The sequence below is a fragment of the Chromobacterium sp. genome, from assembly GCF_041912965.1.
GTDB classification, from domain to species: Bacteria; Pseudomonadota; Gammaproteobacteria; order Burkholderiales; family Chromobacteriaceae; genus Chromobacterium; species Chromobacterium aquaticum.
This window is the reverse complement of sequence record NZ_JAYSGF010000040.1, coordinates 1-44,132: the sequence shown is the minus strand read 5'-3', so window position 1 is coordinate 44,132 and position 44,132 is coordinate 1. Positions and strand designations below refer to the sequence as shown.

The 44,132-nt window shown below is 65.0% G+C and carries 43 protein-coding genes; 24 read left to right on the top strand and 19 right to left on the bottom strand.

Annotation, left to right across the window (positions count from 1 at the left end; all coding sequences use genetic code 11):
• Positions 1–188: 188 nt before the first annotated feature.
• Positions 189–392 (top strand): hypothetical protein, encoded by a 204-nt coding sequence (locus ACE3QM_RS18590; RefSeq protein WP_048409942.1) that lies wholly within the window; start codon positions 189–191, stop codon positions 390–392.
• A gap of 67 nt (positions 393–459) precedes the next feature.
• Here the strand turns inward: ACE3QM_RS18590 and ACE3QM_RS18585 are convergent, their stop codons facing one another.
• The 6 genes from ACE3QM_RS18585 to ACE3QM_RS18560 form a co-directional block, all read right to left on the bottom strand.
• Positions 460–783 (bottom strand): DUF190 domain-containing protein, encoded by a 324-nt coding sequence (locus ACE3QM_RS18585; protein ID WP_048409884.1) that lies wholly within the window; start codon positions 781–783, stop codon positions 460–462.
• A gap of 18 nt (positions 784–801) precedes the next feature.
• Positions 802–1,569 (bottom strand): 3',5'-cyclic-nucleotide phosphodiesterase, encoded by a 768-nt coding sequence (locus ACE3QM_RS18580; RefSeq protein ID WP_374423960.1) that lies wholly within the window; start codon positions 1,567–1,569, stop codon positions 802–804.
• A gap of 324 nt (positions 1,570–1,893) precedes the next feature.
• A complete protein-coding gene (locus tag ACE3QM_RS18575; protein WP_374423958.1) occupies positions 1,894–3,786 on the bottom strand; it encodes a M14 family metallopeptidase in 1,893 nt (630 codons plus the stop codon).
• Positions 3,787–4,163: 377 nt separating this feature from the next.
• Positions 4,164–4,868, bottom strand: coding sequence for an amino acid ABC transporter permease (locus tag ACE3QM_RS18570; RefSeq protein WP_374423956.1), 705 nt, complete (start codon positions 4,866–4,868; stop codon positions 4,164–4,166).
• The gene (locus ACE3QM_RS18565) at positions 4,850–5,590 is read right to left on the bottom strand and encodes an amino acid ABC transporter permease (RefSeq protein WP_374423954.1); all 741 of its coding nucleotides are present in this window, start codon (positions 5,588–5,590) and stop codon (positions 4,850–4,852) included. The genes ACE3QM_RS18570 and ACE3QM_RS18565 overlap by 19 nt, the downstream gene beginning before the upstream one ends.
• A gap of 115 nt (positions 5,591–5,705) precedes the next feature.
• Positions 5,706–6,509 (bottom strand): ABC transporter substrate-binding protein, encoded by an 804-nt coding sequence (locus ACE3QM_RS18560; RefSeq protein ID WP_107798453.1) that lies wholly within the window; start codon positions 6,507–6,509, stop codon positions 5,706–5,708.
• Positions 6,510–7,055: 546 nt separating this feature from the next.
• On the opposite strand from ACE3QM_RS18560, the gene ACE3QM_RS18555 reads away from it, so the two are divergent.
• The 8 genes from ACE3QM_RS18555 to ACE3QM_RS18520 are packed head-to-tail and all read left to right on the top strand — an operon-like array spanning position 7,056 to position 13,838.
• The gene (locus ACE3QM_RS18555; protein ID WP_374423952.1) at positions 7,056–7,664 is read left to right on the top strand and encodes a CDP-alcohol phosphatidyltransferase family protein; all 609 of its coding nucleotides are present in this window, start codon (positions 7,056–7,058) and stop codon (positions 7,662–7,664) included.
• The gene (locus ACE3QM_RS18550; RefSeq protein WP_107732795.1) at positions 7,657–8,604 is read left to right on the top strand and encodes a phosphatidate cytidylyltransferase; all 948 of its coding nucleotides are present in this window, start codon (positions 7,657–7,659) and stop codon (positions 8,602–8,604) included. The genes ACE3QM_RS18555 and ACE3QM_RS18550 overlap by 8 nt, the downstream gene beginning before the upstream one ends.
• Positions 8,605–8,611: 7 nt before the next feature.
• Positions 8,612–9,265 carry a lysophospholipid acyltransferase family protein gene (locus ACE3QM_RS18545; RefSeq protein ID WP_048409878.1) on the top strand — a complete coding sequence of 218 codons (654 nt, stop codon included), beginning with the start codon at positions 8,612–8,614 and terminating at the stop codon, positions 9,263–9,265.
• Between the two features lie 13 nt (positions 9,266–9,278).
• On the top strand, positions 9,279–11,066 hold the full coding sequence (locus ACE3QM_RS18540; protein WP_374423949.1) for a bifunctional alpha/beta hydrolase/class I SAM-dependent methyltransferase: 1,788 nt from the start codon (positions 9,279–9,281) through the stop codon (positions 11,064–11,066).
• Complete coding sequence (locus tag ACE3QM_RS18535) at positions 11,063–11,893, top strand: hypothetical protein (RefSeq protein ID WP_374423947.1); 831 nt, start codon at positions 11,063–11,065, stop codon at positions 11,891–11,893. Before ACE3QM_RS18540 ends, ACE3QM_RS18535 begins: the two co-directional genes overlap by 4 nt.
• A complete protein-coding gene (locus ACE3QM_RS18530; RefSeq protein WP_374423945.1) occupies positions 11,890–13,203 on the top strand; it encodes a phosphatase PAP2/dual specificity phosphatase family protein in 1,314 nt (437 codons plus the stop codon). Before ACE3QM_RS18535 ends, ACE3QM_RS18530 begins: the two co-directional genes overlap by 4 nt.
• A complete protein-coding gene (locus tag ACE3QM_RS18525; RefSeq protein ID WP_374423943.1) occupies positions 13,200–13,589 on the top strand; it encodes a hypothetical protein in 390 nt (129 codons plus the stop codon). The genes ACE3QM_RS18530 and ACE3QM_RS18525 overlap by 4 nt, the downstream gene beginning before the upstream one ends.
• Before the next feature lie 39 nt (positions 13,590–13,628).
• On the top strand, positions 13,629–13,838 hold the full coding sequence (locus ACE3QM_RS18520) for a hypothetical protein (RefSeq protein WP_374423941.1): 210 nt from the start codon (positions 13,629–13,631) through the stop codon (positions 13,836–13,838).
• A 57-nt stretch (positions 13,839–13,895) separates the two neighbouring features.
• Here the strand turns inward: ACE3QM_RS18520 and phnE are convergent, their stop codons facing one another.
• From phnE to lgt, 4 genes are all read right to left on the bottom strand, one after another.
• Positions 13,896–15,470, bottom strand: coding sequence for a phosphonate ABC transporter, permease protein PhnE (gene phnE / locus ACE3QM_RS18515; protein ID WP_374423939.1), 1,575 nt, complete (start codon positions 15,468–15,470; stop codon positions 13,896–13,898).
• Positions 15,464–16,261, bottom strand: a complete 798-nt coding sequence (locus tag ACE3QM_RS18510) for a phosphonate ABC transporter ATP-binding protein (protein ID WP_374423937.1) — start codon at positions 16,259–16,261, stop codon at positions 15,464–15,466. Before ACE3QM_RS18510 ends, phnE begins: the two co-directional genes overlap by 7 nt.
• Positions 16,258–17,100 (bottom strand): putative selenate ABC transporter substrate-binding protein, encoded by an 843-nt coding sequence (locus ACE3QM_RS18505; RefSeq protein WP_048409871.1) that lies wholly within the window; start codon positions 17,098–17,100, stop codon positions 16,258–16,260. Before ACE3QM_RS18505 ends, ACE3QM_RS18510 begins: the two co-directional genes overlap by 4 nt.
• A gap of 132 nt (positions 17,101–17,232) precedes the next feature.
• Positions 17,233–18,084: a prolipoprotein diacylglyceryl transferase gene (gene lgt, locus ACE3QM_RS18500; protein ID WP_048409870.1), complete on the bottom strand. Its 852-nt coding sequence runs from the start codon at positions 18,082–18,084 to the stop codon at positions 17,233–17,235.
• A gap of 197 nt (positions 18,085–18,281) precedes the next feature.
• Here lgt and ilvD point away from each other — a divergent pair, with 197 nt between their 5' ends.
• Complete coding sequence (ilvD, locus tag ACE3QM_RS18495) at positions 18,282–20,138, top strand: dihydroxy-acid dehydratase (protein WP_374423934.1); 1,857 nt, start codon at positions 18,282–18,284, stop codon at positions 20,136–20,138.
• A gap of 733 nt (positions 20,139–20,871) precedes the next feature.
• Complete coding sequence (locus ACE3QM_RS18490) at positions 20,872–21,951, top strand: hypothetical protein (RefSeq protein ID WP_048409868.1); 1,080 nt, start codon at positions 20,872–20,874, stop codon at positions 21,949–21,951.
• Positions 21,952–22,170: 219 nt separating this feature from the next.
• On the opposite strand, the gene ACE3QM_RS18485 is transcribed toward ACE3QM_RS18490, so the two are convergent.
• Positions 22,171–23,088, bottom strand: a complete 918-nt coding sequence (locus ACE3QM_RS18485; protein ID WP_374423931.1) for a LysR family transcriptional regulator — start codon at positions 23,086–23,088, stop codon at positions 22,171–22,173.
• Between the two features lie 192 nt (positions 23,089–23,280).
• On the opposite strand from ACE3QM_RS18485, the gene ACE3QM_RS18480 reads away from it, so the two are divergent.
• Complete coding sequence (locus tag ACE3QM_RS18480) at positions 23,281–23,982, top strand: pirin family protein (RefSeq protein ID WP_374423929.1); 702 nt, start codon at positions 23,281–23,283, stop codon at positions 23,980–23,982.
• A 4-nt stretch (positions 23,983–23,986) separates the two neighbouring features.
• Positions 23,987–24,166: a hypothetical protein gene (locus tag ACE3QM_RS18475; protein ID WP_374423927.1), complete on the top strand. Its 180-nt coding sequence runs from the start codon at positions 23,987–23,989 to the stop codon at positions 24,164–24,166.
• A gap of 24 nt (positions 24,167–24,190) precedes the next feature.
• On the opposite strand, the gene ACE3QM_RS18470 is transcribed toward ACE3QM_RS18475, so the two are convergent.
• The gene (locus tag ACE3QM_RS18470; RefSeq protein WP_374423925.1) at positions 24,191–24,778 is read right to left on the bottom strand and encodes a hypothetical protein; all 588 of its coding nucleotides are present in this window, start codon (positions 24,776–24,778) and stop codon (positions 24,191–24,193) included.
• A 236-nt stretch (positions 24,779–25,014) separates the two neighbouring features.
• Between ACE3QM_RS18470 and glyA the strand changes: the two genes are divergently transcribed.
• The 5 genes from glyA to ACE3QM_RS18445 all read left to right on the top strand — a co-directional run bounded on the left by glyA (position 25,015) and on the right by ACE3QM_RS18445 (position 29,467).
• Entirely contained in the window at positions 25,015–26,262 is a 1,248-nt protein-coding gene (gene glyA, locus ACE3QM_RS18465; RefSeq protein ID WP_048409864.1) for a serine hydroxymethyltransferase, read from the top strand.
• Positions 26,263–26,389: 127 nt separating this feature from the next.
• Positions 26,390–26,848 (top strand): transcriptional regulator NrdR, encoded by a 459-nt coding sequence (gene nrdR, locus ACE3QM_RS18460; RefSeq protein ID WP_019100637.1) that lies wholly within the window; start codon positions 26,390–26,392, stop codon positions 26,846–26,848.
• Between the two features lie 59 nt (positions 26,849–26,907).
• Entirely contained in the window at positions 26,908–27,447 is a 540-nt protein-coding gene (locus ACE3QM_RS18455) for a GNAT family N-acetyltransferase (RefSeq protein ID WP_374423922.1), read from the top strand.
• 3 nt (positions 27,448–27,450) lie between these two features.
• Complete coding sequence (gene ribD, locus ACE3QM_RS18450) at positions 27,451–28,563, top strand: bifunctional diaminohydroxyphosphoribosylaminopyrimidine deaminase/5-amino-6-(5-phosphoribosylamino)uracil reductase RibD (RefSeq protein WP_374423920.1); 1,113 nt, start codon at positions 27,451–27,453, stop codon at positions 28,561–28,563.
• A 256-nt stretch (positions 28,564–28,819) separates the two neighbouring features.
• On the top strand, positions 28,820–29,467 hold the full coding sequence (locus tag ACE3QM_RS18445; protein WP_048409861.1) for a hypothetical protein: 648 nt from the start codon (positions 28,820–28,822) through the stop codon (positions 29,465–29,467).
• 38 nt (positions 29,468–29,505) lie between these two features.
• On the opposite strand, the gene ACE3QM_RS18440 is transcribed toward ACE3QM_RS18445, so the two are convergent.
• From ACE3QM_RS18440 to ACE3QM_RS18430, 3 genes are all read right to left on the bottom strand, one after another.
• Positions 29,506–29,940: a hypothetical protein gene (locus ACE3QM_RS18440; RefSeq protein ID WP_048412029.1), complete on the bottom strand. Its 435-nt coding sequence runs from the start codon at positions 29,938–29,940 to the stop codon at positions 29,506–29,508.
• Positions 29,941–30,424: 484 nt separating this feature from the next.
• Positions 30,425–30,790 (bottom strand): SH3 domain-containing protein, encoded by a 366-nt coding sequence (locus tag ACE3QM_RS18435; RefSeq protein WP_374423918.1) that lies wholly within the window; start codon positions 30,788–30,790, stop codon positions 30,425–30,427.
• A 56-nt stretch (positions 30,791–30,846) separates the two neighbouring features.
• A complete protein-coding gene (locus ACE3QM_RS18430) occupies positions 30,847–31,236 on the bottom strand; it encodes a hypothetical protein (RefSeq protein WP_374423916.1) in 390 nt (129 codons plus the stop codon).
• Between the two features lie 148 nt (positions 31,237–31,384).
• Here ACE3QM_RS18430 and ACE3QM_RS18425 point away from each other — a divergent pair, with 148 nt between their 5' ends.
• The gene (locus ACE3QM_RS18425; RefSeq protein WP_374423914.1) at positions 31,385–32,878 is read left to right on the top strand and encodes a carboxypeptidase M32; all 1,494 of its coding nucleotides are present in this window, start codon (positions 31,385–31,387) and stop codon (positions 32,876–32,878) included.
• A 43-nt stretch (positions 32,879–32,921) separates the two neighbouring features.
• Here the strand turns inward: ACE3QM_RS18425 and ACE3QM_RS18420 are convergent, their stop codons facing one another.
• The 3 genes from ACE3QM_RS18420 to ACE3QM_RS18410 all read right to left on the bottom strand — a co-directional run bounded on the left by ACE3QM_RS18420 (position 32,922) and on the right by ACE3QM_RS18410 (position 37,211).
• Complete coding sequence (locus ACE3QM_RS18420; protein WP_374423912.1) at positions 32,922–33,800, bottom strand: alpha/beta fold hydrolase; 879 nt, start codon at positions 33,798–33,800, stop codon at positions 32,922–32,924.
• 85 nt (positions 33,801–33,885) lie between these two features.
• Positions 33,886–35,502 carry an MFS transporter gene (locus ACE3QM_RS18415; RefSeq protein WP_374423910.1) on the bottom strand — a complete coding sequence of 539 codons (1,617 nt, stop codon included), beginning with the start codon at positions 35,500–35,502 and terminating at the stop codon, positions 33,886–33,888.
• Between the two features lie 92 nt (positions 35,503–35,594).
• Positions 35,595–37,211 carry a GMC family oxidoreductase gene (locus ACE3QM_RS18410; RefSeq protein WP_374423908.1) on the bottom strand — a complete coding sequence of 539 codons (1,617 nt, stop codon included), beginning with the start codon at positions 37,209–37,211 and terminating at the stop codon, positions 35,595–35,597.
• A 163-nt stretch (positions 37,212–37,374) separates the two neighbouring features.
• On the opposite strand from ACE3QM_RS18410, the gene ACE3QM_RS18405 reads away from it, so the two are divergent.
• Both ACE3QM_RS18405 and ACE3QM_RS18400 read left to right on the top strand, forming a co-directional pair.
• Entirely contained in the window at positions 37,375–38,298 is a 924-nt protein-coding gene (locus tag ACE3QM_RS18405; RefSeq protein ID WP_231463368.1) for a LysR family transcriptional regulator, read from the top strand.
• Positions 38,299–38,307: 9 nt separating this feature from the next.
• Complete coding sequence (locus ACE3QM_RS18400) at positions 38,308–39,171, top strand: GyrI-like domain-containing protein (RefSeq protein WP_374423905.1); 864 nt, start codon at positions 38,308–38,310, stop codon at positions 39,169–39,171.
• A gap of 246 nt (positions 39,172–39,417) precedes the next feature.
• On the opposite strand, the gene guaB is transcribed toward ACE3QM_RS18400, so the two are convergent.
• A complete protein-coding gene (guaB, locus tag ACE3QM_RS18395; protein WP_374423903.1) occupies positions 39,418–40,881 on the bottom strand; it encodes an IMP dehydrogenase in 1,464 nt (487 codons plus the stop codon).
• A gap of 161 nt (positions 40,882–41,042) precedes the next feature.
• On the opposite strand from guaB, the gene ACE3QM_RS18390 reads away from it, so the two are divergent.
• From ACE3QM_RS18390 to pgsA, 3 genes are all read left to right on the top strand, one after another.
• Complete coding sequence (locus ACE3QM_RS18390; RefSeq protein ID WP_053074592.1) at positions 41,043–41,480, top strand: DUF4124 domain-containing protein; 438 nt, start codon at positions 41,043–41,045, stop codon at positions 41,478–41,480.
• A complete protein-coding gene (uvrC, locus tag ACE3QM_RS18385; RefSeq protein ID WP_374423901.1) occupies positions 41,481–43,286 on the top strand; it encodes an excinuclease ABC subunit UvrC in 1,806 nt (601 codons plus the stop codon).
• 112 nt (positions 43,287–43,398) lie between these two features.
• The gene (gene pgsA / locus ACE3QM_RS18380; RefSeq protein WP_048412018.1) at positions 43,399–43,980 is read left to right on the top strand and encodes a CDP-diacylglycerol--glycerol-3-phosphate 3-phosphatidyltransferase; all 582 of its coding nucleotides are present in this window, start codon (positions 43,399–43,401) and stop codon (positions 43,978–43,980) included.
• Positions 43,981–44,132: the final 152 nt, after the last annotated feature.

The following is a 44,132-nucleotide window of genomic DNA, read 5'->3' as shown; positions in this document are numbered from 1 at the left end:
TTTTCTCTTCACTAGCCCATTATCGCTTACAAAAAGATCGTAAACAGGTTCTAAGGGCAGCCATCATATCTACAAGATCCCAGGTGTGCCGGGCGGGGTTAATATTCAAGACAATGGCCACGGCAAAGCGAAAGCCTATCAGGTTAAGCAGGTGCTGAAAGCGATTGAGAAGATTGAAGGAGCGTAAGATGGATTATCGACACTACTCATACCGGGTCGTCTGGTCGTCGGAAGACGAGGAGTATGTTGGGCTCTGCGACGAGTTTCCCTTGCTGTCGCACCTTGACAGTACTCAGGACAAGGCTTTGCATGGCATCGTCGCGCTGGTGAAAGACGTGTACGAGCATATGAAGGAAGAGCGTCAGCCTCTGCCGGAGCGTTTGAGCGCTTGAATCGACGCAGCTTCTCCCTCGCCCATCGGCGGGTTTGTTTTATCCGCCGTCCCTTGGCGCTGCGCTTTTACGATTCCTCCTCCCCCAACACGCCGAATTCCACCGGCGTTTTCACGTAAAACACCCTGACCCCGGCGGCGGCGAGCGCGGCCAGCAGTTGTTCGGCCTCGTCGGCGCTGAGCGCCAGCGTCACTTCTTCCGGCTGGTCCGCCAGGTCGAAGAAGTGGGCGGAGTGCAGCCGGCGGTGGCGGCCGTAGCCTTCGCTGGCGGCGAACAAGGTAGCGCCGCGTATGCCCAGCCGCCGCGCTTGCTGCACGATCCATTCCGCCAGCGGCTGGCCATCGTGACTATGACCTTGCTGAGTGAAGAACGAGAGTTGATAGCCTTGCATCGCGCGGACCTCCGGCGGCTACAGTTCGATCAGCATGCCTTCGCGCAGCGGGCAGACGCGCAGGCCGTTGGGGTATTCCGAGTGCAGCTGTTCCAGCATGTGTTCGCGGCAGCCGGGGTCGATATGGCTGATCCACAGATGGGTGTTGGCCGGCAGTTGCGGCAGGAAGGGCAGCAGCAGGGCCGGCGTCATATGGCCCTGGCGCGCGGCCTCGGCCTGGCGTTCGTCGGTATAGGTCAGCTCGCAGATCACATCGGTCAGCGAGGGCACATTGGACACCCATTGCCAAAAGGCCGGGCAGGGTCCGCTGTCGCCGCTGAAGGCCAGCGCGCGCCAGCTGCCTTCTATCAGCCAGCCCAAGGCCGGCACGCTGTGATTGGCCGGCAGCGCGGTGGCCAGCCCTTCGCCCAGCGGCAGCGCGTAGCCGGGTTCCACCGCCTGCAGCCGCAGCCAGGGTTGTTCGGCGCTGGGCTGGCGGGTGTAGTCCGGCCACAGTTCGCCGTTGAACAGATGGGCGCGCAGCGCGTCCAGCGTTTCCTGCTGGCTGTAGACCGTGAGGCCGGGGCCGCGATGGCTGGCGTGGACATCGGCCAGCAGCGGCAGGCAGCCGCAGTGGTCGGCGTGGCTATGGGTGAGCAACACTTGGCGGATGGATAGCATTTCGTCGGCGCGCAGGCTGGTGACGCCGGTGCCGCAGTCTATCAGGGTGTCGTCGTCGATCAGGAAGCTGGTGGTGTGATGGGGATGGCCAATGCCGGCGGCGGCGCCGAGGACCTTGATGTGCATGGGTTTCTCCTGGTTGCGGCTGTTGACCGGCCAAGGCCGGTCCGCCGCTGCAAACATGGAAACGATCTGCTGCCCGCCCCGCCTGATGCGAGTTGTTGTCCTGGCCGCCATGATGGCGACGTCCGGTTTGAATCCTTCTAGTGTAGACAAACCGGCCGCCGCTTGCGCGCTCCAGGGTTTAGAACCTGTTTACGATCTCGCGAGCTAAGGCGAGACAAGGCGTTGCGGCTGAGAAAGCGGAATGTACGCGTGGTACATGAGCATTTCGAAGGCGCACTCACCGTGTAAGGCATCCGCGACGCGCAGCAGATCGTAAACAGGTTCTTAGCGCACGATGCCCACCGGGTAGAGGAAGCGATTGCTGTCGGCGAACGGGGTCTGCTCATAGAACCAGTTGAGCCGGGCGTTGCGGTCCTTGGCGAACTTGGGGTCCTTGAGCCTGGCCTGGAAGGCCTGGCGCAAGGCCGGGCTTTCCGCCAGCATGCGCCGCGCCATCGGTTCCATCACATAGGCTTCCGGCGCTTCCGCCGAGGTGAGGTTGGCGTTGAAGAAGCCCCAGTGCAGGAAGGAGTCCGGGCTGCTCGGTTCCAGCAGCAGCATCGCCAGCGTGCCCAGCGGCTGTTGCGGGTCCACCATCACGGAGCCGGCCGGATAGGTGACTTTGCGCTGCAGCGGGCTGGGCTTGCCGTCTATCAGCAAGCGGCCTTCGTAGCCGGGAATCTTGTCGGCGGATTCGCGATCCGGCTCGAACGGGGTGCCCAGCTTGATGTCGTCCAGCCGGTAGACGGTGACGTCCAGGGTTTCCGGGCGGCTCAGCTCGCGTAGCTGGATGCCGTGGGCGCGCAGGCGGGCGATCACCTCGTGCCATTGCGCCGGCACCACATAGGCCTTGGGCCGCGCGGCGATCAGGTCCGGCACGGTCAGCGGGGTGATGGGCAGGCGGTAGTCGCGCGGCTGATTGCTCCAGCGCACGATTTTGTCGCCGGTGATGGGGGAGGGCACTTTGTCGAACTTGACGCCCTTGAAGTCCACCAGCTTGGGCTTGCCCTCGGCTTCCTTCCAGGTCAGCGTCACCGGGTCCGGCCGCGCGGCGCGGTCCTTGGCGATGGCGGCGCGCAGGCCGTCGTAATGGCGGGACACGCTGTCGAAGATGGCGCGGTAGAGCACGTAGTTGCCCAGCACTTGCTGCTTGTAGGGCTTGAGCGCGTGCAGTTCCACCAGGATGGCGGGGATGCCGCGGGCGTCGGCGTACTGGTTGGAGAAGCGCGCCAGGTCGCTGTAATACGGGTAATAGCCCTTGTCGGGGTTCTCGTTGTCGTTCATCGAGATGCAGACATTGGGCTCGTGGCCGTAGCGGCGCAGCTCGCGATAGACCTCGGGCGTCATCACCTGGTCCATCCAGCGGCTGGACGCGGGCGACCAGCCCTGGCCGTTATTGCAATAAGTGACGTCGTACTGGTAGTTGACGCCGTCGGTGCTGTGGGTGTCGATGAAGAAGTCCGGCTGGTAGTCGTTGAGCGCGCGCGCCACATTGCGGATTTCCGGGCTGTCCAGCTTGGTGAAGTCGCGGTTCAGGTTGAGGTTGCGGCCGTTGACGCGCCAGCCGGTCTGTTCCGGCCCGTTCTGGTTGATGCGGCCGTATTTGCCGTAGCGCATGTCGCCGTCCACGTTGACGGTGGGGACGAACAGCAGGTTGACCTTGGACAGCAGCGCGTCGTCGCGGATCAGCAGGTCGCGGATCAGCATCAGCCCGGCGTCCTTGCCATTGGCTTCGCCGGGGTGGATGCCGGCTTGCACATAGATCAGCGGCTTGCCGCTGGCGCGCAGGCCCTGCGGCGATTTGTCGGCGGCGGCGGACACCACCGCCATCATCATGTCGTGGCCCTGGTCGGTTTTCTCCGCCATCGGGCTGAGCTTGAGCAGCGCCGGCTTGGCGGCGGCCAGCCGGTTCAGATAGGCGATGGTTTCCGGGTAGGCCGGCGTGTGCTTGAAGCCGCTGGCTTCCAGCGGGGTGGCCCATGGGTCGTCCGCCTTGGCGGCGAAGCGCTGGCTATCCCCCCGCCAAGGGATGTCCGGCGGCAGCACCCGCTGGCGCGCGGCGGACAGGTATTGGCTGTCGTCGACGTAGTCCGGCGCGGCCGGCATGGCGTGCGCGTGCGGGCTGAGGTGCAGGGCGGCGAAGGCGGAAACGATGGCGAAGCGTAGCGACAAGTGCATGATGATTATCCTGATTGTCCGAGACCGAAATAGGCTACGCCCGGCTCCCCCGTAGACGCACGGGCTGTTGCGAGGCGGCTTGACGCGGATCAAGCGCTTGCTCGCCGCGGTTCCAAGTGAAACGCATTCTGCTCGAATCAAAAAGCCGGAGCCCCGCGCTACAGGACTCCGGCGCGTGCGCTGCCCAATGCTATGAGGTCGCTTCAAGACCCGGGAAGGTTTTCCCCGGGCTCAGAGCCTGTTCAAAGTCTCGCGAGCAAGGGCGAGACAAGGCGAAAACGAGCGAAAAAGCGGAATGTACACGTGGTACATGAGCATTTTGAGCTCGTACTCACCGTGCTACGCCTCACGAAGCGCAGCAGACCTTGAACAGGTTCTCAGGCCCGGGCCGGCAGACTCCAGCGCCTGTCGCTCCAGCGGCCCAGCAACTGCAGGCCGCCGCAGACCAGGAAATAAGCCAGCGCGATGAAGGCGAAAATCTCCAGCGGGTAGACCTGTTCGCGGTTGTTGACCTGGGTGGCGACGAAGGTGAATTCGGCCACGCCCACCACATAGGCCAGCGAGCTGTCCTTGATCAGGGTGATCCACTGATTGACGAAGGAGGGCAGCATCATGCGCAAGGCCTGCGGCAGAACGATCAGCCGCAGCGTCTGCCAGCGGTCCAGCCCCAGCGACAGCCCGGCCGCCCATTGGCCGGGGCCGATGGCGGCGATGCCGGCCTGCACCGACTGGCTCAGATAGGCGGCGTTGATCAGCGCCAGCGCCAGCACCACGGTGAGCACGCCGGGGATATCCACGCCAAACAGGATGGGCAGCAGGAAATAGCACCAGAAGATCAGCATCAGCACCGGTATGGCGCGCAGCAGCGCCACCAGCGTGCCCAGCGCGCGGCGCGAGCCGGGTCCGCCCATCACCAGGGCGATGCCGCCGGCCAGGCCCAGCAGGCTGGCCAGCACGCCGGCGGCGGCGCTGATGGCCAGGGTCAGCAGCAGGCCGCCGGGCTCGCCGTTGGCCAGATTGCCCCACAGCAGATAATCGAGATTGTCCTGAATCACCGGCGGCATCATCGCGGCGCCCTCCATGCCGGCTCGCCGCGCTGGCTCAGTGCCTGGGTCAGTAGCACCAGCAGCAGATAGGCTGCGGTGGCGACGGCGAAGGCCTGGAAGGCGAGCAAGGTTTCGGTTTCCACTTGACGCGAGGTGTAGGACAGCTCGGCCACGCCTATGGCCATCGCCAGCGAGGTGTTCTTCACCACCGCGGTGTACTGGCCGATCAGCGGTCGGCGCGCCAGCGCCCAGGCCTGCGGCAGCACCACCCAGCGGAATTCCTGCCAGCCGTTCATGCCCAGCGCGCGCGCGGCCTGGCGCTGGCCGGCGGCGACGCCGCGCAGTCCGGCCTGCAGTTCGCCGCAGATGAAGCTGGCGCTGTATAGCGTCAGGCCCACCAGCGCGGCCAGGAATTCAAAGGACGGCCACGGCAAGGCCAGGCCGCCCGGCAAGGGCAGGCTGCGCGGGCTGTTCAGCCACAGCATGGCGGCCTCCGGCAGCAGGCCGGCCACGCCGAAATACCACAGCAGCAATTGCACCATCAGCGGGGTGTTGCGGTGCAGGCTGACCCAGAGTCCGGCGCCGCGGCCCAGCGCGCGCCAGCGCGACTCCAGCGCCGCGGTCAGCAGCATGCCGAGCGCGGTGGCGGCGGCGCAGACCAGCAGGGCCAGCCAGCCGGTGAGCAGCGCGCCCTTGAGCAGCCAGCCCAGATAATGGGGCTCCAGCCAGTGGTGGCCGAGCCAGGAGGGGGGATTCATTGCTTGCGGTCCTGTATTGCGATTGCGCTCCGCCTTGCAGCGCCGGCGGCGTCTGAAATGGCGAAACCGCCGGGCGTGCCCGGCGGCTGGGGATACGGATGGGAAAACGCGGGTCTTAGCTGGCTTCGCCGATCTTGAAGTCCCTAGGCAGCGGCGCCTTGGTGGCCGGGCCGAACCACTGATTGTAGATCTTGGCGGCCTGGCCGGATTTTTCCAGCTCCAGCAGGCTGTCGTTCACCGCCTTCAGCAGCCGCGCCTCGCCCTTGGGCAGGCCGATGGCCTGGTATTCGCGGGTCAGGGTGAACGGCGCCAGCTCGAACTTGGCCTTGTCCGGCGCATTGGCCAGCAAGGCGGCCAGCTTGGAGCCGTCCTGGCTGATGGCCTGGACATTGCCGTTGCGCAGCGCGGTGAAGGCCAGCGGGGTGTCGTCATAGGCCACCACGGTGGTTTTCGGGTATTTGTCGCGCAGGTTCACTTCCTGGGTGGTGCCCTTGTCCACGCCCACGCGCAGGCCGGCCAGTTGCTCCGGCTTTTGCAACGATCCCTTGCGGGCGATGAACTGCTGGCCGGAGGCGAAGTAGGGCAGGCTGAACGCCACTTGCTTCTTGCGCTCGTCGGTGACGGTGAAGTTGGCGGCCACCAGATCGGCCTTGCCGGACACCAGCAGCGGCACGCGGTTGGCCGGGTTGGTGGGGATCAGGCTGAGTTTGACGCCCAGTTTCTTGGCGATGTGCTGGGCCACGTCCACGTCCAGGCCGGAAATCTGGCGGGTTTTGGCGTCGAGGAAGCCGAAGGGCGGGTTGCTGTCGAAGGCGGCGACACGCAGCACGCCGGCTTTCTTGATGTCGTCCAGGCGGTCGGCCCAGGCGGCGGTGGCGGTAGCGCTCAAGGCGATGGCCAGTGCGATGGCGTGTTTCATGGTGATGCCCCTAGTCTGAAGACGCGCCGCGGGTTTCGATCGCGCCTGTGGCGGCGCGTTTTCAGAAGATGCCGGCGCATCGTGATTCCGAGAAATTTCCTGCCATGGATAAACCCATGACATGCGATGAGCTGATGCTAAGGCATCTTGCAAATTCTTGGAAATTATTAAAAATTAGTCCCATATGCCAATTTGTTTTGATCTGGTGATTTTCATCATTGGAACAATGCCTTGGGCGGAATAGGTGAAACACGGGCATCAAGGCCTTGGAGAGCGCTCCCTTGGCTTTCGCTTGGGTGGAGTGGCCTGATGCTTGTTATGGCTTTTCAGGCCGGGTAATAGACCCAATCCGGTAACGGAAGTGATTGTTTTAGGTAGGATTGACAAACAATTTCCTTTGCCGCCCTTTCCTGCAATCGGCATAATCGCGGTTTTCCGAAGCCCCGTCCCATTGCCGGGCGTGGAGTCGGATTTGAAACTTTTTTTGACGACTGTAGTGACGGGGCACGATAGCCGCACCCTTTCATCGCCGTCCGCATAAGCGACATGCCTAGTATTTACCAACTCAAATCCCGCTTTCAGGACCTGCTGCGCCCCTTGCTGCGCGGCCTGGTTTCCCTTGGCGTCACCGCCAACCACGTCACGCTCGGCGCCATGCTGGCCTCCATCGCCTACGGCGGCTGGCTGGCTTGCCAGCCGGAGCGGCCCTTGCCCTGGCTGCTGCTGCCGGTGTTCCTGTTCCTGCGCATGGCCCTGAACGCCATCGACGGCATGCTGGCGCGCGAGCACGGCCAAAAGTCGTGGCTGGGCGGCATTCTCAACGAGGTGGGCGACGTGGTGTCCGACGCCGCGCTCTATCTGCCCTTCGCCCTGCTGCTGGCGCAGCCAGCCTGGGTGGCGCTGGCGGTGGTGCTGGCGCTGCTGACCGAGTTCGTCGGCGTGCTGGGGCCCAGCTTGGGCGCGAGCCGGCGTTACGACGGGCCGATGGGCAAGAGCGACCGCGCCTTTGCGTACGGCGCCTACGCGCTGCTGTTGGGCCTGTGGCCGCAGGCGGCGGCCTGGGGCGGCTGGGTGTTTGGATTGAGCGCCGCCTTGATGGCGCTGACCTGCGTCAATCGGGCGCGGTCCATTTTGAAAGAGGGCGAAGATGTTTAAACCGCTGTTGCCGCAGGCATTGATTTGGGCGCTGGGCGCCGTATTCGCGCTGCTGGTGATCGCCAGCGTTGCCATCCGCGTGCTGGAGAGCCGCTCGCCGCAGAAGAACTGGCTGGAATTGAAGCTGCGCATCCGTACCTGGTGGTGGATCGTCGCCTGCTTCTCGCTGACCTTGCTGGGCAATGTGCCGCTGGCGCTGGTGGTGTTCGCGCTGATCAGCTTCCTGGCGCTGAAAGAATACCTGACGCTGTGCGCCACTCGCACCGCCGACCACGTGGTGCTGTTCTGGGCCTATCTGAGCATCCCGCTGCAGTATTACTGGCTGGGCATCCACTGGTACGGCATGTTCATCATCTTCATCCCGGTCTACATCTTCCTGTTCCTACCGATGCGCATGGTGCTGATCGGCGAGACCCAGGGCTTTCTCAAGGCCGCCGCCTCGCTGCAATGGGGCTTGATGATCTGCGTGTTCTGCCTGAGCCACATGGCCGCGGTGCTGACCCTGCCACAGCTGACCCATATCGGCGAACCGGCCCAGGGCGCGATGCTGCTGTTCTACCTGGTGGCGCTGACCCAGCTCAACGATGTGGCGCAATACCTGTGGGGCAAGGCCTTCGGCCGGCGCAAGGTGGCGCCCAAGGTCTCGCCCAACAAGACGCTGGAGGGTTTCCTCGGCGGCGCGCTGACCACCTGCCTGCTGGGCTGGCTGCTGGGGCCGCTGCTGACGCCGTTCTCGCCGCTGCACGCGGCGCTGGCCGGCCTGCTGATCGGGGTGATGGGCTTTATCGGCGACATCGTGATTTCCGCGGTGAAGCGCGACATCGGGGTCAAGGACTCCGGCCGCCTGCTGCCCGGCCACGGCGGGGTGCTGGACCGGCTGGATTCGCTGACTTATACCGCGCCGCTGTTCTTCCACTATGTCCACTACTTGTACTTCTGAGCCGATGATGAGCCGATTGCTGCGCATTCTGTTCGTACTGCTGCTGGCCCGGCCGGTGGTGCGGCTGTGGCTGGGGGTGACGGTGCGCCACCAGGAGCGGCTGCCGCTGCGCGGCCCGGCCATCGTGGTGGCCAACCACAACAGCCATCTGGACATCCTGGCGCTGTACAGCCTGTTTCCGCTGGGCCGCATCCCCGAGGTGCAGCCGGCGGCGGCGGCGGACTACTTCCTGAAGAACCGCCTGTTCGCCTGGTTCGCCACCCAGGTGGTGGGCATCATCCCGGTGGTGCGCGGCGGCGTGGCCAAGGGCCTGGACCCGCTGGAGGGCTGCCGCGAGGCGCTGCGCCAGGGCCGCATCCTGATCCTGTTCCCGGAAGGCTCGCGCGGCGAGCCCGAGGTGTTGTCCGAGATCAAGTCCGGCATTTGGTATCTGACTCGCGATTTTCCCGATGTGCCGGTGGTGCCGGTCTATCTGCACGGCCTGGGCCGGGCGATGGGACGCGGCCAATGGCTGCCGGTGCCGTTCTTCGTCGACATCGCCGTCGGTCGGCCGCTGCAGTGGCTGGAAGAGAAAGCCGCTTTCCGCGACCGCATCCGCGAATCGCTATTGCATTTGAAGCAAAAAACGCTGCCCGCCGCGCCGGCGGAGCAGGAGGCTTGAAAGGAGCCTGAGCATGCGCCAAGCCGAAGAATCGCAGTTTGTCAGCTTTGATGGTCAAACCCTGTTTTATCGGCATTGGCCGGCGCTGAGCTCCGGCCCACGGCCGCGCGCCATCGTGCTGCTGCACCGCGGCCACGAGCATTCCGGCCGCCTGCAGCACCTGGTGGACGAATTGCAGCTGGCGGACACGCCGATGTTCGCCTGGGACGCGCGCGGCCACGGCCGTAACGAGGGTCCGCGCGGCTACAGCCCCAGCCTGGGCGCCACGGTGCGCGATCTGGACTGCTTCGTCCGCCATCTGTGCCAGCGTCATGGCTTGGCGATGGAGGAGATCGTGGTGATCGCCCAGAGCGTGGGCGCGGTGCTGGCGGCCACCTGGGCGCACGACTACGCGCCGCGCGTGCGAGCGCTGGTGCTGGCCTCGCCGGCTTTCAAGGTCAAGCTCTACGTGCCCTTCGCCCGGCCCGGCCTCCGGCTGATGCAGCGGCTGCGCGGCAATTTCTTCGTCAATTCCTACGTCAAGGCGCGCTTCCTGACCCATGATCCGGAACGCATCGCGTCCTACAACAGCGACCCGCTGATCACTCGGCCGATTTCCTCCAACATCCTGTTGGCCTTGTACGATACCGCCGAGCGCATCGTCGCCGATGCCGGCGCCATCACGCTGCCGACCCAGTTGCTGATGTCGGGCGCGGATTTCGTCGTGCACCAGGGGCCGCAGCGCGAATTCTTCCAGCACTTGGGCAGCCCGCTGAAGGAAATGCACCTGCTGCCTGGCTTCTACCACGACACCCTGGGCGAGCGCGACCGCGCGCCGGCGCTGGACAAGATCCGCGCCTTCATCCAGCGGGTGGAGGCCGGCGCGCCGGCGGTGGACCTGAGCCGCGCCGACGCCGCCGGCTACACCGCGCTGGAATACCAACAGCTGCAGCAGCCGCGTTCCTGGCTGTCGCCGCTGCGCTGGCAGTTCGCGCTGACCCGGCTGACCCTGGCCACGCTGGGACGATTGTCGGCGGGGATACGCCTGGGCTGGCGCACCGGTTTCGATTCCGGCAGCACCCTGGACTATGTGTACCGCAACCAGGTGTCCGGCATCAGCCCGCTGGGCCGCCTGGGCGACCGCGCCTATCTGGATAGCGTGGGCTGGAAGGGCATACGCCAGCGCAAGCTGAATCTGGAGGAACTGATCGCCATGGCGATGGGCCGCCTGCGCGCCGACGGCCAGCCGCTGCGGCTGCTGGACATCGCCGCCGGCCATGGCCGCTACATCCTGGACGCCATCGCCGGCCAGCCGGTGGAGCATGTGCAACTGCGCGATTACAGCGACATCAATGTCGGCGCCGGCCGCCGGCTGATCGCCGAGCGCGGCTTGGACGCGGTGGCGCGTTTCGACCAGGGCAATGCCTTCGATCGCGCCAGCCTGGCGGCGCTGCAGCCGGCGCCGACGTTGGCGGTGGTGTCCGGCCTCTATGAGCTATTCCCCGAGAACGAGCCGATTCGTCAGTCGCTGGCCGGCCTGGCCGAGGCGGTGCCGCCCGGCGGCTATCTGGTCTACACCAACCAGCCCTGGCATCCGCAGCTGGAATTGATCGCGCGCACGCTGAGCAGCCATCGCGGCGGCGCGGACTGGATCATGCGCCGCCGCACCCAGCAGGAGATGGATCAATTGGTGGCCGACGCCGGCTTCGAGAAGCTGGAGCAGCGCATCGACGAGTGGGGCATTTTCAGCGTCAGCCTGGCGCGTCGCCGCAGCGATGCCGCGGCGGAACGGCCGCAGCCGCTGGCCGAGGCCGAGGCGTGAGCGCGCCGGCGGAGCCGCTGCGCGTCGACACGCAATTGAGCGGCGTGATCCTGGCCGCCTGCCCGGAGCTGCCGCAGCCGTTGTTCGACGAAGGCATGCGCGTGGCGCGGCGGCATGCCGGCGACGCGCCGCTGGAGTTGCATCATGTATTGAGCGGCTTTGGCTGGGTGTTGCTGAATGTGGACGAGGAGGAGCGCTATCTGGCCGAAGGCCTCAGCTTTTGCGAGCAGGCCGCCGATCTTGGTTCGGCGGAAGGCGCGGAAGCGGCCGGCGAGGCCTGGCTGTTTGGCGATGCAGGCGATTCCGACTTGCAACGCAGTCTGCACCGTTACCGCCAGGCGCTGGCGGCAGGACATAAGGCTGGTGCTATCCACGTTGCGTACGTGCTGGAAAAGCTCAGCGATGCGGAGCCGAAACGCGCCGCTGATTATCTGCGCGAAGCCGAGGGGCTGTTGCTGCAGACCGCCGCGTCCGCCGAAGCCGATGTGGCGTCCTGGGGCTGCTACGGCGTGGGCCGGCTCTATCTGGATCGCCGCTTCTTCGGCAAGGCGGACCAGGCCGAGTCCTGGCTGTTGAAATCAGCCGAGCTGGGCTGGGGGCCGGCGATGGATGCCTTGGCCGAGCGCGTCTATCGCGGCAAGGACCTGAGCAAAAGCCTGGAGTGGCGCGAGAAATATCGCGTCTGGGAAAGCGAGCAAGATCCGGACGAAGATGAGTGGCCGGATACCGGCGAGGCAGTCGCGTCGTTGGCGGAGCCGCGCCCCCGGCGCTGGCCGTGGCTGCTGGCGCTGGCATTATTGGCGCTGCTGCTATGGTGGCGGCGATGAGCGCCGGCCGGCCCTGGCGGCTGGCCTGTCTGTGGCTGTTGCTGCTGGGCCCCAGTTTTTTCCTGCTCTACGGTGCGGCCAATCACTACGCGGCCGGCCTGCCGCCGGAGCGGGTGGGCAATGTGGCGATGGCCTGGGAGCGCGCCATTCCGCTGTGGCCGTGGACCATCGTGCCGTACTGGAGCATAGACCTGCTCTACGGCGTCTCGCTCTTTCTGTGTGCCAGCCGCGCCGAGCTCAATGCCCACGCCAAGCGCCTGCTGGCGGTCACACTGTTGTCCTGCCTGTGCTTCCTGCTGTTTCCGCTGCGCTTCGGCTTTGAGCGCCCGCCGCTGGATGGCGTGTTCGGGCGGATGTTCGATCTGCTGATGGGCTTCGACAAACCGTTCAACCAGGCGCCGTCGCTGCACATCGGCCTGCTGTTTGTGTTATGGCTGCGCTACTGGCAGCACACGCCGCCGCGCTGGCTTTGGCTGCTGCATGGCTGGTTCGCCTTGATCGGCGTGTCGGTGCTGACCACTTGGCAGCACCATTTCTGGGATGTGCCTTCCGGCTTCGCGCTGGCGGTGCTGGTCTGCTATCTGTGGCCGATGCCGGCGCCGGCAACGCCGGCCTGGCATTCGCCCGAGCCCGGCCGCAGCCGCCGGCTGGGCGCGCGTTATGCGGTGGGCGCCGCGCTGCTGCTGGCATTGGCGGCGACGCTGGGTGCTTGGGGCTGGCTGCTGGCCTGGCCGGCATTGGCCTTGGGCGTGCTGACGCTGGCTTATTGGCGGCTGGGGCCGGCCGCGCTGCAAAAGCACGCCGGCCGCCGCCGCTTCGCCGCGCGCGTGCTGTTGTGGCCCTATAGCCTGGCCGCGCGCTTGGTGCATGGCTATTTCCTGCGCCGCCTGCCGGGCGCCGAGGAGGTGGTCGAGGAGGTCTGGCTGGGGCCGGTCAGCGCGGCGCGCGACGCGCGCTTCGTCGCGGTGCTGGACCTGGCCGCGGAATACGACCGCCAGGCGCCGGCCGCGGCCGCCTATCACAGTCAGCCCTTGTTGGACCTGTTGCTGCCGCCGCCGGCGCAGCTGCGGCAGGCGGCGCTGGCCTTGCAGCAGTTGCGGGCCAGCCATCGCGGGCCCCTGCTGGTGCATTGCGCGCTGGGCTTGACCCGCAGCGCCGTGGTATTGCTGGCCTGGCTGGTGCTTAGCGGCCGCGCCAGCACGGTGGAGCAGGCGCGCGCGCTGCTGCGGCAACGCCGCCAGCGCGTGGAGTTGAGCGATGCGCAATGCGCGGAGCTGGCGCGTCAGTGCGCGCGAATGGAGCCGTTATGAAGACCGAGCTCGCTCAGGCGCGGCTGAGCGCCGCGGTGCTGGCTTCCAGCCGTTGGCTGTGCTGGCCCAGCTGGGGGCTGTTGGCCTTGATGGCGCTGGCGTCGCCGTCGGCGCTGTGGCTGCCGCTGTGCGCGGCTGTCGCTTTATGGCAGGCCTGGCTAGGTTGGCGCTTGCAATTGGACGCCGCGCTGTTGCGGGCGCTGGATTCGGCTGGCACTCTTGAGGAACTGGACTTGAGCTTGTCGCGGCTGTTTGGCCGCGATTTGGCTGGTCGCTCGCTGGAAGCGCGGCAGCGCGGCATGGCCCGTTTGCTGCGCGGCTTCCTGTTGGCGACCGGCTTGTGCTGGCTGCTGGGCCTGGCCGGGTTGTTGGCGGGGCGGATGTGAACAATAAGAAGATTCAAGTGTGAGATGAGGAGAACCGTGATGAGCAAGAGAGCATGGTATGGCGGCGCGGCTTGCGCCTTGCTGGCCGCTGGCGGCGTGGCCTGGTTGGGACTGATGCTGGCGGGCTTTGGCGCGTCCGGCGGCAATGGCGGCACGCCGGAGTGGCCGTTCTTGGTGGCCAAGGCCCTGGGGTTCGCGGGTTTCGCGATGTTTGTGTGTGGATTGGTGGCCTGCAAGGAAGCCAATTAAGAATGGGGTGGGAACGGACGGGGCGGCAAGCGTAGGCTTGCCGCCCCGTTCCTCGTTTCAGCCCATGCGCTGGCGCAGCGCGCGGCTCAGCTGTTCCACGCCCCAGGACAGCGCCACCATCGCCAGGATGATGGCCGCGGCGGCCTGCTGCTGGAACAGCGACAGCGCGAGATACAGCTGCTGGCCCAGGCCGCCGGCGCCGACGATGCCGAGCACGGTGGCGATGCGGATATTGTTTTCCCAGCGGTACAGCGTGTAAGCCAGCCATTGGCTGGTCACCATGGGCAGCGGTCCGTAGCAGAAGGCGGCGACGCGGCCCGCGCCGGCGTTGAGCAGCGCCTGTTCCGCTTGCGGCGGCGCGTTTTCTAGCGTTTCCGCGAACAGGCGGCCCAACACGCCGGCGGTGTGCAGCGCCAGCGCCAGCACCCCGGCGGCCGGCCCCAGGCCCAGCGCCAATACCGCCAGCGCCGCCCACAGCAGATCCGGAATTCCGCGCAGCATATTCAGCAACAGCCGCGTCGCGCGCTTGGCGGTGGCCCCCAGCCGGCCGGCGGCGGGCAGCGCTAGCGGCATGGCCAGCAAGGCCGCCAGCACTGTGCCCAGCGCCGACATCGCCAAGGTTTCCACCACGCCTTGTCCCAGTTGCCGCAAGTTTGGGGCGGAGAGGTCCGGCGGCAGGAATTCCATGGCGAAGCGCGGCAGGCCGCGCCAATCAAAGCCGTTGGCGCGCCAATCCGGCCACAGCCAGCACAGGCTGAACGCGGTCAGCGCGCCGCCGGCCAGCAATAGGCAGGGTCCACCGCCGTCGCGCTCCAGCGCGCGCCGCGACCAGCGGCTGACGCCCTCGCTTAAGCCCACCAGCAACAGGAACACCAATAGCAAGGTGCCGACCTCGCCGCCATTGAGCATTTTAAGGCTGCTATCCAGCAATTGGCCGATGCCGCCGGCGCCGACGAAGCCCATCACCGCCGACGCGCGGATCGCACATTCCCAGCGGTAGACGCTGTAGCTGATCAATTCCGGCAAGGCCTGTGGCCACAGCGCCCAGCACAGCCGTTGCCAGCGGCTGGCGCCGGCAGCCGCCAGCGCCTGGGCCGGCGCGCGTGGCTGGGATTCCAGGATTTCCGCGTAAACCTTGCCCAGCATGCCGCCGTAGGCCAGGCCCAAGGCCAGCACCGCCGGCAGGCTGCCCAGGCCGGCGGCGCGCACGAAGAGCAGCGCCCAGACGATGTCCGGCACGCCGCGCAGCCATACCATCAACCCGCGCAGCAGGCTTTGCGCGGTCAGGACGGTGCGGCGCGGCCGGACCGCGGTGAGTTGGTGATCGTCCAGCGCGCGGCTGGTGGCGAAGGCCAGCGGCGCGCCCAGCAGCATGGCCAGGCACAGACCGGCGCTGGCCACCGCCAGCGTGGTGGCGGTTTCCTTGGCCACTTCTTTCAGAAAGTCGCTGTCGTGGGCCGGCGGCAGAAAGCCGGCGGCGAAGCGAGCCAGGCTGAGCCAGGTGTCGCCATTGAACAAGGTGCTCAGCGTGAACTGGGTCAGCGGCAGCGTCGGCAGCAGCAAGGCCAGCGTCAGCAGCAGCCAGCCCAGCCGCGCGCGGGCGGCCGGGTCGCGCGGCGCGGGCTTCAGCATTGCAAGCCCCTGAGCGCCGCGCTGGGCGCGGCTGGCTCTGCCGCGCTCTCGGGAGTATCGCCGGCGTAGAGTTCGGCCAGCAGAGCGGCGTCGACTTGCTCGCGCGGCAGATCGAAGGCGATGGCGCCGTCGCGCAGGCCGATGATGCGCGGGAAGTGCGCCAGCGCCAGCGGCACCGAGTGCAGGCTGACCAATAGCGTGGCCTGGCGGGCGCGGGCGTCCTCGCACAGCAGGCGTATGCTGTCGTCGGCCAGCCTGGGGTCCAGCGCCGATACCGGCTCGTCGGCCAGCAACAGTTCCGGCCGTTGGTACAGCGCGCGGGCGATGCCGACACGCTGACGCTGGCCGCCGGACAACTCATCGCAGCGCTGCCATAGCTTGCCGGCCAGGCCCAGCCGTTCCAGCTCGGCGGCGACGCCGGCGGCGTCGTCCGGCCACAGCAGGCGGCGCAAGGCCGCCAGTTCGCCGCTCTGGCCCAGCCGGCCGGCGGCCACCGCGTGGATCACGCGCTGACGCGGCGGCAGCGGCGGCGCTTGGTAGACGCTGCCGATGCGCGCTCGCAAGGCGCGCAAGGCGCGGCGCGGCAAGCGCCAGGGATCGTCGCCCAGCAGCCGCGCCGTGCCGCTATCCGGGCGCAGGCCAGTGTTGGCCAGCAAGAGCAGGGTGCTCTTGCCGGCGCCGGACGGACCGATCAGGGCCGCCTGCTCGCCGGCGGCAAGCTGCAGATCGATGTCGCGCAGAATGGCGGCGCCGCCCAGCTTCAGGCCGACGCCGCGAAGCTCCAGGCTCACTTCAGCAGCCCGGCGGCCGTGGCGGCGGCTTCTATGCCCTTATAGTTGTCCGGCTTGGTGGGAATGAAGCGGCTGGCGCGCTGCAGATCCAGCACGGCTTTCTGTTCCGGGTTCTTGGCGTCCAGCTTGAGGAAGGCTTGGCGGATCTTGTCCTGCAAGCCCTTGTCCATGCTGCCGCGCACCGTCCAGTTGTAGTCGTAGTAGGCCGGGGTGGTGGCGATCACGCGCACCTTGGCGCTATCCACCTTCTTGCTTTCCACCAGCTTCTGCCACACCGAGCTGTTCAGCACGCCGGCTTCCACCTTGCCGGCGGCGACCCAGGCCACGGTGGCGTCGTGGGCGCCGGAATAGGCGACGTTCTTGAAGAAGCTTTCCGGCTTGATGCCGTCCTTCTGCATGAAGTAGCGCGGCATCAGGTGGCCGGAGGTGGAGGAGGCGGAGCCGAAGGCGAAGCTGTCGCCCTTCAGCTCCTTCAGGCTCTTGGCCGGACCGCTGGTGATGAAGGTGGAGGTGAACTTGCTGTCCTCCTCGCGCTGCACCAGCGGCACCACCTTGCCGCGCTGGCTGGCCTGCACATAGGTGAAGCCGCCCAGCCAGGCCATGTCCAGCTTGTCCGAGGTCAGCGCGGTGACCACGCCGGCATAGTCCGACACCGGCACGAACTGCACCTTGATGCCCAGCTCTTTTTCCAGATACTGGCCCAGCGGCGCGAACTTGCGCTGCAGCTCGGTGGGGGATTCGTCGGGGATGGCGGAGACCTTGAGCACGGTCTGGGCGGCGTTGGCCAGGGTGGCGGCGGCCAGCAGCGCGCCGGCCAGCGTCAGTTTGATGGCGGTCATGGCAGTGTTTTCCTCTATTGCGGACGAAAAGCCGCAAGGGCTAGGGATTCAAAAAGGCCAGTCATTAAGACTGGCCTTGAAGCGGCGGACTAAAAACCGCCGTGTATGGCAAGCATTCTAGCCTAGCCCGGCTCAGGCCGCCTTGCGCTTGCCGAACAGGTAGAACAGCGCCAGGCCGATCACGATCATCGGCAGGCTCAGCCACTGGCCCATGCTGATCACGTCGGACTGGCCGAAGATGCCGGCGTCCGGAGTGCGGAAGTATTCGCTGCCGAAGCGCGCCAGGCCGTAGCCGATCAGGAACAGCGCCGACACCTGGCCGCGCGCGCGCGCCTTGGCGCTGAAGCACCACAGCAGCGCAAACAGCGCCAGGCCTTCCAGCGCGAACTCGTACAGCTGCGACGGATGGCGCGGCAGGCCGCCGTAGTTGAGCAGGGTCACCATCAGGTCGGACGATTGCTGCGCCTGGATCAGATCATCCATCTTTGCCTGCGGAAACAGCATCGCCCACGGCAGCTTGGGATCGGCCACCCGGCCCCACAGCTCGCCGTTGATGAAGTTGCCGATGCGGCCGGCGGCCAGGCCCAGCGGCACCAGCGGCGCGATGAAGTCGGTGACTTCCCAGAAGCTGCGGCCGTGCTTGCGCGCGAACAGCGCCACGCCGAGCAGCACGCCGATGAAGCCGCCGTGGAAGGACATGCCGCCTTTCCACACCATCAGAATCTCCAGCGGATGGCTGAAATAATAGCCGGGCTGGTAGAACAGCACCTCGCCCAGGCGGCCGCCCAGCACCACGCCGACGGCGCCGTACATCAACAGATCGTCCAGCAGCTTGGAAGTGAGGAAAGCGTGGCCGCGCTTGATGCGGTAATTGCCCAGGATCAGGAAGCTGGCGAAGCCCAGCAAGTACATCAGGCCGTACCAATGAATGGCCAGCGGGCCCAGCTGGATGGCCACGGGGTCGAACTGCGGATGAATGATCATTTGTCAGCCGTGTGCGTTTGCGGTAAAAGAATGTGGACGGATTATATGGGAAAGCGTTCCCACGCGTCGCGCGGCCCACCCGCCGCCCGGCGCATTTTTGCCTTGAGCTCCCCGGCACCCGGAGCCAGGCGGCCCGGCCTTAAAGCAGGCCAGGCCTGGAGCGCCTTTCCGCCCATGTAGAGATTAAGGAATCAGCAATGCCCCAATACCGCTCCCGCACTTCCACCGCCGGCCGCAATATGGCGGGTGCCCGCGCTCTATGGCGCGCCACCGGCATGAAGGACGATGACTTCGGCAAGCCCATCATCGCCATCGCCAACAGCTTCACCCAGTTCGTGCCCGGCCATGTGCACCTGCACAATATGGGCCAACTGGTGGCGCGGGAAATCGAACGCGCCGGCGGCGTGGCCAAGGAATTCAACACCATCGCCATCGACGACGGCATCGCCATGGGCCACGGCGGCATGCTCTACAGCCTGCCCAGCCGCGACCTGATCGCCGACAGCGTGGAATACATGGTCAACGCCCACTGCGCCGACGCGCTGGTGTGCATCTCCAACTGCGACAAGATCACCCCCGGCATGCTGATGGCGGCGATGCGCCTGAACATCCCGGTGGTGTTCGTCTCCGGCGGCCCGATGGAAGCCGGCAAGGTGCAGTGGGGCAACGATATCCGCAAACTGGACCTGGTGGACGCGATGGTGGAGGCCGCCAATAGCGCGGTGTCCAACGAGGACGTCGAGCGCGTGGAGCGTTCCGCCTGTCCCACCTGCGGCTCCTGCTCCGGCATGTTCACCGCCAACTCCATGAACTGCCTGACCGAGGCGCTGGGCCTGTCCCTGCCCGGCAACGGCAGCCTGGTGGCCACGCACGCGGACCGCAAGGAATTGTTCCTGCGCGCCGGCCGCCTGATCGTGGACATCACCAAGCGCCATTACGAACAGGACGACGCCAGCCTGCTGCCGCGCGCCATCGCCACCAAGGCCGCGTTCGAGAACGCGATGAGCCTGGACGTGGCCATGGGCGGCTCCACCAATACCGTGCTGCATCTGCTGGCGGCGGCGCAGGAAGCCGGCGTGGACTTCAAGATGGCGGACATCGACCGCATCTCGCGTTCGGTGCCGTGTCTGGCCAAGGTGGCGCCGGCCACCCAGAAATACCATATGGAAGACGTGCATCGCGCCGGCGGCGTGGTGGCCATCCTGGCCGAGCTGGACCGCGCCGGCCTGATCCGTCGCGAGGTGCCCACCGTGCACAGCGCCACGCTGGGCGAGGCGCTGGAAGCCTGGGACATCTGCCGCCACGGCGAAGACAGCGAAGCGCGGCGCTTCTACCGCGCGGCGCCGGGCGGCGTGCCTACCACCATCGCCTTCTCGCAGTCCATGCGTTACCCGACGGTGGACGACGACCGCGCCGAGGGCTGCATCCGCGACCGCGAGCATGCTTACTCCCAGGATGGCGGCCTGGCGGTGTTGGCCGGCAATATCGCCGAGCGCGGCTGCATCGTCAAAACCGCCGGCGTCGACGACTCCATCCTCAAGTTCAATGGCCGCGCCCGCATCTTTGAAAGCCAGGACGTGGCGGTGGAGGCCATCCTGGCCGACCGCATCGTGGCCGGCGACGTGGTGGTGATCCGCTATGAAGGCCCCAAGGGCGGCCCCGGCATGCAGGAAATGCTGTACCCCACCAGCTATCTGAAATCCAAGGGCCTGGGCAAGGACTGCGCCTTGCTGACCGATGGCCGCTTCTCCGGCGGCACTTCCGGCCTGTCCATCGGCCATGTGTCGCCGGAAGCGGCCGAGGGCGGCGCCATCGGCCTGGTTGAAGAGGGCGACCGCATCGAGATCGACATCCCGGGCCGCTCCATCCGCCTGGCGATCAGCGATGAAGCGCTGGCGGCGCGGCGCGCGGCGATGGAAGGCAAGGGCCGCGACGCGTGGAAACCGCTGGGCCGCGACCGCGTGGTCAGCCCGGCCTTGCGCGCCTACGCGGCGATGACCACCAGCGCCGACACTGGCGCGGTGCGCGATGTGACGCAAGTAGAACACCGTTGATATTTGTCATATTTCCGTAACTCGTTTACGGATAGCATGTGGGCCGTACGGTTTTTTACCGTGCGGCCCATTGTTTTTTGCGTGGCAGCAACCATCTGCTCCTCATCGGCGCTGCGCCGCCGCCAGCCTTCCCCAGTCGCCCGTTCACGGTGACGTCTTTGTCTTGTTCATTTGTTTTCGAATCCAACAGTTCTTCCTTGTCCGTTTTCCTAAATTTTCACAAACGAAATCCGTTCTAATGCTGTTAGTCATATGTTTCGTTCGTTTAAATCTAAATGGCATGAATTGGGCTTGCGGCGCGGACGGGACGAGGCGGGCTGGAGATAGGGATAAAGGAGCGCGCGGGGAGCGTGAAACGGTGGCGGCAGGCAAGTTTCCTTGCTACACGAATTTTAATAATTTGATTGATTAACAGAAGCTTAGCGTTTGCTTAGCATGGGGCTTCGCCGAAAAAAGGCAAAAAAAATGCGCGGTACCGTTAGGTCCGCGCCAAGTCTACAAAGGAGAAATAGAGGAGAAACTATCAAGAAGCAATTGCTGCATCTCAACGAGAACGAATTATCCAGATTGCGGTATCGAGTGTCAACATGTTGTTTTTCGCAAATGTGTGAAATTATATTTTTCTGTCGCTGATCTGGTACATCGCTACTGGAATCGCCACTGTCGCGGCGCACCATGGGGGCCGCAGCTGTGCCAAAATAGCGGTTTTCCGATTGCCGCAGGATTCCCCTTCATGGACGCCGTACGCCATACCCTCCCTGATCCGCGCCAGTACCACCCGCAAGTGGCGCTGACCAATATGCTGATCCACAACGCCCAGTCGGCGTTGAACGCCAAGACCGAGTCCGACCGGGAAATGTGGTTCTCCGCAGTGCGCGACGCGATGGCCGAGATGTTGGCGCGCGGCGAACTGCTGTCCATCTCGGTGGCGCTGGCCATGGTGCCGTCTCAGCAATGCTATCAACTGGTGTGGGATGCGCTGCGCGACGCGGCGGAAAACACTGGCGGCGGTCGCGCCATCGTCTTCGCGATGCCGCTGGTGCTGGTGGCCGGCAGCAAGAACCAGACCACGCTGCCGGGCGAGATCGCCGATGTGGCCGGCCTGAACCAATTGCTGCGCGAGCATGGCGTGTTCGCCGCCGATGCCGATGTCGCGCTGGGCGGCGCGCTGCTGCATCCTGACAGCGTGGTGGGGTTGGACTCCGCTCAGCTCTATAAGCTGAACCGCGATCCGGCCCATGCGCGCGCGCTGCTGCCGCAGCAGCCGGCGCCGGTCACGGTGAAGGAAGAGGGCGTGTTCCTGCGCTATCTGCTGGGCGTGGCGATCCAGCCGGAAGGCGCCGAGCCGCCGCTGCGCCTCGGTGGCGCGGTGGGCGCTTGGGGCATGCCGCTGATGAAGTTCCTGGGCGAGCAATTGAAGGCCGACGGCGTGACGCTGTTCCCCATCGCCCGCCCGCCGATGCCGGCGATGCAGGCGATGGTGGCCGGCAACTACGCTCGCTTCGAGGTGGCGATGCAGGTGTTCGCCAGCAGCCAGATCCGCAGACTGCGCGAACTGAACCAGGAGCCGGTGGCCATCCTGTCCGCCCACGACAATGGCGAACTGCACATCACCCTGTCCGCCGCGGGCGACGAGCGCAATTGGGAAGCCTTCGTCTGGCCGCTGGCGGCGCTGGACAATGTGCAGTTGATCGAGGAAAGCTTCCGCGAACTGATGGCGGAATGCCATGTGCGCGAAGTGCATGTGCTGGCGGAGCTGCATCCGGACAGCAAGGACGGCGTGCCGCTGTTCTTCACCGCTGACGATTTGTAAGAGCCTGTTCAAAGTCTCGCGAGCAAGGGCGAGACAAGGCGAAAACGAGCGAAAAAGCGGAATGTACAAGTGGTACATGAGCATTTTGAGCTCGTACTCACCGTGCTACGCCTCACGAAGCGCAGCAGACTTTGAACAGGTTCTAAGCCTCGTCCCGCCTTGTCCGGTGATTACGCCCCGCCTTGAGCGGGGCTTTGTCATTGCGCTTATCGTTAGCGGCTAGCCGCAATCCGCCCATGGCGCGACGGCCAGCCGCGCCGCCAGGTAGTCGATCAAGGCCTGTACCCGCGCCGGCCGGCTGCGGCCCGGCGGCGTCAGGATGTAGAGCGCGATCGGGTCCACCTGCCAATCCATCATCACGGTTTCCAGTTCGCCGGCCTGCACATCCTGCCAGGCCAGGAATTCCGGCTGAAGCGCCAGGCCCAGGCCGGCGCGCAGCGCCGGCGTCAGCGCCTCGGCGTTGTTGACCCGCAGCGTCGAAGGCATTTCCAGCGCGAATTCGCCTTGCTCCGCGTGGCGGAAGCGCCAGAACTCGCCGCCGGGCGCGTTGCTGTACAACAGCGCGCGATGCGCGGACAGCTCGCGGGGATGGCTGGGCCGGCCGTGGCGCGCGAAATACGCCGGCAAGCCCACCAACAGAATGCGCACCGAGCACAGGCGGCGGGCCAGCAGGCTGGAATCGGCCAGCGAGGCGATGCGCAGCGCCAGGTCCAGGCGCTTGGCCACCAGGTCCACTTGCTCATCGCTGAAATGGAAATCCAGCTCCACTTCCGGGTGCCGCGCCATGAACTCCGGCAGCAGCGGCGCCAGGTGGGACAGCCCGAAGGACATCGGCGCGGTCACTCGCACCGGCCCGCGCAAGCTGGAGGATTGCTCGGTGATGTCGGCTTCCACTGCCTCGCCTTCCGCCAGGATGCGGCTGGCCCGCTCCAGCGCGGCGTGGCCGGCCTCGGTCAAGGACAGCCGCCGCGAGCTGCGGTGCAACAGCATGGTTTTCATCCGGGCTTCCAGGCGGGAAATCGCCTTGGACACCGTGGCCTGGGATAGCGTCAGTTCCGCGGCGGCGCGCGCGAAGGAGCCGCATTCCGCCACCTTGGCGAAAATCGCCCAGGCTTCCAGATCGGGCAGTCGTTTCATAAATAGGCAGGGATTGGATAGATTGATTCCAATTTTAGCGTTCAAAAATCAGTATGGCGCATTGATTGCATCAAAAATGGAAAGCATGCTATTCGATCCCGCTGCTTATCAGCATCAGGCCCGCTGCGTATAGTGGTTGCATCAGACGCGTCGCCGCGCAGGCGGCGCCTCGCCACAATACGGGAGGACAGCATGATAGAACATCGCGCTTTCGCCAGCCTGGGCGGAGCCCACCATGGCTGGTTGGATGCCAAGCATCATTTCTCCTTTGCCGAGTACCACGACCCGGCGCGCATGCACTGGGGCGCGCTGCGGGTGTGGAACGACGACGCCATCGCGCCGGGCACCGGCTTTCCGCCGCATCCGCACGCGGACATGGAAATCATCACCTATGTCCGCGAAGGCGCGATCAGCCACCGCGACAATCTGGGCAACCAGGGCCGCACCGAGGCCGGCGACGTGCAAGTGATGAGCGCCGGCCGCGGCATCGTGCATTCCGAATACAATCTGGAAGCCGTCGACACCCGCATCTTCCAGATCTGGATCATGCCGGAGCGGCGCGGAGGCGAGCCGTCCTGGGGCAGCAAACCGTTTCCCAAGGAGGATCGCTCCGGCGCCTTCGTCGCTCTGGCCAGCGGCATGGACGGCGACGATCAGGCCTTGCCGATCCGTGCCGACGCCCGCGTGTTGGGCGCCGCCCTCAAGGCCGGCGAAAGCGTCGATTACCGGTTGGGCGCACAGCGTTGCGCTTATCTGGTGCTGGCCCGTGGCCGGGTGGAAGTCAACGGCGTGGCGCTGCAAGCCCGCGACGGCGCGGCGATCAAAGATGAAGCGTTGTTGCGCATCGTCGCCAGCGAGGACGCCGAACTGATTCTGGTGGACAGCCGGGAGTGAGGAGATGAAAGACAAAGCGCCGGGTATCCGGCGCTTTTTTCAAACCACGCGCAGTTTGCGCGTTGGCGGTTTCTTCGATGATGGTGGGTTGGATTCCACCTTGACCACAGTTCCTTTGGAACAAGCCTCACCGAGATCATGGCTTAGCTTAGCCAAGCTGTGGGCGGTGGTCTGGGATACATAGACCCGCTTCTTGGCATTGGGTGATTTAACGCTGTTTTTCATAGCCGATATACCCCGTATCCTCAAGTCCCACGCTGTGGATGGCGCTAAAGCCCAGTTCTCGGATGAGCAGCTGATTACAGTGACAAATCCTATCATAGAACCTGCCAAGCCCTGGAGCCGGCTTGTAAAAGTACTGCCTTGTTTCAGCTATAAGCCGACTATGGTAGACAACAATTTCAAGTAAATGTTGCCCAAAACTGAAAATCTGGCGGGGGTTGTCCAGGCGCCATGAGTCCGGCTCGTAGATATGGTCGCGGTTGATAGCATCGGCTCGCATGAACTTTACCAACCGGCTTGTGCGCATATCGGGTTCAAAGTCATGCGCCCAAGTCCGGATAAAGTTACGTACCTCCTGCTCATCGTCTCCAGGCACTTCTCCCGCCAGGCTGGCAAAATACATTAGGTAGCGATAGGCGCCAAAAACAAATGGCACGACTTCGAAGAAGCCATCGGCATGATGGGCTAAGGCGACACGGTAGATATTCCCCACCCACGCGGAGCGCTGATCCGGCGTGGGCGCACCTGCGAACCACTCCGTCGGCATGGCTTGGTTTTGATCCAGCCAAAACATTCATCTTTCTCCACTGAGACGAACCATTGGAAGAGGGTGCTTGGCATTGTTGCTTTATCCAATGCTGGGCTGCAAATCGCTGTGGCTTTGTCTCCTTGCCGGTGGGGTGTGGGGTCGATGGAAGTGGCGCGCGGGCGCTTGTCGTCGCCTCTCGCAATTGCTTCACGTTAAGGATTTCGCTTCGGCATTTCGTGTAGAATGCCCGCATCGTTAACCCTTTGATGGATGAGTCAAAGATGTTCGCTGCTGACCAGACGATTGCCAAATTCGACCCCGAACTCGCTGCTGCGATTGCAGCCGAGTGCCAACGCCAGGAAGATCACATCGAGTTGATCGCCTCGGAAAACTACACCAGCCCCGCGGTGATGGAAGCCCAGGGCTCCCAGCTGACCAATAAGTATGCCGAAGGCTACCCGGGCAAGCGCTTCTACGGCGGTTGCGAACACGTGGACGTGGTGGAACAGCTCGCCATCGACCGCGTCAAGCAGCTGTTCGGCGCGGAATACGCCAACGTGCAGCCGCACTCCGGCAGCCAGGCCAACCAGGCGGTGTACTTCTCCATCCTGAAGCCGGGCGACACCGTGATGGGCATGAACCTGGGCCACGGCGGTCACCTGACCCACGGCTCCCCGGCCAACCTGTCCGGCAAGATGTTCAACATCGTCGCCTACGGTCTGAACGACAAGGAAGAAATCGACTACGACGACATGGAACGCGTAGCGATGGAAACCAAGCCCAAGCTGATCATCGGCGGCGCCTCCGCTTACGCGCTGCGCTTCGATTTCGAGCGCATGGGTCAGATCGCCAAGAAATGCGGCGCTTACTTCATGGTGGACATGGCGCATTACGCCGGTCTGATCGCCGCCGGCGTTTACCCGAACCCGGTGCCGTTCGCCGACTTCGTGACCTCGACCACCCACAAGACCCTGCGCGGTCCGCGCGGCGGCATCATCCTGGCCAAGGCCGAGTTCGAGAAGAGCATCAACAGCAATGTGTTCCCGACGCTGCAAGGCGGCCCGTTGGAGCACGTGATCGCCGCCAAGGCCGTCGCCTTCAAGGAAGCGCTGCTGCCCGAGTTCAAGGTGTATCAGGAACAAGTGCTGAAGAACGCCGCCATCATGGCCAAGACCCTGGGCGAGCGCGGCGTGCGCATCGTGTCCGGTCGCACCGAGAGCCATGTGTTCCTGGTGGACCTGCGCGCCAAGGGCCTGACCGGCAAGGCCGCCGACGCGTTGCTGGGCCGCGCCCACATCACCGTGAACAAGAACGCGATTCCGAACGACCCGGAAACCCCGTTCGTGACCTCCGGCATCCGCATCGGCTCCCCGGCCATCACCACCCGCGGCTTCAAGGAAGCCGAAGCCATCCAGGTGGCCAATCTGGTGGCGGACGTGCTGGACAATCCGAACGACGACGCGCTGATCGCCCGCGTGGCCGAGCAAGCCACCGCGCTGTGCCATCGTTTCCCGGTGTACGCCAAATAAGCCAAGCTGGTTTGGGCCGCTGAAAGACGCCCCGCGGGGCGTCTTTTTCATGGGCGGGCGATAGCGGCATTAACTTGACTGCGCATTGCTGATAACATCCATACATTGGAACCCTTAGGATTAAGTCATGAAATGCGCGTTCTGCGGCAATGCCGATACTCAGGTAATCGACTCCCGCGTCAGTGAGGACGGCAGCAGCATCCGGCGGCGGCGGCGCTGCCCGGTGTGCGAGAAGCGTTTCACGACCTTTGAAACCGCCGATGTGCGCATGCCGCAGGTGGTGAAAACCGCCGGCCATCGTTCGGAATTCGACATCGAGAAAGTGCGCACCAGCTTCCTGCGCGCGCTGCACAAGCGTCCGGTGCCCACCGCGCTGGTGGACGAAGCGATAGACCGCATCTGTCACAAACTGCTGCAACTGGGCGAGCGCGAAGTCTCCAGCCGCGAGATCGGCGAGATGGTGATGAATGAACTGGCGCGCCTGGACAAGGTGGCTTATGTGCGTTTCGCCTCGGTGTACCGCAGTTTTCAGGATGTGTCCGAGTTCTCCGACGCCATCAAGGAAATCCAGAAGTCCTCGCATTGACCGCCCGGCGGATGGCTGGAGTAGACTGTTCTATTCTTTTGTCATCACGGGTGCCCCGCATGCCTGAACCCCTGCCTTCCGATGTCACGCTGCGCGCGCCGGAGTTGTCCGACGCTCCGGCGCTGTTCGCGCTGATAGCCTCCAACCGCGACGCCTTGCGGCCGTGGATGCCGTGGGAGCCTTTGACCCGCTCCGAGGCCGACTCCCGCGCCTTTCTGGAATCCGCCGCCGTCAGCCGTCAGATCGGCAAAGCCTATACTTGGCTGGTGTTGCGCGGCGGCGAGCTGGCCGGCGTTTGCGATCTGCACTCCGTCGACACCTTGAACTGTCACGCCTTCGTCGGCTATTGGCTGGACCGCCGCCAGGTGGGGCAGGGCGTGATGCAGGCGGCGCTGACGCAAATGCTGACCGAGGCTTTCGGCCCGCTGGGCCTGCACCGGGTGGCGATAGACGCGGCGGCGGACAATCATCGCAGCTACGCGGTGGCGGAACGGCTGGGTTTCCGCTACGAAGGCGTGCTGCGCGAGTATTTGTTGTTGCAGGGCCGCTATTGCGACGCCAGGCAGTACAGTCTGCTGGCCCATGAATGGAAGTGTTGAATCATGAATGACTCCGCCGACGATCATTACTACATGCAAAGAGCGCTGCGCCTGGCCGCCGCGGCCACCCGCCGTGCCGCGCCCAACCCCGGCGTGGGCTGCGTGCTGGTGCGCGACGGCGAGGTGATCGGCGAGGGCGCCACCCTGGAAGTGGGCGGCGATCACGCGGAAATCCAGGCGATCAAGGACTGCCTGGCGCGCGGCCTGTCCCCGCGCGGCGCCACCGCCTATGTGACGCTGGAGCCGTGCAGCCACCACGGCCGCACCCCGCCGTGCGCGCGGCGCCTGATCGAGGAGGGCGTGGCCCGCGTGGCCGCGGCGATGGTGGACCCCTACCACGAAGTGGCCGGCCGCGGCCTGGCCATATTGCGCGCCGCCGGCATCGCCGCCGACGCCGGACTGATGGAAGCCGAGGCGCGGCAAGTGCATCGCGGCTTTCTGTCGCGCGTCGAGCGCGGCCGTCCCTGGGTCACGCTCAAGGCCGCCGCCACGCTGGACGGCAAGACCGCCTTGCTCAACGGCAGCAGTCAATGGATCACCGGCCCGGAGGCGCGGCGCGATGTGCACTGCCTGCGTGCTGAGCACTGCGCGGTGCTCACCGGCAGCGGCACCGTGCTGGCCGACGATCCGCAACTGACGGTGCGCGAAGTCCCCTGCGAGCGCCAGCCGCTGCGGGTGGTGCTGGACAGCGATCTGCGCACGCGGCCGGAACAGCGCATCTACCAGGGCGGCGCCACCTTGCTGGCCACCTGCGATCACCAGGCCGCGCTGCTGCAACCCTACCGCGCCGGTACGGAGATTCTGACCCTGCCGCGACAGGCCGACGGCCATGCCGATCTGCCGGCGCTGTTGGCGGCGCTGGCGCAGCGCGGCGTCAATATGCTGATGGTGGAAGCCGGCGCCGGCCTCAACGGCGCGCTGCTGCGCGCCGGGCTGGTGGATGAGATCGTGCTCTACCTGGCGCCGTCGCTGGCCGGCGATGCCGCGCGCGGCCTGTTCGCCTGGCCGCCGCTGGAGGACCTGGCGGATAAACAGCGGCTGAGCATACGCGACGCGCGCATGGTGGGCGCGGATTTGCGCCTGAGCCTGACGCCGGCCCCCCTCTCGCCGCGTTGAGAACGGCCACCCCCTGATACGGCATTGCGCCGACTGGCCGTATTCAAGCACGGCCCGCGTCGGCGCGCCTTGTCTCCGCCGTGAAACAGATTTTCTTGGCCGCTCTTGGGAAAACGCCAGCGCCGCTGTGAATCCGTCTGGAGTCTGCAACATTTCTGTCCGAAAATAAGAACAGTCCGCCCGCTGTGCCGAAGAGCGCGAGCGGCGAGGGGGAAGGCAGGACCGGAACGACATTCGGGAGGGCTGGGGAAAGGGCATGAGCGATTTGAAGGCGGCGCTGGAGGCTTATATGCGATTGCTGGCGCGTCAGGGCGCGCCGGCTCAGGTCGTGGACGAGAGGCGTCGCATTCTGGAACTGCTGCTGCCCTGGCTGGACGGCGTCGAGCGCAGCGCGGAAGGCTTCCGCGGCCCTTGCGAGCGCCTGCTGCAGGCTTGCTCGCCGGACGAACAGGTGCTGGCGCTGACCTGTACCCGCGAGTTCTATTACTTCTGGCTGGGCGATACCAAGAAAGTGGTGGAGATCACCGCGCGCAGCGGCTTTTCGGTGCGCAATGTGCGGGTGTGGCTGGAGACCGACTGGGAAAGCCTGTTGACGCGGATGGAGCGCGATGGCTTTTCTCGCTTCCCGCCGTCGCTGGGCCTCTACCTGGGCAAGCTGTTCGAGGACGGCATGTCCGAGCCGGACATCCATCTGCGCGAGCGTCTGCTCAAATCCCTGCTGTATTTATTGGACGGCCAGCCGATTCAGGGCGACAGCTTCCGCATGATGGTGGACGCGGTGTTATTGCATCTGCGCGAGGCGGAACTGAAAAATACCTTTCTGCTGCTGGTGCGCGAGTACTTCTATTACTGGCACCAATTCCCGCAAGCCGAGGCGCGCAACGCCGGCCAGCCGGCGGCTTGAGGCGGGAAGGCGAGCCTTCCCGCTTGCTGCGAACCGTCTTAGCTATTGCGCGACGGCACCTTGCCTTCCAACTCCGACTTCTGCGTTTGCGCTTGCTGCAAGGCGTGCACGCTGTCCACATGGGCGTACACATCGCAGCGCAGCGCGCCCAATGCCATCAATTGCTCGGCGTAGCTGAAAAAGCCCACCCAATAACCGCGGGCGTGGCCAGGGTCCTTGAAATCCATATCGTGGGCGATCTTGCCGAGCAGGCCCTGGTTCAGCCTATGCGGCTGGTCCTTGAAGAACTGGGCCAGGTGGGCGGCGCATTCGCGGCCATAGGCGCAGGCATCGACATAGTCGTCGGCCGGCGGCATCTGCCAGTGATGCGGCTGGCCGCGTTGCGGCAGATAACGGACGAAGGGCAGTTGGGTCGCCTGGTTTTCGTGGGGCTTGAGTCGGTAGAAACGGCGAGGGGGCAGGGTTTGGGACATGATGGTCTCCTTGGAAGAGCATGAAAGTTCCCGGGTCCCGGTTCCACGCGGGACTGGCGGGAGCAAGACTGCAAGGTTGGAACACCGGCTTCCAAGGTAACCGGCACGGCAGGGCCGTCCCTACAGTCCGCTCCCGCCTTTTGGGCGCACGCAGACTGCACGAACAAATATGGCCGCGTGCGGCCAAAGTTCGTCTTGGAAGAATGGGGTTCCAATCCCAGTGCCGGTATTCGGCCGGCACCGCGCTATTGTGGCGGCAGAGGTGGGAGGGGTCAAGGCGGCGGGGTGGGGGAGATTTGGGACACAAGACTGTCGTTTGGAACCCGACCCACATGCCAAAGTCGGTACGGCTAGGCCGTACGGCAGCTTGCACCCCTAGGCCAAGCTAATGGACGGCTGCTTGGATGGCAAGCCAGCACCATCGAGGCTTGACGCCAGGCGGGCGTTTCTGCGAATGGGGCTGTTTATCGCGGAGCCCGGCTTCTCACTGCAGTCTCAGGATATTGAGCGGCACCCAGCCGAATGCCTCGCCATCTTGCCGGCGACACCATAGCCAGCCATTCAAGGTTTTGGAGCCGAGCAGCCGCTCGCCCGCTTGGATATCCAATTCCTGTGCGGAGTAACTGTCACGGGCTAGCGCTTTGCCGTCGATGTATTCGATCAGTTGACCGGGCACCCAGCCTCCTGCGGCTTGCCCCGGTGTCTCGCAAAAGTACCAATTCTCCCAGCCTTCCGGGCCTTCATATCTTTCGCCGACCAGCAGCGGGGCACCCTTGGCGAAGCTGATGGGGGCCGAGTGCTCAGGGGTGTGGCTCTGGATGGCGATGTAGGTCTCAAAAGTCATGGTCATGGTGTCTCCTTTGCTTAGGGTTCCTGCTGACGATCTTTCGCATCTTGCCGGCGGCCTCAAGCCGGCTGCGCGGCTTCCAGCCTGGCCCGGCCCGGCAAGCCCGCGCGCCAGGCCGGCGGCGCTTCGGCGCTGGCCCAGTATTCCTCGATCTGGCTGATCAGCCCGTGTTCCAGCGTGAACAGGGAATTGGCGAAGTAGCGCGCCGTGCCGTGGTCCACCTGCGTCACCACGTGCCAGCGGCTGTCGGTCAGCAGATTGTCTTGCAGCAGGCGTATGTTCCAGCCCTCCGGATAAACGCGGTTGACGTGGACGATGGCGTCCGCGCCGCGGAAGCACTCGCCGCTGCAATGCCACAGCATCACGGCGTCGTCGCGCAGCAGGCGGCGCGCGCGCTCCCAGTCGCGGTCCTGATAGGCGAGGAAGAGTTGGGCTGCGATGGATGGCATGATCTTACCTCATGCTAGTCATGGGATATTGATAATGTACAAAATCAAAATCCTTGTCAATACGCGGCTTTGGCGGGTTTTGTGGCGGAAGTTGTCAGATCAAATAGTCTGATGGCATCATGCTTTTACGACTAGATGAGGAGACAAGATGACGCACACATCCGCCTACCAGGCATTGACCCACACTTTCGCCCGCCTGCACCGCTTTAATCACCTCGGCGCCATCGCCGGCTGGGACCAGGCGGCGATGATGCCGAGCAAGGGCAATGACGCCCGCGCCGCCGCGCTGGCGGAGTTGGGGGTGCTGACCCACGGCATCATCACCGCGCCGCAACTGAAGGAACAGCTGGACGCGGCGGAGCAGGAAAACCTGGACGAGCTGCAACGCGCCAATCTGCGCGAGATGCGCCGCGAATGGGCGCAGGCCAATCTGCTGCCGGCGGAACTGGTGGAGGCCAAGACCCTGGCCGGCGCGCGCTGCGAGCACGCCTGGCGCAGCCAGCGTCCGGCCAATGACTGGAAGGGCTTTCTGGAAAACCTGCGCGAGGTGGTCAAGCTGTCGCGCGAGGAGGGCCGCTTGCTGGCCGAGGCCAATGGCGGCAGCCGTTACGACGCGCTGATGGACAAGTACGAGCCGGGGATGAAGAGCGCGGAGATCGAGCGCATTTTCACCGAGGTGAAGTCCTGGCTGCCGGGCCTGATCGAACGCGCGCGCGCCAAGCAGGCGTCGGAAACGGTGATCGAGCCGGTGGGGCCGTTCGAGGTAGCGCAGCAGCGCGCCTTGGGCGTGGAGGCGATGAAGCTGCTGCGCTTCGACTTCGACGGCGGCCGGCTGGATGTCAGCAGCCATCCCTTCTGCGGCGGGGTGCCGGAAGACGTGCGCATCACCACCCGCTACCGCGACGATGATTTCGTCCAGAGCCTGATGGGCATTGTTCATGAAACCGGCCACGCCCGTTACGAGCAGAACCTGCCCAAGGACTGGCTGGAGCAGCCGCTGGGCCGCGCGCGCTCCATGGGCATCCATGAAAGCCAGAGTTTGTCCTTCGAGATGCAGCTGGGCCGCAGCCCGGCCTTCCTGCAGTTGATCGCGCCGTTGATCCGCAGCCATTTCGGCGAGCAGCCGGCGTTTGCGCTGGAGAATCTGCAACGCTTGTACAGCCGGGTGCAGCCGGGCTACATCCGCGTGGACGCGGACGAGCTGTGCTATCCGGCGCATGTGATCCTGCGTTTCGAGATCGAGCGCGCGTTGATGGACGGCGAGATCGAGGCCGAGGACATCCCGGCGCTGTGGGACGAGAAGATGATGGCCTATCTGGGCGTGGACACCCGCGGCAATTACACCAACGGCTGCATGCAGGACATCCACTGGACCGACGGCGGTTTTGGCTATTTCCCCAGCTACACGCTGGGCGCGATGTACGCGGCGCAGTATTTCGCCAGCCTGCGCCGCGCCGAGCCGGAGCTGGACGCGCAGGTGGCGGCCGGCAATCTGGAGCCCATCTTCAATTGGCTGAACGCCAATATCTGGAGCCAGGGCAGCCGCTGGAGCACGGACGAACTGGTGCGGCGCGCCACCGGCGAGACGCTGAACCCGGCGCATTTCAAGGCGCACCTGGAGCGGCGTTATCTAGGTGTTTGATTCGGTATGTGTGCCATGAAAAGCGCGGCTTGGCCGCGCTTTTTCATTGGGACTGACTGAAAAACGCGTGGACCGCCACGGCCAGCGCTGCCGGCTGTTCCCATTGCAGCATGTGGCCGGCGTCGGCAATCACGGTTTCCTGGAGTTGGGCGAAACAGGCGCGCCGCTGCGCCATGCTGGCGGCCACGCTCTTGGCCAGCGGGTGGTCGTCGGTGTCGCCGCCCAGCGCCCACAGCACCGGCGCGCTGATGCGCTGCCAGCAAGCCATCGCTTCTTCCAGCCGGTACAGCACCGGGTTGACCATTTTGTGGCGTGGATCGGCGCGGTAGTAGAGGCCGTCGTCGCGCTGGCGGGTCAGTTCGCGCGCCAGCCATTGGGCGCGCTCCGGCGTCAGCCTGGGGTTGCGTTCCAACAGCTTGGCGGCGACGGCGTCCAGTGACTGCAAATCGCCGAACTCCGGCGCGGCGCGGGTTTCGCGCAGCCAGCGCGCATAGCGGCCAGGCGCTTCCGCCGGCTTGGTGGCGGCCAGGCCGAAGCCTTCGGCCAGCACCAGCTTTTCTATGCGTTCGGGACGGATGCCGGCGTAGATGCCGGCGATCATCGCGCCCATGCTGTGGCCCAGCAGCTTGACCGGCTGTTGCGGCGACAGCGCGTCCAGCAGCGCGTCGAGATCGGCCAGGTAGTCGGGGAAGTAGTAGCTGCCGTCGTTCCAGTCGCTGTCGCCAAAGCCGCGCCAGTCCGGTGCCGCCACTTGCCAGCCGTCCGGCAGCGCGTCCACCAGGAATTGGAAGGTGGCCGAGCTGTCCATCCAGCCGTGCAGCAGCACCAAGAGCGGCGCGTCGCGCGGGCCCCAGCGACGCAGATGATGGCGGTGGCGATTGAGGGTCAGGGTTTCGGACTGGCTGAGGCGTTGAATCGGCATGGCGGCGCGGGTGGTTGGGACGAAAGCCCCAGTCTACCCAGAAACACGGCGAACCGGGAGGTTCGCCGTGCGGATGGGAAGGGGCTTATTGATGGATGTCGGCGCGGTGCGTCTCCTTCAAGCCCAACAGGCAGACGATGAAGCTGACGCTGTAGACGATGACCGGATACCACAGGCCGTAGAGGATGTCGCCGGTGTAGACCACCAGTGAGAACGCCACGGTGGGGAACAGGCCGCCTATCCAGCCGTTGCCGATGTGGTAGGGCAGCGACATCGAGGTGTAGCGGATGCGGGTGGGGAACAGCTCCACCATGGTGGCGGCCAGAGGGCCGTAGACCATGGCGGCGATCAGGCTGAGCAGCACCAGCACCGCCACCACCATCGGGTAGTTGATCTTGTCCGGGTCGGCCTTGTCCGGGTAGCCGGCCTGCTTCAGCGCGGCCAGCAGCGCGGCCTTGTCGAAGCCGGTCAGCGTCTGTTCGCCCACCTTGATCTGGGTTTCGCCGCCGGCGGGCGCCGCCTGGCGCTGATAGGGCACGCCGTTCTTGGCCAGCAGGGCCTTGGCCTGGTCGCAGCTGGTGCTGAGCTTGGCCTTGCCCACCGGGTCGAACTGGAAGCGGCAGCTGGCCGGGTCGGCCACCACCACCACCGGCGCCTGGCGCGCGGCGTGGGCGATGTCCGGGCTGGCGTAGGCGGTCAGCCATTTGAAGGCGGGAAAGGTCAGCAGCGCCGCCAGCAGCAGGCCGGTCAGCATCACCGGCTTGCGGCCGATGCGGTCGGACAGGTAGCCGAAGTAGAGGAATAGCGGCGCGGCGATCAGCAGCGACACCACCAGCAGCTGGGTGGCGATCTGCGAATCGACCTTGAGGATCTGGGTGAGGAAGAACAGCGAGTAGAACTGCGCGCAGTAGAAGGTGACCGCCTGGCCGCCATTGATGCCGAACAGCGCGGTGAGCACGATGCGCAGGTTTTGCCAGTTGGTGAAGGATTCGGTCAGCGGCGCCTTGGAGTGCTTGCCCTCGGCCTTCATTTTCAGGAAGGCCGGCGATTCGTGCATCGACAGCCGGATCCAGGTGGAGATGGCCAGCAGCACCAGCGACAGCAGGAAGGGCAGGCGCCAGCCCCATTCGTTGAAGGCCGGGCCGGTGAGCTTGCGGCAGGCCAGGATCACCAGCAGCGACAGCAGCAGGCCGGCGGTGGCGGTGACCTGGATCCAGCTGGTGTAGGCGCCGCGCTTGTGGTCCGGCGCGTGTTCGGCCACGTAGATGGCCGCGCCGCCGTATTCGCCGCCTATCGCCAGGCCCTGCAGCATGCGCAGCAGCACCAGCAGGATGGGCGCGGCGATGCCTATGCTGGCGTAGCCGGGCAGCAGGCCCACCAGGAAGGTGGACACGCCCATGATCAGGATGGTGGCGAGGAAGGTGTATTTGCGGCCTATCATATCGCCCAGCCGGCCGAACAGCAGCGCGCCGAACGGGCGCACCAGGAAGCCGGCGGCGAAGGTCATCAAGGCGAAGATGAAGGCGGTGGTGTCATTGACGCCGGCGAAGAACTGCTTGCTGATCACCGCCGCCAACGCGCCGTACAGGAAAAAATCGTACCACTCGAAAACGGTGCCCAGCGACGAGGCGAAGATCACTTTGCGCTCGGAGCCGCTGATCGTGTGTCCCGCCGTGGCGGCGGGCGTCAGGGTGCTGCTCATGGTGCTGTCTCCTCTTGGTGTGGCTTTGCGACAAGTTGTGGGGCGGGAAGTGGGCTTCCTCTGTTTGGGTGGATTCCGATGCCGCGCGGCGCTCAGTCCGGCGCGGCGCGGTCTTGCAAAATCATGCGGGCGGCTTTTTCCGCGATCATCAGCGTGGGCGAGTTGGTATTGCCCGAGGTGATGGCGGGCATGATGGAGGCGTCCGCCACTCTCAGTCCGGATAGTCCGTGAACGCGCAGTCTGGCATCGACCACCGCCTCGGTATCCTGTCCCATTTTGCAGGTGCCGACCGGGTGGAAAATGGTAGTGCCGATGCGGCCGGCGGCGGCGGCCAGTTCCGCGTCGCTCTGGGCGGCGGGTCCGGGCAGGTATTCTTCCGGCTGGTAACGCGCCAGCGCCGGCGCGGCGACGATGCGCCGGGTCAGCCGCTGCGCGGCCACCGCGACGGCGAGATCCCGCGGGTGGCTGAGGTAGTTGGGCTGGATCAGCGGCGCGGCGTCCAGGCCGGCGCCGCCGATGGCGACCCGGCCGCGGCTGAGCGGGCGCAGGTCGCACACCGAGGCGGTGAAGGCGGGAAAGGGGTGCAGCGGCTCGCCGAAGCGTTCCAGCGACAGCGGCTGCACATGGTATTCCAGGTTGGCGCGCGTCTGTTCCGGGCCGGATGCGGCAAACGCGCCTAGCTGGCTGGGCGCCATCGCCAGCGGGCCGCTGCGCCGCCACAGGTATTCCCAACCCATGGCCAGCTTGCCGCTCCAGCTATTGGCCAACTGGTTGAGCGTGCGCGCGCCGCTGACCTTGAACACCATGCGCAGTTGCAGATGGTCTTGCAGATTGGCGCCGACGCCTGCCAAGGCATGACGCACGGCGACGCCGTGCTGTTGCAGCAGCGCGGCCGGGCCGATGCCGCTGCGCTGCAACAAAAGCGGGGAACCTACGGCGCCGGCGGCCAGGATGATTTCGCCGCGACAGCGCGCCTGCCAGCGCTGCCTCTGTTGCAGGAATGCAATACCGGTGGCGCGGCCGTCCTCCAGCAGCAGGGTTTCCGCCTCGGCATGGGTCAGCACGGTGAGGTTGGGGCGTTGGCGCACCGGGCGTAAAAAGGCCTTGGCGGTGTTCCAGCGCAGTCCGCCGCGCTGGTTGACTTCGAAATAGCCGCAGCCGGCGTTGTCGCCGCCGTTGAAATCGTCCACCGGGGCGATGCCGCTCTGCTCCGCCGCGTCGCGGAAGGCGTCCAGGATCGCCCAGGACAGCCGCTGCCGTTCCACCCGCCATTCGCCGCCGTGGCCGTGTTGGGCGCGGGCGCTGTCGAAGTGGTCCTCCATGCGCAGGAAGTCCGGCAGCACCTGGTCCCAGCTCCAGCCGGGGCAGCCCTGCGCCGCCCAGCCGTCGTAGTCCGCGGCCTGGCCGCGCATATAGATCATGCCGTTGATCGAGGAGCAGCCGCCCAGCACCTTGCCGCGCGGGTAGTTGAGGCTGCGGCCGCCCAGGCCGGCCTCGGGCGTGGTGCGCAGGCACCAGTCGGTGCGGGGATTGCCGATGCAGTAGAGATAGCCGACCGGGATGTGTATCCACGGATAGTTGTCCTCGCCGCCGGCTTCCAGCAACAGCACGCGGTGTCGCGGATTGGCCGACAGGCGGTTGGCCAGCAGGCAGCCGGCGCTGCCCGCGCCGACGATGATGTAGTCGAATGTGTCCGCCAATGCCTGCATGCCGCGCTTTCCTATGACGTCTGTATCGCCACCATATAAGATCAAGCCGGGCCGGCCTGGGAATAGCCAGAGTGGAACAACTGCTGTTAGTTTTCTAACAGTGGTGCAGTTGAAGCTTGTCATCATTGTGTGCAAGCGCACCATAAACGCGGGGGAGGGCTTGATGTTCGACTGGAACGACATCCGTTATTTTCTGGCCTTGCAGCGCAGCGGCAAGCTGTTGGCGGCGGCGCGGCAGCTGCGCACCACGCATGCGACGGTGGCGCGGCATATCGAGCAGTTGGAGCGGCAGCTGGGCCAGCCGCTGTTCGTGCAGCAGCCGGATGGCTATCAATTGACCGCGGCCGGCCGACAGTTGCTGCCTCTGGCCGAGCAGCTGGAAAACACCGCGTCGCGGATGCAGGACGAGGCGCGGGTGGGTCATGTGGAGGTGGCCGGCCTGGTGCGGCTGGGCGCGCCGGAGGGTTTGGGCTCGCTGTTCCTGGCGCGGCATCTGCCGCGGCTGATGGCGCGCTATCCGGCGCTGGAGATCGACCTGGTGTCGGTGCCGCGCTTCGTCAGCATCACCAACCGCGAGGTGGACATCGCCATCGCGCTGGAGCGGCCGCAGGCCAATATGGTGGTGACGCGCAAGCTGACCGATTACTGCCTGGGCCTGTACGCGACGCCGGCCTATCTGGACGCGCATGCGCCGATCCGCGAACGCGAGGACCTGGCCGGGCATCCCATCGTCGGCTATGTCGACGATCTGCTGTTCTCGCGCGAGCTGATGTTCCATCGCGGCCTGTGCCGCAATCCCTTGATCCATCTGCGCTGCACCAGCGTGGTGGGCCAGCAGCAGGCGGCGCTGGCCGACGGTGGCATCGCGGTGCTACCGTATTATCTGACCTACGACGACGCGCGGCTGCGCCAGCTATTGCCGGAACTGCGCATCATCCGTTCTTACTGGATCAGCGGCCGCAGCGACATCCGCCGCACGCTGCGCTACCGCGTGGTGTGGGACTACGTGGTGGAGCTGTGCCAGCGCATGCAATGGTTGCTGTTGCAACAGCCAACTCAGCAAAACGAATCAATCGATGCGGGATAAGCTCACTTCATGAGAACGCTCTATCGTAACGGCGGCCCGGATTCGCCGTATTTGTGGCGGATGCTGCGGGCGCTGAACTACCTGTGGCGCCATCTGGATGGGCCGGTGCCGCTGGAAAGGTTGGCGGAGGAGGCTTGCTTGTCGCCCTTTCACTTTCACCGCGTGTACCGCGGCCTGATGGCCGAAACGGTGGGAGAGACCCGGCAGCGGCTGTTGCTGCATCGCGCGGCCGGGCAGTTGGACGGCGGCTCGCTGCCTTTGTCGAGGGTGGCGGCGCGCGCCGGCTACGGCGGCACCGCGGCCTTCGTCCGGGCCTTCGCCAGGGCTTACGGCGAGAGCCCGGGCCGCTATCGCCAGCGCAGAGCGTTCATTTCTAGGCAAGACTGGGAGACCGTTATGCATGAAGTGACATTGCTCAAGCAGGATAAGGGGCTGAGGGTGCTGATGCGCCGCCATATCGGCAGTTATATGGAGATTGGCCAGGCCTTCGGCGCTTTGCAGGCCATCAGCCCGGGGAGCGCGGTTGGCGACGAGCCAGGTCGCGTGTTCGGGATGTATCTGGATGATACGGAACAGACGGAGGAGGCCAAGCTGCGCTCCATCGCCTGCGTGACGGTGCCGGATTCCTGGCAGGACCGGCCGCTGCCGGATGGGTTTGAGTGGGGGGAGATTCCCGCCGGAGAGTACGCTTGCGTGACGCATCTGGGACCGTACGCGGAGCTGTCCACGGCCTGGTCCTGGCTGTACCGGCACTGGCTGCCCGGCAGCGGGCGCGCGCTCGGCGAGGTGCCGTGCGTGGAGGAGTATTTGAATTCGCCTTACGACAATCCGCCCACCGCCTTGCGCACTCGGCTGATGTTGTCGCTGGTCTGAGAACCTGTCTACGATCTGCTGCGCGTCGGCGGGGTGGATAGAAATGGGCGTTGAAACCAAGCTCAAAATGCTCATGTACCACGTGTACATTCCGCTTTTTCGCCCGTTTTCGCCCGTTTTCGCCTTGTCTCGCCTTAGCTCGCGAGATCGTAAACACGTTCTGAGCGCGCTGGTGGTTCAGCCATGAAAAAACCCGCGCCGTTTGGCGCGGGTTTTGCCGTAAAGGATGCCTGACGACGTGGGGCCTTAACGGGACACGTGGTAGTTCGGCGCTTCCTTGGTGATCTGCACGTCGTGGACGTGGGATTCCTGGATGCCGGCGGAAGTGATTTCCACGAACTCCGCTTTTTCGTGCATGGCGGCGATGGTGGCGCAGCCGAGGTAGCCCATCGAGGAACGCAGGCCGCCCACCAATTGGTGGATCACCTGGGCGATGGAGCCCTTGTACGGCACGCGGCCTTCGATGCCTTCCGGCACCAGTTTTTCCACATTGCCCTCGTTGTCCTGGAAGTAGCGGTCGGACGAACCCTGGCTCATCGCGCCCAGGCTGCCCATGCCGCGGTAGGACTTGTAGGAACGGCCCTGGAACAGCTCGACTTCGCCCGGGGCTTCCTCGGTGCCGGCGAACATGCCGCCCAGCATCACGCAGTTGCCGCCGGCGGCCAGCGCCTTGGAAATATCGCCGGAGAAGCGGATGCCGCCATCGGCGATCATCGGCACGCCGGTGCCCTTCAGCGCTTCGGACACATTGTGGATGGCGGTCAGCTGCGGCACGCCCACGCCGGCCACGATGCGGGTGGTGCAGATGGAGCCGGGGCCGATGCCGACCTTGACGCCGTCGGCGCCGGCTTCAACCAGCGCCAGCGCGGCGGCGGCGGTGGCGATGTTGCCGCCGATCACGTCCACTTGCGGGAACTGCTGCTTGACCCAGCGCACGCGCTCGATCACGCCCTGGCTGTGGCCATGGGCGGTGTCGACCACGATCACGTCCACGCCGGCCTTCACCAGAGCGGCAACGCGCTCTTCGGTGTCGCCGCCGGTGCCGACCGCGGCGCCCACGCGCAGGCGGCCTTGGTTATCCTTGTTGGCGTTGGGGTGTTCGCTGGTCTTGATGATGTCCTTGACCGTGATCAGACCCTTCAGCTCCCAGGCGTCGTTGATCACCAGCACACGCTCCAGGCGGTGGGCGTGCATCAGGTCGCGGGCTTCGTCGATGCTGGCGCCTTCCTTGACGGTGATCAGGCGCTCGCGCGGGGTCATGATGGAGCCGACGGTCTGGTCGAGGCGGGTCTCGAAGCGCAGGTCGCGGTTGGTGACGATGCCGACCACCTTGCCGTTTTCGATCACCGGCAGACCGGAAATCTTGTGATGGCGGGTCAGCAGCACCAAGTCGCGCACCAGCATGTCCGGGGCGATGGTGATCGGATCCTTGACCACGCCGCTTTCATGGCGTTTCACCTTGGACACTTCGCTGGCTTGTTGCGCGGCGCTCATGTTCTTGTGCACGATGCCGATGCCGCCTTCCTGGGCCATGGCAATGGCCAGACGGGCTTCGGTCACCGTGTCCATGGCGGCGGACACCAAGGGCAGTTTCAGGGTGATGTTGCGGGTAAGCTGGGTGGAGAGGACTACGTCGCGCGGCAGAACTTCGGAGTGGGCCGGGACGAGGAGAACGTCGTCGAAAGTATAGGCTTTCTCGATGATACGCATCTTGGCGTTTCCTTTGCGGCAAAGCGGCATTATACCGAGGCATTGTCGTTATTGCAAAAAAACGGGTTTTCCGCCGCCAACCCTGTTACCTTTTTGCCCGCTGGCCGCGCAGGCCTTACAATTTGAGTATCCGCAGCGCATTCGGGCCCAGGGAGTCGATGATGAAGTCAACCTTAGTATGGACGTTTTTGCTGGCTTTGCTGGCGTCTTCCGCCGCCAGCGCGGCGGTCTATGTGTGGAAGGACGAGGCCGGCAAGACGGTGTACTCCGACCAGCCGCCGCCGCATGTCAATGCGCGCCGGCTGAACACTCCGGCGCAGCCGGCGCCGGCTTCCGCGCCGGCGAAAGAGGCGAAGAAGGCGGGCGGAAAGGATGTCGATTCCGAGAATGCCAAGGTATCGGCGGAGAACGCCAAGATTGCCGCCGCCAACGCCAAGATACGCGAGCAGAACTGCAAGGGCGCGCGCGATCAGCTGGCCTCGCTGCAGCAGAACGGCCGCATCCGCATGCCGGGCTCCAATGCGCTGGCCACCGATGCCCAGCGCAATGAGTTGATTGCCCAGGCGCAGTCCAATGTGCAAACCTGGTGCGGAAAATAAGTGTCGAAAACGGCTTTTGACTACAAGGCGGTTCTGGCCTCCCTGCCCAATCTGCCCGGCGTGTATCGGATGTTCGATGCGTCGGGCAGCGTGCTTTATGTCGGCAAGGCCATTGATCTGAAGCGGCGGGTCAGTTCCTATTTCCAGAAGAACGACCAGTCGCCGCGCATTCAACTGATGGTGCGCCAGATCGCCAGCATCGAAACCACGGTCACGCGCTCGGAGGCCGAGGCGCTGATCCTGGAAAACAATCTGATCAAGGCGCTGACACCGCGTTACAACATTCTGTTCCGCGACGACAAGTCCTATCCTTATCTGATGCTGAGCGGTCACGACTTCCCGCAGATGGCCTATTACCGCGGCGACCCGAAGCGGCCGAACCAGTATTTCGGTCCTTATCCCAATGGCTACGCGGTGCGCGAGAGCATCCAGATCCTGCAAAAGGTATTCCGGCTGCGCACCTGCGAGGACGCGGTGTTCGCCAACCGCTCCCGTCCCTGTCTGCTGTACCAGATCAAGCGCTGCTCCGGTCCCTGTGTCGATCACATCTCCAAGGAGGACTACGCCGGCGACGTCGCCAGCGCGGTGGCCTTTCTGCAAGGCCGTCAGAGCGAGCTGATAGATGGACTGACCCAGCGCATGATGACGGCGGCGGAGGCGATGGAGTTTGAGCAGGCGGCGGAACTGCGCGATCAGATCCAGGCCTTGGCGCGGGTGCAGGAAAAACAGTTCGTGTCCAGCAACTCCAGCCAGCAGGATTGCGATGTGGTGGCCGCGGTGCAGCAGGAAGGCATGCTCTGCGTCAATCTGGTGATGATACGCGGCGGCCGGCATCTGGGCGACAAGAGCTTCTTCCCGGTCAGCGGCGAGGAGGGCGAATTGGCGGACAGCCTGGAAGCCTTCCTGGCCCAGCATTATCTGGGCGCGCCCTTGCCGCCGGCCATCCTGATCAATGGCGACATCTCCGAGACTCTGCGCCAGCATCTGGAGCAACAGGCCGAGCGCAAGCTGGCCATCGCCAGCAACCCCATCGGCGAGCGACGGGTGTGGCTGGAAATGGCGGAGAAGAACGCGACGCTGGCCATCATGCAGCGCTTGAGCAGCAAGGCCACCCAGAATCAGCGGCTGTCCCAGCTCAACGAGGTGCTGGAACTGGAAGGGGCCGGCCGCTTCGAATGCTTCGACATCAGCCATACCATGGGCGAAGCCACGGTGGCTTCCTGTGTGATCTATGACAAGGGCGCGATGCAGCCCGGAGAATACCGACGCTACAATATCGAAACCGCCAAGCCCGGCGACGATTACGCTGCGATGCGCGAAGTTTTGTCACGTCGCTATGGCAAGCTGGCGGCGGGCGATGGCAGGCTGCCGGACGCGGTGTTCATAGATGGCGGCAAGGGGCAGGTGGGCGTGGCCTTGGAAGTATTCGCCGAAATCGGCCTGAATCTGCCCATCGTCGGCATCGCCAAGGGCGAGGAACGCAAGCCGGGCCTGGAGACCTTGATCCTGCCGTATCTGGACAAGAGCCTGCAGCTGCGGCAGGACCATCCGGCGCTGCATCTGATCCAGACGGTGCGCGACGAGGCCCATCGCTTCGCCATCACCGGCCACCGCGCGCGGCGCGCCAAGGCGCGCACCGCGTCCACGTTGGAGGAGATTCCAGGCGTGGGCGCCAAGCGCCGGCAGCAGTTGTTGATGCGTTTTGGCGGCTTGCGTGGCGTGGCCGCCGCCAGCATGGACGACCTGGCCCAGGTGGACGGCATCAGCCGCACCCTGGCTGAGAAGATTTACAACGCCCTGCATTGATTGCCGGCGCGCCATCGTTTATACACTGTAACCACCGCTGTGCGTTTCGTTGTGGCTCGGGGCCGACGCGCAGTTTTTGACCGGGCCGCAAACAATAAGATTACTGACACCGATGCCCTTCAATTTGCCGATATTCCTGACCTGGCTCAGGGTTGCCCTGATCCCCATCTGCGTAGCGGTCTTCTTTTTGCCGGATTCCGTGCTGCTGCTGCAAAGCCGTAACCAGGTGGGCGCCGCCATCTTTGCCTTGGCTGCCATCACCGACTGGCTGGATGGCTATCTGGCGCGCAAGCTGGGCCAGACCTCGGCCTTCGGCGCCTTCCTGGACCCGGTGGCGGACAAGCTGATCGTCGCCGCGGCCTTGATCCTGCTGGTGCAGATGGGGCGCACCGAGGGCTGGATGGCGATGATCATCATCGGCCGCGAGATCGCCATCTCCGCGCTGCGCGAATGGATGGCGGAGATGGGGACTCGCAAAAGCGTGGCGGTGGCCTATATCGGCAAGCTGAAAACCGCCGCGCAAATGGTGGCCATCCTGCTGTTACTGTATGCCGGCCCGCTGCTGCCGGGGGTTTCGACATTAATTTTGGGCAATGCCTTCATGGTGGTGGCGGTGATTTTGACTTTGTGGTCAATGGTTTATTACCTGAGGATGGCCGCCAAGGAGTTTTCCGGGAAAAAAATTGATGTCTGAAGTGTTGACAGTGCCTGATAAATCCTTATAATTCGCATCTCTCAGCGCTGCTCCAGCAGCAGCGAAGAGAAAGCAGAAGTATCACAGCAGTTTTGAATGCGGGAATAGCTCAGTTGGTAGAGCGCAACCTTGCCAAGGTTGAGGTCGCGAGT

What these genes read in the sequence shown, in the direction of transcription:
- ACE3QM_RS18565 (WP_374423954.1), bottom strand. Translation starts at nt 5,590, where the DNA reads ATGAATCCCCCCTCCTGGCTCGGCCACCACTGGCTGGAGCCCCATTAT.
- ACE3QM_RS18560 (WP_107798453.1), bottom strand. Translation starts at nt 6,509, where the DNA reads ATGAAACACGCCATCGCACTGGCCATCGCCTTGAGCGCTACCGCCACC.
- ACE3QM_RS18480 (WP_374423929.1), top strand. Translation starts at nt 23,281, where the DNA reads ATGATAGAACATCGCGCTTTCGCCAGCCTGGGCGGAGCCCACCATGGC.
- ACE3QM_RS18445 (WP_048409861.1), top strand. Translation starts at nt 28,820, where the DNA reads ATGAGCGATTTGAAGGCGGCGCTGGAGGCTTATATGCGATTGCTGGCG.
- ACE3QM_RS18555 (WP_374423952.1), top strand. Translation starts at nt 7,056, where the DNA reads ATGCCTAGTATTTACCAACTCAAATCCCGCTTTCAGGACCTGCTGCGC.
- guaB (WP_374423903.1), bottom strand. Translation starts at nt 40,881, where the DNA reads ATGCGTATCATCGAGAAAGCCTATACTTTCGACGACGTTCTCCTCGTC.
- ACE3QM_RS18525 (WP_374423943.1), top strand. Translation starts at nt 13,200, where the DNA reads ATGAAGACCGAGCTCGCTCAGGCGCGGCTGAGCGCCGCGGTGCTGGCT.
- ACE3QM_RS18585 (WP_048409884.1), bottom strand. Translation starts at nt 783, where the DNA reads ATGCAAGGCTATCAACTCTCGTTCTTCACTCAGCAAGGTCATAGTCAC.
- ACE3QM_RS18570 (WP_374423956.1), bottom strand. Translation starts at nt 4,868, where the DNA reads ATGGAGGGCGCCGCGATGATGCCGCCGGTGATTCAGGACAATCTCGAT.
- ACE3QM_RS18430 (WP_374423916.1), bottom strand. Translation starts at nt 31,236, where the DNA reads ATGCCATCCATCGCAGCCCAACTCTTCCTCGCCTATCAGGACCGCGAC.
- pgsA (WP_048412018.1), top strand. Translation starts at nt 43,399, where the DNA reads ATGCCCTTCAATTTGCCGATATTCCTGACCTGGCTCAGGGTTGCCCTG.
- ilvD (WP_374423934.1), top strand. Translation starts at nt 18,282, where the DNA reads ATGCCCCAATACCGCTCCCGCACTTCCACCGCCGGCCGCAATATGGCG.
- ACE3QM_RS18455 (WP_374423922.1), top strand. Translation starts at nt 26,908, where the DNA reads ATGCCTGAACCCCTGCCTTCCGATGTCACGCTGCGCGCGCCGGAGTTG.
- ACE3QM_RS18575 (WP_374423958.1), bottom strand. Translation starts at nt 3,786, where the DNA reads ATGCACTTGTCGCTACGCTTCGCCATCGTTTCCGCCTTCGCCGCCCTG.
- ACE3QM_RS18390 (WP_053074592.1), top strand. Translation starts at nt 41,043, where the DNA reads ATGAAGTCAACCTTAGTATGGACGTTTTTGCTGGCTTTGCTGGCGTCT.
- lgt (WP_048409870.1), bottom strand. Translation starts at nt 18,084, where the DNA reads ATGATCATTCATCCGCAGTTCGACCCCGTGGCCATCCAGCTGGGCCCG.
- ACE3QM_RS18400 (WP_374423905.1), top strand. Translation starts at nt 38,308, where the DNA reads ATGAGAACGCTCTATCGTAACGGCGGCCCGGATTCGCCGTATTTGTGG.
- ACE3QM_RS18470 (WP_374423925.1), bottom strand. Translation starts at nt 24,778, where the DNA reads ATGTTTTGGCTGGATCAAAACCAAGCCATGCCGACGGAGTGGTTCGCA.
- phnE (WP_374423939.1), bottom strand. Translation starts at nt 15,470, where the DNA reads ATGCTGAAGCCCGCGCCGCGCGACCCGGCCGCCCGCGCGCGGCTGGGC.
- ACE3QM_RS18530 (WP_374423945.1), top strand. Translation starts at nt 11,890, where the DNA reads ATGAGCGCCGGCCGGCCCTGGCGGCTGGCCTGTCTGTGGCTGTTGCTG.
- ACE3QM_RS18475 (WP_374423927.1), top strand. Translation starts at nt 23,987, where the DNA reads ATGAAAGACAAAGCGCCGGGTATCCGGCGCTTTTTTCAAACCACGCGC.
- ACE3QM_RS18420 (WP_374423912.1), bottom strand. Translation starts at nt 33,800, where the DNA reads ATGCCGATTCAACGCCTCAGCCAGTCCGAAACCCTGACCCTCAATCGC.
- glyA (WP_048409864.1), top strand. Translation starts at nt 25,015, where the DNA reads ATGTTCGCTGCTGACCAGACGATTGCCAAATTCGACCCCGAACTCGCT.
- ACE3QM_RS18410 (WP_374423908.1), bottom strand. Translation starts at nt 37,211, where the DNA reads ATGCAGGCATTGGCGGACACATTCGACTACATCATCGTCGGCGCGGGC.
- ACE3QM_RS18425 (WP_374423914.1), top strand. Translation starts at nt 31,385, where the DNA reads ATGACGCACACATCCGCCTACCAGGCATTGACCCACACTTTCGCCCGC.
- ACE3QM_RS18590 (WP_048409942.1), top strand. Translation starts at nt 189, where the DNA reads ATGGATTATCGACACTACTCATACCGGGTCGTCTGGTCGTCGGAAGAC.
- ACE3QM_RS18485 (WP_374423931.1), bottom strand. Translation starts at nt 23,088, where the DNA reads ATGAAACGACTGCCCGATCTGGAAGCCTGGGCGATTTTCGCCAAGGTG.
- ACE3QM_RS18545 (WP_048409878.1), top strand. Translation starts at nt 8,612, where the DNA reads ATGAGCCGATTGCTGCGCATTCTGTTCGTACTGCTGCTGGCCCGGCCG.
- ACE3QM_RS18405 (WP_231463368.1), top strand. Translation starts at nt 37,375, where the DNA reads ATGTTCGACTGGAACGACATCCGTTATTTTCTGGCCTTGCAGCGCAGC.
- ACE3QM_RS18520 (WP_374423941.1), top strand. Translation starts at nt 13,629, where the DNA reads ATGAGCAAGAGAGCATGGTATGGCGGCGCGGCTTGCGCCTTGCTGGCC.
- ACE3QM_RS18580 (WP_374423960.1), bottom strand. Translation starts at nt 1,569, where the DNA reads ATGCACATCAAGGTCCTCGGCGCCGCCGCCGGCATTGGCCATCCCCAT.
- ACE3QM_RS18415 (WP_374423910.1), bottom strand. Translation starts at nt 35,502, where the DNA reads ATGAGCAGCACCCTGACGCCCGCCGCCACGGCGGGACACACGATCAGC.
- ACE3QM_RS18540 (WP_374423949.1), top strand. Translation starts at nt 9,279, where the DNA reads ATGCGCCAAGCCGAAGAATCGCAGTTTGTCAGCTTTGATGGTCAAACC.
- ACE3QM_RS18490 (WP_048409868.1), top strand. Translation starts at nt 20,872, where the DNA reads ATGGACGCCGTACGCCATACCCTCCCTGATCCGCGCCAGTACCACCCG.
- ACE3QM_RS18550 (WP_107732795.1), top strand. Translation starts at nt 7,657, where the DNA reads ATGTTTAAACCGCTGTTGCCGCAGGCATTGATTTGGGCGCTGGGCGCC.
- ACE3QM_RS18505 (WP_048409871.1), bottom strand. Translation starts at nt 17,100, where the DNA reads ATGACCGCCATCAAACTGACGCTGGCCGGCGCGCTGCTGGCCGCCGCC.
- ACE3QM_RS18435 (WP_374423918.1), bottom strand. Translation starts at nt 30,790, where the DNA reads ATGACCATGACTTTTGAGACCTACATCGCCATCCAGAGCCACACCCCT.
- ribD (WP_374423920.1), top strand. Translation starts at nt 27,451, where the DNA reads ATGAATGACTCCGCCGACGATCATTACTACATGCAAAGAGCGCTGCGC.
- ACE3QM_RS18440 (WP_048412029.1), bottom strand. Translation starts at nt 29,940, where the DNA reads ATGTCCCAAACCCTGCCCCCTCGCCGTTTCTACCGACTCAAGCCCCAC.
- nrdR (WP_019100637.1), top strand. Translation starts at nt 26,390, where the DNA reads ATGAAATGCGCGTTCTGCGGCAATGCCGATACTCAGGTAATCGACTCC.